The 56,103-nt window shown below is 63.4% G+C and carries 54 protein-coding genes and 5 tRNA genes (2 of these 59 running past the window's edge); 26 read left to right on the forward strand and 33 right to left on the reverse strand.

Translation table 11 applies throughout. The features are described 5' to 3' along the window. The 8 genes from mraY to EP237_RS09340 all read right to left on the reverse strand — a co-directional run. Window positions 1-926, reverse strand: the 5' portion of a protein-coding gene (gene mraY, locus EP237_RS09305) for a phospho-N-acetylmuramoyl-pentapeptide-transferase (RefSeq protein ID WP_127560427.1). The gene continues 160 nt to the left of window position 1, outside the view; 926 of the gene's 1,086 nt are visible here — the first part of the coding sequence; the start codon lies at window positions 924-926; the stop codon falls past the left edge of the window. Continuing rightward, window positions 927-2,348, reverse strand: coding sequence for a UDP-N-acetylmuramoyl-tripeptide--D-alanyl-D-alanine ligase (locus tag EP237_RS09310; protein WP_127560429.1), 1,422 nt, complete (start codon window positions 2,346-2,348; stop codon window positions 927-929). Beyond that, window positions 2,345-3,829: a UDP-N-acetylmuramoyl-L-alanyl-D-glutamate--2,6-diaminopimelate ligase gene (locus EP237_RS09315; RefSeq protein WP_127560431.1), complete on the reverse strand. Its 1,485-nt coding sequence runs from the start codon at window positions 3,827-3,829 to the stop codon at window positions 2,345-2,347. Before EP237_RS09315 ends, EP237_RS09310 begins: the two co-directional genes overlap by 4 nt. Window positions 3,830-3,872: 43 nt before the next feature. After that, window positions 3,873-5,672 (reverse strand): peptidoglycan D,D-transpeptidase FtsI family protein, encoded by a 1,800-nt coding sequence (locus EP237_RS09320; RefSeq protein WP_127560433.1) that lies wholly within the window; start codon window positions 5,670-5,672, stop codon window positions 3,873-3,875. Continuing rightward, window positions 5,669-6,028 carry a cell division protein FtsL gene (ftsL, locus tag EP237_RS09325; protein ID WP_127560435.1) on the reverse strand — a complete coding sequence of 120 codons (360 nt, stop codon included), beginning with the start codon at window positions 6,026-6,028 and terminating at the stop codon, window positions 5,669-5,671. The genes EP237_RS09320 and ftsL overlap by 4 nt, the downstream gene beginning before the upstream one ends. A gap of 3 nt (window positions 6,029-6,031) precedes the next feature. Next, window positions 6,032-7,045 carry a 16S rRNA (cytosine(1402)-N(4))-methyltransferase RsmH gene (gene rsmH, locus EP237_RS09330; RefSeq protein ID WP_127560437.1) on the reverse strand — a complete coding sequence of 338 codons (1,014 nt, stop codon included), beginning with the start codon at window positions 7,043-7,045 and terminating at the stop codon, window positions 6,032-6,034. Further along, complete coding sequence (locus tag EP237_RS09335; RefSeq protein WP_127560439.1) at window positions 7,042-7,554, reverse strand: division/cell wall cluster transcriptional repressor MraZ; 513 nt, start codon at window positions 7,552-7,554, stop codon at window positions 7,042-7,044. Before EP237_RS09335 ends, rsmH begins: the two co-directional genes overlap by 4 nt. Before the next feature lie 539 nt (window positions 7,555-8,093). Further along, window positions 8,094-9,179, reverse strand: a complete 1,086-nt coding sequence (locus EP237_RS09340; protein WP_127560441.1) for an Mrp/NBP35 family ATP-binding protein — start codon at window positions 9,177-9,179, stop codon at window positions 8,094-8,096. A 310-nt stretch (window positions 9,180-9,489) separates the two neighbouring features. Between EP237_RS09340 and EP237_RS09345 the strand changes: the two genes are divergently transcribed. Then, window positions 9,490-9,711, forward strand: coding sequence for a DUF1127 domain-containing protein (locus EP237_RS09345; protein WP_127560443.1), 222 nt, complete (start codon window positions 9,490-9,492; stop codon window positions 9,709-9,711). A 553-nt stretch (window positions 9,712-10,264) separates the two neighbouring features. Here EP237_RS09345 and EP237_RS09350 read toward each other — a convergent pair. After that, a complete protein-coding gene (locus EP237_RS09350; protein ID WP_127560445.1) occupies window positions 10,265-10,717 on the reverse strand; it encodes an Lrp/AsnC family transcriptional regulator in 453 nt (150 codons plus the stop codon). A 73-nt stretch (window positions 10,718-10,790) separates the two neighbouring features. Between EP237_RS09350 and EP237_RS09355 the strand changes: the two genes are divergently transcribed. Continuing rightward, entirely contained in the window at window positions 10,791-11,387 is a 597-nt protein-coding gene (locus tag EP237_RS09355; protein WP_127560447.1) for a LysE family translocator, read from the forward strand. Here EP237_RS09355 and EP237_RS09360 read toward each other — a convergent pair. Both EP237_RS09360 and EP237_RS09365 read right to left on the reverse strand, forming a co-directional pair. Then, a complete protein-coding gene (locus EP237_RS09360) occupies window positions 11,365-12,825 on the reverse strand; it encodes a tetratricopeptide repeat protein (protein ID WP_164744673.1) in 1,461 nt (486 codons plus the stop codon). The two genes, EP237_RS09355 and EP237_RS09360, sit on opposite strands and share 23 nt — an antisense overlap. A 31-nt stretch (window positions 12,826-12,856) precedes the next feature. Then, window positions 12,857-15,274: an ATP-dependent helicase gene (locus tag EP237_RS09365; protein ID WP_127560451.1), complete on the reverse strand. Its 2,418-nt coding sequence runs from the start codon at window positions 15,272-15,274 to the stop codon at window positions 12,857-12,859. 242 nt (window positions 15,275-15,516) lie between these two features. Here EP237_RS09365 and EP237_RS09370 point away from each other — a divergent pair, with 242 nt between their 5' ends. The 12 genes from EP237_RS09370 to EP237_RS09425 all read left to right on the forward strand — a co-directional run bounded on the left by EP237_RS09370 (window position 15,517) and on the right by EP237_RS09425 (window position 25,787). Further along, window positions 15,517-16,662 carry an alpha-hydroxy acid oxidase gene (locus EP237_RS09370; RefSeq protein ID WP_127560453.1) on the forward strand — a complete coding sequence of 382 codons (1,146 nt, stop codon included), beginning with the start codon at window positions 15,517-15,519 and terminating at the stop codon, window positions 16,660-16,662. Between the two features lie 249 nt (window positions 16,663-16,911). Further along, window positions 16,912-20,349 carry a pyruvate carboxylase gene (locus tag EP237_RS09375; RefSeq protein ID WP_127560455.1) on the forward strand — a complete coding sequence of 1,146 codons (3,438 nt, stop codon included), beginning with the start codon at window positions 16,912-16,914 and terminating at the stop codon, window positions 20,347-20,349. A gap of 103 nt (window positions 20,350-20,452) precedes the next feature. Next, entirely contained in the window at window positions 20,453-21,169 is a 717-nt protein-coding gene (locus tag EP237_RS23765) for a Flp family type IVb pilin (protein WP_338068160.1), read from the forward strand. Window positions 21,170-21,323: 154 nt separating this feature from the next. Further along, complete coding sequence (locus tag EP237_RS09385) at window positions 21,324-21,959, forward strand: DUF924 family protein (RefSeq protein WP_127560457.1); 636 nt, start codon at window positions 21,324-21,326, stop codon at window positions 21,957-21,959. A gap of 78 nt (window positions 21,960-22,037) precedes the next feature. Further along, window positions 22,038-22,832, forward strand: a complete 795-nt coding sequence (locus tag EP237_RS09390; protein ID WP_127560459.1) for a phosphodiesterase — start codon at window positions 22,038-22,040, stop codon at window positions 22,830-22,832. A gap of 15 nt (window positions 22,833-22,847) precedes the next feature. Further along, the gene (locus EP237_RS09395) at window positions 22,848-23,234 is read left to right on the forward strand and encodes an MAPEG family protein (RefSeq protein ID WP_127560461.1); all 387 of its coding nucleotides are present in this window, start codon (window positions 22,848-22,850) and stop codon (window positions 23,232-23,234) included. A gap of 79 nt (window positions 23,235-23,313) precedes the next feature. Then, entirely contained in the window at window positions 23,314-24,264 is a 951-nt protein-coding gene (locus EP237_RS09400; protein WP_127560463.1) for an AEC family transporter, read from the forward strand. A gap of 60 nt (window positions 24,265-24,324) precedes the next feature. After that, on the forward strand, window positions 24,325-25,056 hold the full coding sequence (locus EP237_RS09405) for a TerC family protein (protein ID WP_127560465.1): 732 nt from the start codon (window positions 24,325-24,327) through the stop codon (window positions 25,054-25,056). A gap of 59 nt (window positions 25,057-25,115) precedes the next feature. Beyond that, window positions 25,116-25,190 (forward strand) — tRNA-Gly (locus tag EP237_RS09410). A gap of 124 nt (window positions 25,191-25,314) precedes the next feature. Further along, window positions 25,315-25,389, forward strand: a tRNA-Gly gene (locus EP237_RS09415). 124 nt (window positions 25,390-25,513) lie between these two features. Further along, window positions 25,514-25,588: transfer RNA gene (locus EP237_RS09420), tRNA-Gly, on the forward strand. A gap of 124 nt (window positions 25,589-25,712) precedes the next feature. Further along, window positions 25,713-25,787, forward strand: a tRNA-Gly gene (locus EP237_RS09425). Window positions 25,788-25,835: 48 nt separating this feature from the next. Here EP237_RS09425 and EP237_RS09430 read toward each other — a convergent pair. Further along, window positions 25,836-26,678, reverse strand: a complete 843-nt coding sequence (locus EP237_RS09430; RefSeq protein ID WP_127560467.1) for a tetratricopeptide repeat protein — start codon at window positions 26,676-26,678, stop codon at window positions 25,836-25,838. A gap of 182 nt (window positions 26,679-26,860) precedes the next feature. Between EP237_RS09430 and EP237_RS09435 the strand changes: the two genes are divergently transcribed. Both EP237_RS09435 and hisB read left to right on the forward strand, forming a co-directional pair. Continuing rightward, window positions 26,861-27,811, forward strand: a complete 951-nt coding sequence (locus tag EP237_RS09435) for a hypothetical protein (RefSeq protein ID WP_127560469.1) — start codon at window positions 26,861-26,863, stop codon at window positions 27,809-27,811. Between the two features lie 108 nt (window positions 27,812-27,919). Beyond that, window positions 27,920-28,507, forward strand: coding sequence for an imidazoleglycerol-phosphate dehydratase HisB (gene hisB, locus EP237_RS09440; protein WP_127560471.1), 588 nt, complete (start codon window positions 27,920-27,922; stop codon window positions 28,505-28,507). On the opposite strand, the gene EP237_RS09445 is transcribed toward hisB, so the two are convergent. Beyond that, a complete protein-coding gene (locus EP237_RS09445; protein ID WP_127560473.1) occupies window positions 28,504-29,109 on the reverse strand; it encodes a DUF2306 domain-containing protein in 606 nt (201 codons plus the stop codon). The genes hisB and EP237_RS09445 overlap by 4 nt on opposite strands. Before the next feature lie 88 nt (window positions 29,110-29,197). On the opposite strand from EP237_RS09445, the gene EP237_RS09450 reads away from it, so the two are divergent. Then, entirely contained in the window at window positions 29,198-29,794 is a 597-nt protein-coding gene (locus EP237_RS09450; RefSeq protein ID WP_127560475.1) for a TetR/AcrR family transcriptional regulator, read from the forward strand. A gap of 54 nt (window positions 29,795-29,848) precedes the next feature. Further along, window positions 29,849-30,487 (forward strand): imidazole glycerol phosphate synthase subunit HisH, encoded by a 639-nt coding sequence (gene hisH, locus EP237_RS09455; protein ID WP_127560477.1) that lies wholly within the window; start codon window positions 29,849-29,851, stop codon window positions 30,485-30,487. Window positions 30,488-30,616: 129 nt separating this feature from the next. On the opposite strand, the gene EP237_RS09460 is transcribed toward hisH, so the two are convergent. After that, complete coding sequence (locus EP237_RS09460; protein ID WP_127560479.1) at window positions 30,617-31,006, reverse strand: DUF2147 domain-containing protein; 390 nt, start codon at window positions 31,004-31,006, stop codon at window positions 30,617-30,619. 139 nt (window positions 31,007-31,145) lie between these two features. Here EP237_RS09460 and hisA point away from each other — a divergent pair, with 139 nt between their 5' ends. From hisA to EP237_RS09480, 4 genes are all read left to right on the forward strand, one after another. Then, window positions 31,146-31,868, forward strand: coding sequence for a 1-(5-phosphoribosyl)-5-[(5-phosphoribosylamino)methylideneamino]imidazole-4-carboxamide isomerase (gene hisA / locus EP237_RS09465; RefSeq protein ID WP_127560481.1), 723 nt, complete (start codon window positions 31,146-31,148; stop codon window positions 31,866-31,868). Between the two features lie 95 nt (window positions 31,869-31,963). Beyond that, window positions 31,964-33,346, forward strand: a complete 1,383-nt coding sequence (locus EP237_RS09470) for a Hint domain-containing protein (RefSeq protein ID WP_127560483.1) — start codon at window positions 31,964-31,966, stop codon at window positions 33,344-33,346. A 73-nt stretch (window positions 33,347-33,419) separates the two neighbouring features. Further along, window positions 33,420-34,181, forward strand: coding sequence for an imidazole glycerol phosphate synthase subunit HisF (hisF, locus tag EP237_RS09475; RefSeq protein ID WP_127560485.1), 762 nt, complete (start codon window positions 33,420-33,422; stop codon window positions 34,179-34,181). Beyond that, the gene (locus EP237_RS09480; RefSeq protein WP_127560487.1) at window positions 34,178-34,489 is read left to right on the forward strand and encodes a phosphoribosyl-ATP diphosphatase; all 312 of its coding nucleotides are present in this window, start codon (window positions 34,178-34,180) and stop codon (window positions 34,487-34,489) included. Before hisF ends, EP237_RS09480 begins: the two co-directional genes overlap by 4 nt. A 104-nt stretch (window positions 34,490-34,593) precedes the next feature. On the opposite strand, the gene EP237_RS09485 is transcribed toward EP237_RS09480, so the two are convergent. From EP237_RS09485 to rlmB, 4 genes are all read right to left on the reverse strand, one after another. Continuing rightward, the gene (locus EP237_RS09485; protein ID WP_127560488.1) at window positions 34,594-35,067 is read right to left on the reverse strand and encodes a CoA-binding protein; all 474 of its coding nucleotides are present in this window, start codon (window positions 35,065-35,067) and stop codon (window positions 34,594-34,596) included. 180 nt (window positions 35,068-35,247) lie between these two features. Beyond that, the gene (locus EP237_RS09490) at window positions 35,248-35,700 is read right to left on the reverse strand and encodes a YHS domain-containing (seleno)protein (protein ID WP_127560490.1); all 453 of its coding nucleotides are present in this window, start codon (window positions 35,698-35,700) and stop codon (window positions 35,248-35,250) included. An 80-nt stretch (window positions 35,701-35,780) separates the two neighbouring features. Beyond that, window positions 35,781-36,077 carry a hypothetical protein gene (locus tag EP237_RS09495; protein ID WP_127560492.1) on the reverse strand — a complete coding sequence of 99 codons (297 nt, stop codon included), beginning with the start codon at window positions 36,075-36,077 and terminating at the stop codon, window positions 35,781-35,783. Next, window positions 36,078-36,863 carry a 23S rRNA (guanosine(2251)-2'-O)-methyltransferase RlmB gene (rlmB, locus tag EP237_RS09500; protein ID WP_127560494.1) on the reverse strand — a complete coding sequence of 262 codons (786 nt, stop codon included), beginning with the start codon at window positions 36,861-36,863 and terminating at the stop codon, window positions 36,078-36,080. A gap of 144 nt (window positions 36,864-37,007) precedes the next feature. Here rlmB and EP237_RS09505 point away from each other — a divergent pair. Together EP237_RS09505 and EP237_RS09510 are read left to right on the forward strand one after the other, a co-directional pair. Then, window positions 37,008-37,092: transfer RNA gene (locus tag EP237_RS09505), tRNA-Tyr, on the forward strand. A gap of 203 nt (window positions 37,093-37,295) precedes the next feature. Continuing rightward, window positions 37,296-38,285 carry a hypothetical protein gene (locus EP237_RS09510; RefSeq protein WP_127560496.1) on the forward strand — a complete coding sequence of 330 codons (990 nt, stop codon included), beginning with the start codon at window positions 37,296-37,298 and terminating at the stop codon, window positions 38,283-38,285. 3 nt (window positions 38,286-38,288) lie between these two features. On the opposite strand, the gene EP237_RS23120 is transcribed toward EP237_RS09510, so the two are convergent. The 6 genes from EP237_RS23120 to EP237_RS09535 form a co-directional block, all read right to left on the reverse strand. Beyond that, a complete protein-coding gene (locus EP237_RS23120) occupies window positions 38,289-38,438 on the reverse strand; it encodes a hypothetical protein (protein ID WP_164744674.1) in 150 nt (49 codons plus the stop codon). Between the two features lie 45 nt (window positions 38,439-38,483). Beyond that, window positions 38,484-39,572, reverse strand: a complete 1,089-nt coding sequence (locus EP237_RS09515; RefSeq protein ID WP_127560498.1) for a helix-turn-helix domain-containing protein — start codon at window positions 39,570-39,572, stop codon at window positions 38,484-38,486. Window positions 39,573-39,683: 111 nt separating this feature from the next. Continuing rightward, window positions 39,684-40,178: a hypothetical protein gene (locus EP237_RS09520; protein ID WP_127560500.1), complete on the reverse strand. Its 495-nt coding sequence runs from the start codon at window positions 40,176-40,178 to the stop codon at window positions 39,684-39,686. Between the two features lie 7 nt (window positions 40,179-40,185). Further along, the gene (gene clpX / locus EP237_RS09525; RefSeq protein WP_127560502.1) at window positions 40,186-41,451 is read right to left on the reverse strand and encodes an ATP-dependent Clp protease ATP-binding subunit ClpX; all 1,266 of its coding nucleotides are present in this window, start codon (window positions 41,449-41,451) and stop codon (window positions 40,186-40,188) included. A 177-nt stretch (window positions 41,452-41,628) separates the two neighbouring features. Continuing rightward, a complete protein-coding gene (locus tag EP237_RS09530; RefSeq protein ID WP_127560504.1) occupies window positions 41,629-42,252 on the reverse strand; it encodes an ATP-dependent Clp protease proteolytic subunit in 624 nt (207 codons plus the stop codon). Window positions 42,253-42,377: 125 nt separating this feature from the next. Continuing rightward, window positions 42,378-44,693, reverse strand: coding sequence for a toll/interleukin-1 receptor domain-containing protein (locus EP237_RS09535; protein WP_127560506.1), 2,316 nt, complete (start codon window positions 44,691-44,693; stop codon window positions 42,378-42,380). A 530-nt stretch (window positions 44,694-45,223) separates the two neighbouring features. Between EP237_RS09535 and EP237_RS09540 the strand changes: the two genes are divergently transcribed. Together EP237_RS09540 and EP237_RS09545 are read left to right on the forward strand one after the other, a co-directional pair. Beyond that, window positions 45,224-45,883 (forward strand): NUDIX hydrolase, encoded by a 660-nt coding sequence (locus tag EP237_RS09540; RefSeq protein ID WP_127560508.1) that lies wholly within the window; start codon window positions 45,224-45,226, stop codon window positions 45,881-45,883. A gap of 194 nt (window positions 45,884-46,077) precedes the next feature. After that, window positions 46,078-46,521: an RrF2 family transcriptional regulator gene (locus EP237_RS09545; RefSeq protein WP_127560510.1), complete on the forward strand. Its 444-nt coding sequence runs from the start codon at window positions 46,078-46,080 to the stop codon at window positions 46,519-46,521. Here the strand turns inward: EP237_RS09545 and EP237_RS09550 are convergent, their stop codons facing one another. The 9 genes from EP237_RS09550 to EP237_RS09590 all read right to left on the reverse strand — a co-directional run. Then, window positions 46,522-48,261 (reverse strand): SulP family inorganic anion transporter, encoded by a 1,740-nt coding sequence (locus tag EP237_RS09550; RefSeq protein ID WP_127560512.1) that lies wholly within the window; start codon window positions 48,259-48,261, stop codon window positions 46,522-46,524. It abuts the gene before it with no gap. 105 nt (window positions 48,262-48,366) lie between these two features. Next, a complete protein-coding gene (locus tag EP237_RS09555; RefSeq protein ID WP_127560514.1) occupies window positions 48,367-50,040 on the reverse strand; it encodes a bifunctional protein tyrosine phosphatase family protein/NAD(P)/FAD-dependent oxidoreductase in 1,674 nt (557 codons plus the stop codon). 23 nt (window positions 50,041-50,063) lie between these two features. Then, window positions 50,064-50,948, reverse strand: coding sequence for an MBL fold metallo-hydrolase (locus tag EP237_RS09560; protein WP_127560516.1), 885 nt, complete (start codon window positions 50,946-50,948; stop codon window positions 50,064-50,066). 36 nt (window positions 50,949-50,984) lie between these two features. Next, a complete protein-coding gene (locus EP237_RS09565; RefSeq protein ID WP_127560518.1) occupies window positions 50,985-51,422 on the reverse strand; it encodes a DUF6691 family protein in 438 nt (145 codons plus the stop codon). A gap of 4 nt (window positions 51,423-51,426) precedes the next feature. After that, a complete protein-coding gene (locus tag EP237_RS09570; RefSeq protein ID WP_127560520.1) occupies window positions 51,427-51,858 on the reverse strand; it encodes a YeeE/YedE family protein in 432 nt (143 codons plus the stop codon). Between the two features lie 192 nt (window positions 51,859-52,050). Continuing rightward, entirely contained in the window at window positions 52,051-52,950 is a 900-nt protein-coding gene (locus tag EP237_RS09575; RefSeq protein ID WP_127560522.1) for a Hint domain-containing protein, read from the reverse strand. A gap of 168 nt (window positions 52,951-53,118) precedes the next feature. Further along, window positions 53,119-53,868: a Hint domain-containing protein gene (locus EP237_RS09580; RefSeq protein ID WP_164744675.1), complete on the reverse strand. Its 750-nt coding sequence runs from the start codon at window positions 53,866-53,868 to the stop codon at window positions 53,119-53,121. A 322-nt stretch (window positions 53,869-54,190) separates the two neighbouring features. Further along, a complete protein-coding gene (locus EP237_RS09585) occupies window positions 54,191-55,144 on the reverse strand; it encodes a Hint domain-containing protein (protein ID WP_127560526.1) in 954 nt (317 codons plus the stop codon). A 65-nt stretch (window positions 55,145-55,209) separates the two neighbouring features. Next, window positions 55,210-56,103 carry the 3' portion of a Hint domain-containing protein gene (locus tag EP237_RS09590; RefSeq protein ID WP_164744676.1) on the reverse strand. It continues 12 nt past the right edge of the window, so 894 of the gene's 906 nt are visible here — the last part of the coding sequence; its start codon lies beyond the right edge, outside the window; its stop codon occupies window positions 55,210-55,212.

Here is a 56,103-nt window from a genome sequence, read left to right on the forward strand (position 1 = left end):
ACCTGGATGATGACCGACAAAGCTTCGGCCACGAAGAGGCCGCCGACGATGGCCAGCACGATCTCGTGCTTGGTGCAGACGGCAATCGCGCCAAGCGCGCCGCCAAGGGCCAGCGACCCGGTATCGCCCATGAACACGGCGGCGGGCGGCGCGTTATACCACAGAAAGCCAAGTCCGCCACCGATGAGACCGGCGGTGAAAATCAGCAGCTCGCCCGTGCCGGGCACGTAATGCACGTCGAGATATTCGGTGAAGTCGACCCGGCCCACGGCATAGGCAATGACACCCAGAGTGGCTGCCGCGATCATCACCGGCATGATCGCCAGCCCGTCCAGACCATCGGTCAGGTTCACCGCATTGGCGGAGCCCACGATGACGATCATGCTGAAGGGGACGAAGACATAGCCCATGTTCAGCAGCAATTCCTTGAAGACCGGGAAGGCCAGTTGCCCCGACAGCTCCGCCGGGTGCACATACATCGCCACCCCGCCCGCAATTGCGGCAATCACCAGACCCAGACCGAAGCGCATCTTGCCCGACACGCCAGCAGTCGAATTGCGGCTGACCTTGGCGTAGTCGTCGACGAAACCGATGGCCCCGAAGGCGACCGTCACCAGCAGCACCAGCCAGACATAGGGGTTATCGAGCCGCGCCCATAGCAGCGTTGACAGGGTCAGCGCCGCAAGGATCAGAAGACCGCCCATGGTCGGCGTCCCGGCCTTCGTCTCGATATGGCTTTGAGGGCCGTCCTCGCGGATCGGCTGGCCGTTCTGGTATTTCTTGCGCAGAAGGTTGATCAACGGCCGCCCGAAGACAAAGCCGAAGACCAGTGCCGTAAAGAACGCCCCGCCCGCCCGGAAGGTGATATACCGGAACAGATTAAAAAAGTCGCCGCCATCCGACAGCTCGTTCAGCCAATACAGCATCTAGCGGGGGTCCTCTTTGCTTTGATGGGCCGCTTGGCCCAATTTTCGCAAGCCGTCAACCGCCAGCGAGAGTTTGGAGCCCTTGGAGCTCTTGATCAGCACGATATCGCCGGGCCAGAGCAGGCCGGGCAGGAGGCGGGCCATCTCTGCGGCACTGTCCGTGTGGGGACCGCGTTTTTCAGCAGGGAGCACGGCATCGAGATGGGCCATGAGCGGGCCGGAGGTGCAGATGAGGTCAATCTTGTCCAGCGCGGGCAGATCGGCCAGACCGGCATGCAGATCGGGGCCGGTCGGCCCCAGTTCTAGCATGTCACCAAGGACCGCAATGCGTCGCCCCCTGCCCTGCGGTGTGGCGGCGGCCAGCACGTCGAGGCTTGCGGCCATGGAGGTGGGGGAGGCGTTGAAGGCGTCGTCGATCAGCTCCACCGCCTGTTCGTCGGTGTCATTGAGCACTATCCGTTCACGCCGCCCGCGCCCGTCCACCGGCTGCCAGGATCCGAGCGCCAACATCGCCCGCGTCACGTCCCGGCCAAGCGCATCGACCACGGCGAGCACCATCAGCGCGTTCTGCGCCAGATGCCGCCCCGGCGCGTCAAGCTTGAAGAGCAGGTCGTTGCCGTGAAGGGCGGCCTTCACCACGGTCGCACTGTCGGTCAGCGTGACCTCGGCCAGCCTTGCGTCTCCAGTTTCGCCCACGGTGATGACCCGCGCGCCCTGCGCATCGGCCTTGGCGCGAAGGATGAGCGTGGTGTCGATATCGGCGTTAATCACGGCAATGCCGCCCGGCTCCAGCCCCTCGAAGATCGCGGCCTTTTCATGGGCGATGCCGTCGACAGACTCGAAGGCCTCCAGATGGACGGCGGCCACCGTGGTGATCACCCCCACATGAGGCCGCGCCATGCGCGACAGGGGGGCGATTTCGCCGGGGTGGTTCATGCCGATCTCGATCACGGCGAATTCGGTGTCGGCGGGCATGCGGGCAAGCGTCAGGGGCACGCCCCAGTGGTTGTTGTAGCTCGCCTCTGCCGCGTGGGTCTTGCCAAGGGCCGAGAGCGCAGTGCGCAGCATTTCCTTCGTGGTGGTCTTGCCGACCGATCCGGTCACGGCGACGACCTTGGCATCGGTGCGGGCGCGGGCGGCGGTGCCGAGCGCCTCCAGCCCTTGCAGCACATCGGGCACGATCAGAAGCGGTGCATCAGCGGCCACGCCTTCGGGGATATGACTGACCAGCGCCGCGCCTGCCCCCTTCTCCAACGCTTGCGCCACGAAGTCATGGCCATCGCGGGCGGCCTTCAGCGCGACGAAGAGATCGCCGGGCTGGATCGTGCGCGTGTCGATGGAGACGCCGGATACGGACCAGTTCCCACGCGCCTCGCCACCGGTCGCGGCAGCAGCCTCGGCAGCAGTCCAGAGCGCGCTCATATCCGGCCCTCCAGCGCGGCCACGGCGACAGAGGCTTGTTCAACGTCATCAAAGGGATAGATCACGTCGCCCACCTGTTGCCCGGTCTCGTGTCCCTTGCCCGCAATCAGCAGCGCGTCACCGGGGCCGAGCGCATCGACGCCGCGCAGGATCGCCTCGGCCCGGTCGCCCACATTGGTGGCCTCGGGACAGCCCGCCATCACCTCGGCCCGGATCGCGGCGGGATCTTCGCTGCGCGGGTTGTCGTCGGTCACGATCAGCACATCGGCATTCTCCGCCGCCGCCCGGCCCATCAGGGGTCGCTTGCCCCGGTCACGGTCGCCGCCCGCGCCGAACACGATCACCAGCCGCCCCATCACATGCGGGCGCAGCGCCTTCAAAGCGGTCTCGATACTGTCGGGCGTGTGGGAATAGTCCACATAAACCGGTGCACCGTTTTCGCGGGTCGCGGCCAGTTGCATCCGACCCCGGACACCCTGCACCTGCTGAAGCACGGCGAAGACCTCCGCCGGTTCCTCGCCCGCGCCGATGACCAGTCCGGCAGCGGTCAGCACGTTCATCGCCTGGAATGCGCCGATCAGATCGAGCCGCACCTGATAGCTGCTGCCCTGCCAGCGGAAGAGCACATCCTGCCCTGTTTCATCCATCCGCCGCCCGGTGATCTTCAGCCGCGCGCCGTCCGCGTATTGGGCGACGGTGATCACCTCGATCTCTCGCCTCTCGCAGATATCGGCCAGCAGCGCGCCCTTGGGGTCGTCGAGGTTGATCACGGCGGTCGATTCCTCCGGCAACAGTTCCGTGAAGAGCCGCGCCTTGGCGTCGAAATAGGCCTCCATCGTGCCGTGATAGTCGAGATGGTCCTGGGTGAGGTTGGTGAAGGCCGCGGCGGCCAGATGCACCGCCTCCATCCGCCGCTGGTCGAGCCCGTGCGACGACGCCTCCATCGAACAATGGGTGATCCCCGCCGCCGCCATATCCGCCAGCAGCCGGTGCAGGGTCAGCGGATCGGGGGTGGTGTGAATGCCGGGGGCGGAAAACGCGCCCTCGACGCCGGTGGTGCCGATATTGGCGGCCTCATGGCCGAGCGCGGCCCAGATCTGCCGGGTGAAGCTCGCCACGCTGGTCTTGCCATTGGTGCCGGTGACCGCGACCATGGTCTCGGGCTGCGCCCCGAACCACAGCGCGCAGGCATTGGCGAAGGCGGCCTTCGGGTCCTCGACCACAACGAGGGCCGCGTCTGACCCCGCCAGCTCCTTGGCCGCAATCTCGGCCCCCGCCCGGTCGGTCAGGATCGCCCCGGCCTTCTGGCGCAGGGCATACTGAATGAACTCGCCCCCATGGACCCGCGTGCCGGGCAAGGCGGCAAAGAGATGGCCGGGTTCCACATCGCGGCTGTCCAGCGACACGCCGGTCACATGGGCGTCGCCGCCGCGCGTTGCGGTCAGCCCTAGCGCCGAAAGCGGTTTCGTGTCGGTCGCCATCTGCCCCCCAATATCTGCGGGGTCCACGCCCGCGAGTCACATGTTATTGTGATGCGCTGGATAGACTATAGGCAAGCTCGGGATCAACGGTCTGCGGACGCAGGCCCAAAAGCGGCGCGACCCTGCGGATCACCTCTGCCGCCACGGGAACCGCCGTCCAGCCCGCCGTACGGCGGGTCTCACCCAGTACCGAGATCGAGGGTTCATCCAGCGTGACAACCAAAACATATTGCGGATCGTTCGACGGGAAGATCGAGGCAAAGGTGGCGATGACCCGGTCTTCGTAGTAGCCGCCATTGGGGTTTGGCTTGTCCGCCGATCCGGTCTTGCCACCAACTTCATAGCCCGCGATCTCGGCCAGGTTGGCTGTCCCTTCTTCCTCTGCCACCACCGCGCGCAGCATCTCGCGCAGGGCCAGCGAGGTTTCTTCGGAAATCACCCTCTCACCCAGTTGCGGTTCCGCCTGCCGCTGCAAGGTCGGGCGGACAAGGGTGCCGCCATTGACCATCGTGGCATAGGCCGCCGCCAGATGCAGTTGCGTCGCGGAAATGCCGTGGCCGTATGAGATGGTCATCGTCGAAAGCTGCCCCCAGTTCGACGGGTAAAGAGGCCGTCCCTGCCGCGACTCGATCATCTCGAAATCGAGCGCTTCCAGAAGGCCGAGCCGCCCGAGAAACTGCTGCTGCCGCTCCGGCCCGATCATCTGCGCCAGCCGCGCGGTGCCGATATTGGAGGATTGCACCAGCACATCGCGCACAGACAGGCGCGGGCCATAGTCGTGGAAATCGTTGATCGAAAAGCCTGCCATCCGCAGGGGCCCTTGCGTGTCGACCATGGTTTCGGTGGTGACCAGCCCCTCTTCCAACGCTTGCGCAACGGTGAACAGCTTGTAGGTGGACCCCAGTTCATAGACGCCCTGAATGGCGCGATTGTAGAGCGGGCTTTGCGACGGGTCGCCTTCCAGCAGGGGCCGGGGCCGAGCGTTCGGGTCGAAATCCGGCAGGCTCGCCAGTGAAATCACCTCGCCCGTATGGGCATCCATCAGCACTGCGGACGCGCCCTGCGCGTTCATGATGGTCATACCGCCGGCCAGAACCTCCTCGACCGCCGCCTGAATGGTCAGGTCCAGCGACAGTTCCAGCGCCTCCCCGTTGCGGGCCGGATCGCGCAATTCTTCGTCGAAATGCGCCTCAACTCCGGCCACCCCGATGATCTCGGCGGCATTGACGGCCTGTTCCCCGAAGCGGGACCCGCCAAGCACATGGGACGCGACGGCCCCGTTGGGATAAAGCCGCATCTCGCGCGGACCAAAGAGCAGACCGGGTTCGCCCAGATCATGGACAAGCTGTTGTTGTTCCGGGGAAATCGAACCCCTGATCCACATGAATCGCGACCCGGAGGAGAAGCGGCGCAACAGCGTTTCTTCATCCAGATCGTCGAAGATCGCAGCCAGCCCGGCGGCAGCGGCAGCCGGATCAATCAGCTCGTGCGGATGCACGTAGAGCGCATTGGTCACGAGATTGGTGGCCAGCACCCTGCCCTGCCGATCGACGATATCGGCGCGGGTGGAAATGATCGTCGTGTCAGAGACGGCGCCGCGCGGCTCTTCCGGTTCGGACGAGGCCAGAGCCGTCATCTTCACCCCGACGGCGGTAAAGGCCGCGAAGAAGCAGATCGCCAAAACCAGAAGACGGCTTTCGGCACGCAGGCGCAGGCGGTCGCGCTGCTGTTCATGGCGCAGACGCAGGTTTTCGCGCTCGATCGCGTCGGGGTTTTCCCCCTTCTGGCGGGCATCCAGGATACGGGCCAGCGGGCGCAGGGCGATGCGGCGGGGGTCGGTCATGGCAGGTCCTCCGCGTCGGACGCGCTGAACAGGATATCTTCGGCTTCGGCCTCTGCCGGCTCTGGCGCCTCGGGCCGCCAGATCACCTCATCCATCACCGCGAACTGGTCGGGGGCCATGGGCAAGAGGTTCAGCCGCTCGAAATTCAGGTCAACCAGCTCGCGCAGGCGGTCGGGGCGGTTCAGATAGGCCCATTCCGCGCGCAGCACGCCAAGCCGCTCGCGTTCCGTCACGATGGCCCGTTGCAGCCGGTCAACCTCACGCAGGGCCTGCTGTGTCTGGATGTTCTGGTGATAGGCCCAGTACCCGAGCGCGACCACGGCGACAGCGGCAAGGAAGGTGAGGAAACCACGCATGGCCTAGAGGATCTCCGACAGACGGGGCAGGCCCATGATGTCACCATCTGGGGCAGCTGCGGGGGCAGATGTGCGTCGCGCAACCCGCAGCTTGGCGGATCGGGCGCGGGGGTTGCGGGCAATTTCCGCAGCATCGGGCGCGATCGCCCGGCGCGGGGTCAGGGTGAAACCGGGTTCACGGGCGGCGGCCTCTGGCGCATAGCGCGAGCCCCCTCCGCCGAAACTGGCGCGGTCCTGAAGGAAGCGCTTGGCGATACGGTCTTCCAGCGAGTGAAAGGTCACCACCGCCAGTTGCCCACCCGGCGCAAGGGCGCGTTCGGCGGCCATCAGACCATCGGCCAGCTGACCGAATTCATCATTCACCGCGATGCGGATCGCCTGAAAGCTGCGGGTCGCGGGATGGCTTTGACCCGGCTTGGCGCGAGGCAGGCATTTCTCAACGATTCCTGCCAGTTGCAAGGTGGAACTGATGCGCATTTCCGCCCGCGCCTTGACAATCGCCTTGGCAATCCGGCGTGCCGCGCGTTCCTCGCCGTAGTGGTAGAGGATATCGGCCAGGGCCGCTTCGGGCGCGTCGTTCACGAGGTCCTCGGCCGACGGCCCCGCCTGCCCCATGCGCATGTCCAAAGGCCCGTCGCGCATGAAGGAAAAGCCGCGCTCGGCCAGATCGAGCTGCATCGAGGAGACGCCGAGATCCAGCACCACGCCATCAAGCTGCGGAAACCCGACCTCTGCCGCATGGGCATCCAGCTCGGAAAACGTACCTTCCACTAGGATCAGCCTGTCGCCATATTCCGCCGCCCAAGGGGCCGCCATCTGGAAAGCCAGCGGGTCGCGGTCCACACCGATCACGCGGTCGGCCCCGGCGGCCAGCAGCCCTCGGGAATAGCCGCCCGCCCCGAATGTTCCATCGAGCCAGACACCGCTGACCGGCGCGACCGCATTCAGGATCGCATCGAGAAGCACGGGGATATGGGGCTCGGCTGCCGGTGTGTCGGATGCCGCGCCGCCCGTCATTCCGGGCCACCCGCTGACTGGCCCACAAGGCTGAGCGGATCGAAGAAATCGCCCTGTCCGAGCGAGGCCAGAATCGCCTCGATATTGTCTTCGGCGTCCTTGCCGGCCTCGGGGTTGAGAATGTGGAACTGGTCGCCCTTGCCCTGGAACAGCGCCTCCACCCCAAGGTCGATCTTGTCGCGCGCGGCGGGCGGCAGGACAAGGCGGCCGGTGTCATCCACCGTCGTCGCCTCGCATTTGGCGTAGTAGAAATGCTCCAGCACCGCGCGCAGCGGCGTACCGCGCTGCACGGATTTGATCATCGCGTCGATCTCGTCAAACGCGTCGCCGGACAGGCATTCGAGGTAATTCTTCTTGGGGTCGCCATAGGCGATATAGAGACGCGGTGCGCCGCCGGGGGTGTATTCGCTGTCGGAATTCTGAAGCACACGACGGAACTTGACCGGGATCGACACCCGGCCCTTTCCGTCTACCTTGTTCAGGCTTTCGCCCTGAAACCTGTGCTCCACGTCCCCGTCCTCATCTGCCCCTTGCGCGGCCCCGGAACGGACAACGGCGGATCGAGCAAGCTGCCACTGCTCAATCCGCCGCCCTCGTCCCATTTCTGGGGTGTCCGACTACGCGCGCATTACCTGGGGGGGGGATGTCTGCTCTGCCCGCGCGCCGGATCTCTCTATGTCAGCGAATGAGATTGCCTGTATGAAACTGCCGTTTTTTGTTTTCCGGTCCTTGGTCTTGCGCCTCGGTCCCGGTGATCTCGTTTGCTGTGTGATTGTTGTCTCATGGAATGTTTTCCCAATCAATCCCTTTTTGTGGGAAAATTCCCCACATCTTGCCAAAGCGCATCCCGAAACACAGGATTTGGTGGGACGCATGGGTCAAAAATGCGCAGATGAGGTAGAGAGAGCGCGACATCCCACAACATATGGCTGTGTCCGTCGCGCCACATGGCATGGGATTTTTTTCCAGAATTTCACGAAAAACCCCCGGCCGCAGGGCGGTCCGGGGGCAATTCCCATGATTTTCCATGTGTCGGGGCTGTCCCGGCTCAGGCCATTCCGCCCTCGACGAGTCGGGTGGCCAGGGTCGCATAGGCCTCTGCCATTGGCCCCTCGCCCGCCGCGATTGGGGTGCCACCATCGCCTGCCAACCGGGTTTCCAGCGAAATCGGCAATTCACCCAGGAAGGGCACGCCGATCCGGTCCGCCTCATTCCGCACGCCGCCATGGCCGAAGATATGTTCTTCATGGCCGCAATTGGGGCAATGGAACACCGACATGTTCTCGATCAGCCCCAGAATCGGGGTTTTCAGGGTCTGGAACATGTTGATGGCCTTCTTGGCATCCAGCAGCGCCACATCCTGCGGGGTGGAGACGACAATCGCGCCCGTCACCTCGGATTTCTGGCACAGCGTCATCGCAACATCGCCGGTGCCGGGGGGCAGATCGACAATCAACACGTCAAGATCGCCCCATTCCACCTGGGTCAGCATCTGCTGCAGTGCCCCCATCAGCATCGGCCCGCGCCAGACGACCGCCTGATCCTCTGGCAGCATGAAGCCGAGCGACATCAGTGTGACACCGTGATTGTGCAACGGCAGGATGGTCTTGCCGTCCGGGGACGCGGGGCGTTTGTTGATCCCCATCATGCGAGGTTGAGACGGACCGTATATATCTGCATCGAGCAGCCCGACCTTGCGCCCCTGACGCGCCAGCGCCACGGCGAGGTTTGAGGAAACAGTGGATTTGCCCACACCGCCCTTGCCGGACCCGACGGCCAGAATACGCTGGACGGTCGCGGGTTTCATCGAGCCTTGCTGCGGCTTGGGATGGCCGCCGATCTTCAGGCTCGGCGGTTCCCCCTGCCCCGGCGCGGGCTTGGCAGAGGGGCCGTGGGCGGTCAGGGCGACGGTTGCATTTTCCACGCCGGGCAGCCCCTTGACCAAGGCCTCTGCCGCATCGCGCACCGGTGACAGGCGGCGTGCGTCTTCGGGCGACGGGGCCTCGATCACGAAGGCGACCTTGCCGCCGGTGATCTGCAAGGCCCGGACCATATCGCGGCTGACGAGCGTGCCACCATCGGGCAGCGACAGCTTGTCCAGTGCGGCGAGGATCGTTTCGCGAGTCTGGCTCATATCTGGCCCTTTCCTGTTGCAGCGCGTGTCTTGTCGAACAGATAGGACGCTTTGCCGATCCATGCACCCCCCTTAAAGATTCAGTCAGCATATAGTTTTAGGCAGGGTTGACCCAAGGTAAGCCTGCAATTTGAGCAGCTTACGTCCACGTTATGCACTTTCTGCATGGCAGCATTGACGAACTCGGGGATTGTGCAGACGCAGCATTGCGATATTTTTTAATCATCGAAACAAACACGGGCCGACACGGATCGCCGCCAGAATGACGCGACGCTGACCGCCGGACCAACCGACTGAAGGATCAAGGCATATGGCCTACGCAACTCAAACCCACGCCGGCTCGCTCTCGCTGCTGGCCCGTTTCGCGGAAATCCGCGAGCAAGCCGCAGAAGCATACGCCGCATGGCGCATCTATCGCAACACGCTGAACGAACTGCGTGAGCTGAGCGACCGCGACCTGAACGATCTCGGAATTGCCCGGTCGTCCCTCCGCGCCATCGCGCATGAGGCGGCCTACGGTCAGACCGACTGACCGAAACGACATAGAACACTGCTGGTTTCCTCCTCCCTTTAACCGGCAGCCCTGCGGCGGCGCCTCTCCTCCTCCCTGGCGCCGCCGCCGAAAGACAAGGCCCCTTGCGGGCAAACCGGATACGGAACCTCTCCTCCTCCCTTGAGGGTTCGTAGACTGGCGGTGGCACATCCTCCTCCCTTGGTGTCATCGCCCGACATACCGCCCCCGACGGGGCAACAGTTACGGACCGTCCTCCTCCCTTAGGTCCGTAGATTGGCGGCGACACCACTCCTCCTCCCCGGTGTCGCCGCCCGATATTCCGCCCCGACCGGGGCACTGCATACGGGTCCGACTCCTCCCCCAGGGCCCGATATGACGCGGCGGCGCCTCTCCTCCTCCCTGGCGCCGCCGCCTCACAAAATACGGGCCGGGCGGATCCTTCCTCCCTTTCCAAACGGCCCACGGTTCGGCGTCCCTCCTCCTCCCTTAAAGGACGCTGAGATCTGGCGGTGACACCCCTCCTCCTCCCTGGGTGTCACCGCCTTTTTCGTTCTCAGAAGCTGTCAGAGTGTCAGGCACGGTCGTCCTTGGGCGAGGCCATGACCACATGGGTCGTGATCGTCGCCACCTGCGGAATGTCGCCCAGAACATCGGTGTGGAAGCGCTTGTAGGCCACCAGATCCGCCGCCTCGACACGCAGCAGGTATTCCACGTTGCCGGTGATGTTGTGGCACTCGCGCACCTCGGGGCTGCGGGAAATGGCGCGTTCGAACGCCTCCTGCGCGCGTTTGGAATGCTCGCCCAGTCCCACGGTCAGATAGGCGGTGAAGCCCACGCCCATTTTCACCGGGTCCAGAACCGCGCGATAGCCGCTGATGACGCCCGCTGCTTCCAGAGCCTGCACCCGCCGCAGGCAGGCCGAGGGCGACAGGGCCACGCGGGCGGCCAGTTCCAGATTGCTGACCCGCCCGTCGCGGGACAGTTCCTGCAATATCTGGCGGTCTTTGGCGTCTAATTTCGTCATTCCTTGCGTATTTTGCGCCTGAAGGCGTCACTTTGCAATTACATTTCGCCACGGGCGGCCTAACGTCAGCGCCATGACACAAGACCTGATCCTCGCCCTCATGGGCTACGCGCTTGCCACCTCGATCACGCCGGGGCCCAATAACCTGATGCTGATGGCCTCGGGCGCCAATTTCGGCCTGCGCCGCACCCTACCCCATATGGCAGGTGTCAGCCTGGGCCACGGGTTCATGACCTTTGTCCTGGGCCTGGGATTGGTGCAGGTGTTCGAGAGCTTTCCGGTGGTCAGGATCGTGCTGACGGTGCTCTGTTCCGCCTATCTGCTGTGGCTGGCGTGGAAGATCGCCAATGCCGCGCCTCCGAAAGAAGGCCAGCAAGCGGGCACGCCGCTGACCTTCTGGCAGGCCGCCGCGTTCCAATGGGTGAACCCGAAGGCGATCTTCATGTCGATCACCGCACAGACGAACTACGCGCCCGAAGGCGCGGGCTGGACCGGCGCGCTGATGGTTGCCGCTGTCTTTGCCTGCATCAACCTGCCCTCGGTCGGGGTCTGGGCCTGGATGGGGGTGCAGGTAAAACGCTTCCTCGGCACCGGCGCGCGGCTGAGGGCCTTTAATACCGTGATGGCGTTGTTGCTGGTGGCGTCGCTTATTCCGATCCTTCTGCACTGACCGACGCGGACCCCACCAGATCCATAGCCTGACTATAAATGTACCGGTCTTCTGCGGTCAGGATCCGTGCGATCCAGGTGTTTACCTCGGGCGCGATCCAGAAGCTGGCGGTATAGGGTAGATCCCTCTCTTGCCCCAGAACGGAGACGCGGGCGTCCATCGTGAAATCCAGCCGATAGGTATCGAACACCCCCAGGGGCACATGGATCCGTTCTGTCGACACCGCGAGGGTCCACTGGAACTGCCCGGCCCCGGCGAGGTCCACATCGGGCAAACATCCCAGGATCGAATAGGAGAACCCGCGACCGGCGCTGCAATCGACCACGAACCGCCCCGATCCGGCGGCAGATCGCCCCGCCTGCAACGGCCATGCATCTGCCGGGGTGCCGTCGTCAAAGCTGGGGACAATCGCCGGGCCATCCGGGCCCATGGGGCTGAACTGGAACGGAAACAGGCCGCGATAGCGCGGTGACGGCTCGCCTATTGGGGGGTCGAGGCTGCGCTGATGCTCGATCTGCATTGCGGGCGTCAGCCAGTCCTCGTCCACGGGATCATGTGACACCCCGATCACCGCCGCCGTTTCGGGGATTGGCTCGGCGTTGCCGGAAAACAACCCGGCCATTGCGCGAATGGCGGCTTCCATATCGTCGCGCGTGTCGACCGGCATTTCGATGGCGAGATAGCGGATCTCGCGCCCGGCCGGGGGCGGGGTCCAGGCCAATGGCGCAAGGTCGGGTGCCGAGGTGTCGCCCAGATATCCGGTCAACCATTCGCCGGTCACGATGTCATTGGGATCAAGCGTATAGGCAATGCGCCCATGATAAGCAGCCTCGTCGGCCAACCCGGCGCGGCGAAAATAGCTGTGCGCGCGGAGCTGCCGATCCCGGTCCAGGGGTCTGATCCGGGTGACCTCTCGGTAGGACCAGGCCGCCGCCTCATAGTCGTGCAGGCGGGCATGGATTATTCCCTGCAACAAATGCGACGAGTGATAGTCGGCGTTCAGCGCAATCGCCCGGTCGAGCGCGGCCAACGCCAGATCGGTTCGGTCCGATTGGCTCAGCACATAGCCAAGCCGGTAATGCGGCCAGTGACTGTCGGGGCTGACCGCGATCAGGGCGCGCAAATCCGCCTCTGCCTCGTCCCACCGGTCAAGCCGCCCCAGAACAACCGAGCGGCGGCCAAGCCCGGCCACACTGACGGGATCAATCGCCAGAGCCTGCGAATAGCGCTGCAAGGCCTCGGCATAATCCTCGTTGCCCTCATAGACCCGCCCGATATCAATGATCGCTTCGACCCGGTCCACGGCAGTTTCAGCCACCCGTTCGCAGGCCGCAACTCGGGCGGCAAAGGGCGTGTTGGCCGACCCGCAAAGCTGCTGGTCGTCGGCAAAGGCGGGTGCGGCGGCAATGGCCAGCAAGGCTGTCAGGACATGTCTCATGGACATGAGTATGATGCGACGCGCCGCATATTCAAAACGGAACGTCATCCGCCTGATCGGCGGCCACCAGAAACCGGCCCACGACCCGCTTGATGCCCGCCTTGTCGAAGGCGATCTCCAGCTTGTCGCCCTCCACGCCTTCCACCCGGCCATAGCCGAATTTCTGGTGGAACACCCGTTCACCGATGGTGAAGGCCGAGTCCGCCGCCGCGTCGATGGTGAAATTCCGGGCCTCGCGCGGCTGGCTCATCCCGCGGGCGCCGGTATTGGCATGGAGCCGCTTCCAGCCCGGCGAATTATAGACATCGGCCCGGACCGCGCGTTCTTCCAACCCGGAACGGCCATACTCCTGCGCAGCCCCCATGCCGCCCTGATGGCCATAAAGTCCCGGCGGCGTCAGAACCTCCACATGGTCCTCGGGCAGTTCGTCGATGAACCGGGAGGGCAGTTGGCTTTGCCACTGGCCATAGACCCGACGGTTGCCCGCGAAAGAGATCGTGCAGATAGCCTCTGCCCGCGTGATGCCCACATAGGCCAGCCGCCGTTCCTCTTCGAGGCCCTTCAGCCCCTCTTCATCCATGGACCTTTGCGACGGGAACAGCCCATCCTCCCACCCCGGCAGGAAAACGGCGGGAAATTCGAGCCCCTTCGCGGCATGAAGCGTCATCAGCGTAACCTTTTCCTCGGTCTCGTCGCTTTCGTTATCCATGATGAGGGAGACATGTTCGAGGAAGCCCTGAAGGTTCTCGAACCCTTCAAGCGCCTTGACCAGTTCCTTGAGGTTTTCCAGCCGCCCCGGTGCTTCCGGCGTTTTGTCATTCTGCCACATTTCGGTGTAGCCAGATTCCTCCAGGATCATCTCGGCCAGCTCGACATGGTTGAGCGTGCCCTGCGGGACATCATCTTCGATCAGATCATCCACCGACCCCACGGCGCGCATCGGCCCCATCATCAGCCCGCGCCAGCGTTCGATCCCTTCGACGAAGCGTTGCAATTCCTTGGCGCCCTTGCCGGTCAGGCCCTGTGCCGCAAGCAGGATCTTGGCCCCTTCCAGCAGCGACACGCCATTCGTCCGCGCCGCCATCTGGATTTTCTGCTGCGCCTTGTCGCCAAGGCCGCGCTTGGGGGTGTTGACGACGCGTTCGAACGCCAGGTCATCCTCGGGGCTGACCACGAGGCGGAAATAGGCCATGGCGTCTCGGATCTCCATCCGCTCGTAGAAGCGGGGGCCGCCGATGACGCGGTAGGGCAGACCGATGGTCAGGAACCGGTCCTCGAAGGCGCGCATCTGGTGGCTGGCGCGCACGAGGATCGCCATGCCGTCGGGGCTGATCGGGGCCATGCCGCGGGTGCCGCGTTGCATCGCTTCGATCTCCTCACCGACCCACCGTGCCTCTTCGTCGCCGTCCCAATGGCCGATGAGGCGGACCTTCTCGCCCTCCTCAGCCTCGGTCCAGAGCTCCTTGCCAAGCCGCCCCTTGTTCCCGGCAATCACGCCAGAGGCGGCGGCAAGGATATGCGGGGTGGAGCGGTAGTTCTGTTCCAGCCGGATCACCTTGGCGCCCGGAAAATCCTTGTCGAATTTCAGGATGTTGCCCACTTCCGCCCCGCGCCAGCCATAGATCGACTGGTCGTCATCGCCCACGCAGCAGATGTTCTTGTGCGCCTGTGCCAGAAGCCGCAACCACAGATACTGGGCGACATTCGTGTCCTGATATTCGTCCACCAGGATGTAGCGGAACCAGCGTTGGTATTGCTGGAGAATATCGTCATGGGTCTGGAAGATCGTGACCATGTGCAGCAGCAGATCCCCGAAATCGCAGGCATTGAGCGATTTCAGGCGTTGCTGGTAGGCGGCGTAAAGCTCCACGCCCCGGTTGTTGAAGGCTCCTGCCTCGCCCGCAGGCACTTTTTCAGGCGTCCAGGCGCGGTTCTTCCACTTGTCGATGACCGCCGCCAGCGCGCGGGCGGGCCAGCGTTTTTCGTCGATATTCTCGGCGATGATCAGCTGCTTCATCAGCCGGACCTGATCGTCCGTATCGAGAATGGTGAAGTTCGACTTCAGCCCCACCAGTTCCGCGTGTCGGCGCAGAAGCTTGACGCAGATCGCGTGGAACGTGCCAAGCCAGGGCATGCCCTCGGCGGGTTGGCCAAGGAGGTTGCCCACGCGGGTCTTCATCTCTCGCGCGGCCTTGTTGGTGAAGGTGACGGCGAGGATCTCGTTCGGGCGGGCCTTGCCGGTGGACAGAAGATGCGCGATGCGGGCGGTGAGCGCGCGGGTCTTGCCCGTCCCCGCCCCCGCCAGCATCAGGACCGGACCGTCGAGCGTTTCCACCGCCTCGCGCTGCGGCGGGTTCAGACCGTCGAGATAGGGCGCGGGCCGCGCGGCCATGGCGCGTTGCGAAAGGGAGGCGGCCGCGAAGGCCTCTTCATCGTCGAAAATATCCATGCGCGAAAGCCTAGACCAAGCCACGGATGAGTTAAAGTATTGTTCACGGTCCGTTCGCAAGAGTTTTCTGGCAGGTCTTGCGCCGATTGGCATCGTCGCGGCGCGGGCGCGCTCTTCACCCGCCCCTTGCGGGGCAGCCTCATCGCACGCTTGGGGGCCAGCCCCCAAACCCCCGAGGTATTTTTGCTAAGATGAAGGGGAACGGGCTGGACAGAGGCAGCCTGGCCGGGTTTGGTCGGAGCATGGATCTGGACCAGACATATCCGGCGATCTCCGACCTCAAGGCGCGGGCACGGCGGCGGGTGCCGCATTTCGTCTGGGAGTTTTTCGATTCCGCCACGGGCACGGAGTCGGTCCTGCCGCGCAATCGGGCGGCGCTGGATCGGGTCTTGTTTCATCCTGCGATCCTGACAGGGGAGTTCACGCCCGATCTGTCCTGCACGCTGATGGGCCGCGACTACGCCGTGCCCTTCGGCATCGCGCCTGTGGGGATGTCGGGGGTGATCTGGCCGGATGCGGAGCGGCGGCTGGCGCGGTTTGCCGGGTCCGTGGGGGTGCCCTATGGGCTCTCCACCGTGGCCAGCCAGACGCCGGAAACCGTGGGGCCGGAGGCAGGCGGCATGGGGTGGTTCCAGCTTTATCCGCCGCGCGCGCCGGAGGTGTTTGACGACATGCTGGCGCGGGCCTGGGACTCAGGGTTTCAGACGTTGGTTCTGACGGCGGATGTGCCGGTGGCCTCGCGGCGGGAACGGCAGACACGCGGCGGGCTGACCAACCCGCCCCGGCTTACGCCTCGCCTTGTGGCGCAGGTGGCGCAGTGCCCAAGCTGGGCCATGGGGATGCTGAAAACCGGCATGCCGCGGATGCGGACGCTGGATCGCTATGCCGAGCAGAAGACGAGCCTGCCCCAGACCGCGCATGTGGGCTATCTGATCCGCACCTCGCCCGACTGGGACTATCTGGCCCGCCTGAGGGATCGCTGGAAGGGAAAGCTGGTGGTCAAGGGGGTGATGGAAGCGAGCCCGGTCGAGCGGCTGGAGGCTTCCGGGGTCGATGCAATCTGGGTGTCCAACCATGCGGGCCGCCAGTTTGACGGGGCGCGCGCCAGCATCGACGCGCTGCCGGAAATCCGCGCCGCGACCCGCCTGCCGCTGATCTTCGACAGCGGCATTGAGGGCGGGCTCGACATCATGCGCGCGCTGGCGCTTGGCGCGGATTTCGTGATGCTGGGGCGGGCCTGGCACTATGCTTTGGCGGCTTTGGGAGAGGCCGGGCCACCGCATCTGCACGAGCTGCTGGTGAAGGACATGATCTCTTGCATGGGGCAGATCGGGGCACGGTGCCTCTCGGACCTTCCCGGACGGCTGGTAGTGCCTCCGCATGACTAGGAGTGTTCAGCGCTAACAGGTCGATCACGCCGCGCAACAGGTCGTTTCCCGCGCGGGATTCGCAATTTTCATTGCTAGGGTCGACCTCGAACCGCGGCTTGCAGCCGTATGACACATATGTGCAACCTGCTGAAAAATATAAAACTGTTAGCGCTATCGCCGCTCTTGCAACATTTCAGCAACAATTATGTTGGCAGCGCAGCAATTTCTGCCTAACGTCCGCGCCATCCGGAACAGAGGGGAATGTTCATGGCCGACTTCAAGAAGATCCTGATTGCCAATCGGGGTGAAATCGCGATCCGAGTCATGCGTGCCGCCAATGAGCTTGGCAAGCGCACCGTGGCGATCTACGCCGAGGAGGACAAGCTCAGCCTGCACCGGTTCAAGGCGGATGAGGCCTACAAGATCGGTGAGGGTCTGTGGCCGGTTGCAGCTTACCTGTCCATCGACGAGATCATCCGCGTCGCCAAGGAATGCGGCGCTGACGCGATCCATCCGGGCTATGGCCTGCTGTCGGAAAACCCCGATTTCGTGGACGCCTGCGCAGCGAACGGGATCACCTTTATCGGCCCCAAGGCCGAAACCATGCGCGCGCTTGGTGACAAGGCCAGCGCCCGGCGCGTGGCGATCGAGGCGGGGGTTCCGGTCATCCCCGCGACCGAGGTTTTGGGCGACGACATGGATGCGATCCGGGCCGAGGCGGAGGCCGTCGGCTATCCGCTGATGCTGAAGGCGTCCTGGGGCGGCGGCGGGCGTGGGATGCGTCCGATCCATGGCCCCGAGGAGCTGGAAGAGAAGGTGCGCGAGGGCCGGCGCGAGGCCGAGGCCGCCTTTGGCAATGGCGAGGGCTATCTTGAGAAGATGATCACCCGCGCCCGCCATGTGGAGGTGCAGATCCTGGGCGACAAGCACGGCAACATCTACCACCTCTACGAACGCGACTGTTCCGTGCAGCGGCGTAACCAGAAGGTGGTGGAACGCGCGCCTGCGCCCTATCTGAGCCAGACTCAGCGCGAGGAGATCTGTCTGCTCGGCAAGAAGATCTGCGAGCATGTGAACTACGAATGCGCAGGCACGGTCGAGTTCCTGATGGATATGGACTCGGGGCGCTTCTACTTCATCGAGGTGAACCCCCGCGTGCAGGTGGAACATACCGTCACCGAGGAGGTGACCGGCATCGACATCGTGCGCGCCCAGATCCTGATCGCCGAGGGCAAGAGCCTCGTCGAGGCCACGGGCACCGCCAGCCAGTATGACGTGAAGCTCGACGGCCACGCGATCCAGTGCCGGGTGACGACCGAGGATCCCACCAACAACTTCATCCCCGATTATGGCCGCATCACCGCATATCGCGGCGCGACCGGCATGGGCATCCGCCTCGATGGCGGCACCGCCTATTCGGGCGCGGTGATCACGCGGTACTACGACTCGCTGCTGGAAAAGGTCACGGCCTGGGCGCCGACGCCCGAGGCTGCGATCGCGCGGATGGACCGGGCGCTGCGCGAGTTCCGCATTCGCGGGGTCAGCACGAACATCGCCTTTGTGGAAAACCTGCTAAAGCACCCCACGTTCCTGAATTACCAGTACACCACCAAATTCATCGACGAAACGCCGGAGCTGTTTGATTTCCGCCCCAAGCGCGACCGCGCGACGCGGATCCTGACCTATATCGCCGATATCACCGTGAACGGGCATCCCGAGACCGAGGGCCGCGCCAAGCCCAAGGCGGACCTGAAACCGGCGAAGGCCCCTGCCCCCAAGACCGCGCCCGCGCCGGGCACCAAGACGCTGCTGGATGAAAAAGGCCCGCAGGCGGTCGCGGACTGGATGGCGGCGCAGAAACAGCTGCTGATCACCGACACCACCATGCGCGACGGGCACCAGTCGCTGCTGGCAACCCGGATGCGGTCCATCGACATGATCAAGGCCGCGCCCGCCTATGCGGTGAACCTGCCGCAGCTCTTCAGCGTCGAATGCTGGGGCGGCGCGACTTTCGACGTGGCTTATCGCTTCCTGCAGGAATGTCCGTGGCAGCGCCTGCGCGATCTGCGCAAGGCCATGCCCAACATCATGACACAGATGCTGCTGCGCGCCTCGAACGGGGTGGGATATACGAATTATCCCGACAACGTGGTGCAGTCGTTTGTTGCGCAGGCGGCGGAAACCGGCGTCGATGTCTTCCGCGTGTTCGACAGCCTCAACTGGGTCGAGAATATGCGCGTGGCGATGGATGCGGTCGTCGAAAGCGGCAAGGTCTGCGAAGGCACGATCTGCTATACCGGCGACATCCTGAACCCGGATCGGGCGAAGTATGACCTGGAATATTACGTCAACATGGGCAAGGAGTTGCGCGACGCGGGTGCGCATATCCTGGGGCTCAAGGACATGGCGGGGCTGCTGAAGCCAGCTTCCGCCAAGATCCTGATCAAGGCCCTGAAGGAAGAGGTGGGCCTGCCCATCCACTTCCACACGCACGACACGGCGGGGATTGCCTCTGCCACCATCCTCGCGGCCTCTGACGCGGGCGTCGATGCGGTCGATTGCGCGATGGACAGCTTTTCCGGCAACACCAGCCAAGCGACGCTTGGCACGGTGGTCGAGGCGTTGAAGCATACGGACCGGGACACCGGGCTCGACATCAAGGCGATCCGCGAGATCTCGGACTACTTCGAGGCGGTGCGCGGGCAATATGCGGCGTTCGAGAGCGGCCTGCAGGCCCCGGCCTCCGAGGTCTACCTGCATGAAATGCCCGGCGGCCAGTTCACCAACCTCAAGGCACAGGCGCGCAGCCTCGGGCTTGAGGAACGCTGGCACGAGGTGGCGCAGATGTATGCCGATGTGAACCAGATGTTCGGCGACATCGTGAAGGTCACGCCGTCCTCCAAGGTGGTGGGCGACATGGCACTGATGATGGTGAGCCAGGGTTTGACCCGCGCGCAGGTGGAAGACCCCAAGTCCGATGTGGCCTTCCCCGACTCTGTCATCGACATGATGCGCGGTAATCTGGGCCAGCCCCCGGGCGGTTTCCCCGAAACGATCCTGAAGAAGGCGCTGAAGGACGAAAAGCCCAACACCGAACGCCCCGGCAAGCACCTGCCGCCCGTAGATCTGGAAGCCACCCGCGCCGAGGTGATCGCCAAGGTGGGCGAGCCGGTGGATAACGAGGACCTCAACGGCTACCTCATGTATCCCAAGGTCTTCACCGATTACCGCGCCCGGCACGCCGAATATGGCCCGGTGCGCACCCTGCCCACGCGGACCTTCTTCTACGGCATGCAGCCGGGGGAGGAGATTGAGGCCGAGATCGACCCAGGCAAGACGCTTGTGGTTCAGCTGCAGGCCGTGGGCGAGACCAACGAGGATGGCGAGGTCAAGGTCTTCTTCGAACTGAACGGTCAGCCCCGCACCGTGCGCGTGCCCAACCGCAAGGCGCAGGCCACGACCGCCAAGCGCCCGAAGGCCGAGCTTGGCAACCCCAACCACGTGGGCGCACCAATGCCCGGCGTTGTGGCCAGCGTCGCGGTTCAGCCCGGCCAGAAGGTGAAACAGGGCGACATGCTGCTGACCATCGAGGCGATGAAGATGGAAACCGGCATCCATGCCGACCGCGACGCCGTGGTCGAGGCCGTCCATGTGACCCCCGGCGGCCAGATCGACGCCAAGGATCTGCTGGTCGAATTGGAGTAGGATAAAAAGGGCGCCCGACATTGCGGCGCCCTTTCTCCGTCCATTTTTCTTCACTTTTTATTGATACGTTGCCCGTCATTCGCGCAGTGACGAGGTAATGAACATGACCCTGAGAACCGAATTCTGGTACGACGAAAGCGGTGCCGTGACAGTCGACATGACCGTACTGGCTGCCGGTGTTGTCGGCCTTGGCATTGCAACGATGTCCGTGGTGAGCAGCGGCGTCGAAGACCTGTCCGGCGACATCAACGCCGAGCTGTCCTCCAACAGCTGGAACCTGTTCGGCAATGGCCGTGTGTCGGTCGGGTCTTTCGATTTCTCTGGCGGCAATGCCGCCGGCTGGCTTGGCGGATCGGTTCGAAATATGGGCGGTGAACTGGGTGAATTGCTGGTGCTTGGCCCCGGGGAGGTCACGGGTTTCCTCGTGGAAGTCGCCGAGGGGGCCCGTAACGCTGTCATGGAATTCGATCTGGTTGCGGGCGACAGCCTCGACAACAGCGCCCAATGGGGCACCGACACCGCGACGATCTCGCTTAACGGCGTACCGGTTGCCGTGGCGCTGGCCAGTGGCAACAGCATGACATTCGACATCCCGCAGCTTGACGGCACGACGGTCGAGGCGACGGTGGAGGTCGCGGAGGTCGCTCTTGGCGGCAATGGCGGCTGGAACGATTCCGTGGCATCCGTGCGCGTGACCGTGGCCGAACCGACATCGGATATCCAGTTTGAGCTTCAGTCCAATGCCAACCAGGGCATCGGCGATGAATTCTGGGGGCTGGACAATTTCGACGCCTCCACCACCGGCGGTCCCGGATTCTGATCGGGCGACCTGACCTGCCCCCCACGGACACCACATCTGCCTGAAAGGCATCTGGCCGACTTTACAATAAAGGCCACAGCTTGGGTGGATTGAGCTTGGTGGCCGCGCCCTTGCATGCAAGACTTCGACCCTGTCACATTGCAGGAGCGCGCTTTTGTTCACCCCGGACCAAGTCCTTGATTTCTGGTTTCCCGAAACGGGCCACGAGACGAACCCGGAATCCCATTCCGCCTTCTGGAATGAACGGATGCAGGGCGGCATGGATGAGGTCATCATCCGCGACTTCGCAGATCTGACGCTGGCCGCCGCGCGCGGCGAACTGGATCATTGGGCAGACACCCGACGCGGGCGGCTGGCGCTGCTTATCGCGCTCGATCAGTTTCCCCGTTCGCTCTGGCGGGATACGCCCGCCGCTTACGGGCAGGATATCAAGGCCGCGCGATTGGCGCTGGACGGCATCGCCAATGGCGATTTCGACGGGCTCGCCCCGTGGGAGCAGGCGTTTTTCGTGATCTCCATTTCCCATTGCGAAGGCCCCGACCACCTGCAACGCATGGACCTGCTGGACGATCTGATCGAACGAATCATCCTCAAGCTGCCGGAACCGATTGCCGGGATGGGCGACGCGTTCCGCGCCCAGAACAAGACGGTGCGCGGCGTGCTGGAGCGGTTCGGCCGCCACCCGCATCGCAACCCGATCCTTGGGCGCCCCTCGACGCCGGATGAGGAGGCCTATATCGCCACCGGCGATTTCCCCCACGTGCGCAAGGTCGAAACCGGGGCGGACTGACGCCACGACAGGCGCATTTGTGCTTGCGCACCGGTGCCGGGGACGCTGCTATCGACGCCAAAACGCGCGGAGCATCCCATGGCCAAGATCCTCGTCATGACAGACCTGCATATCACGCCGGAAGGCGAGACCATCATTGGCCTCGACCCCGGCGCGCGTCTGTCGGCGGGGCTGGCCCATGCCGCCCGGACTCACCCGGATGCGGAGCGGATCGTCATGATGGGGGACCTGACCCATCACGGCGCGCAACAGGAATACGCGCGACTGAAAACGCTATTGGCGGACCTGCCCTGGCCCATCACTTTGATGATCGGCAATCATGACACGCGCACGGGGTTCCGCGCGGCCTTTCCGGACGCGCCGACCGATGCGGATGGATTTGTCCAAAGCGCGATTGATCTGGGCGACATCAGGCTGATCTGCCTCGACACCCATGAAACGGACCCAGCAGTGCAGCATTCCGGCCTGCTCTGCCCTGCCCGGCTGGCCTGGCTTGTCCGGGAACTGGAGGCGGACACGAAACCCTGCCTCATTTTCCTGCATCATCCGCCCTTCGACACCGGGTTTTCGGGCATGGATCACATCGGCCTGATGAACGCGGCAGAACTGCGGGGGATGTTGACCGCCTATCCACAGGTCAAGCATGTCTTCGCCGGGCACATTCATCGCACGATCACCGCCTCCATCGACGGCCTGCCGATCACCGTTTTCAAAAGCCCCTGCCATCAAATGCCCATGATTCTGGGTCAGGAAGGCAGCGGTCATTCGGTGGACGAACCGGGGGCTTATGGCATCATCCTGACGGACGGGGACAATGTGGTGGTGCATTTCGAAGACTTCACTCTACCTTTTCAGGTGGTGGGGCACTACTGACGGAAGGGACGGGATATGGATATGATTGCGCCGCTTTATGCAGGGCTTTTGGGCCTGCTGTTTCTTCACCTCAGCATCCGGGTGATCAGCCTCAGGCGTCACCACAAGGTGTCGGTCGGGGATGGCGGGGAAAAGGCCCTGTCAAAGGCCATGCGGGTGCAGGCCAATTGCGTGGAATATGCCTCGATCGGGCTGATTCTTCTGTTCGGCGCAGAGCTTCAGGGCGCGCCCACATGGGCTGTTCACGGGCTTGGGGTGACGCTGCTTCTTGGCCGGGTGCTGCACGCATTCGGCTTCGGCTCCACCCCGCAGATCGTGCCCGCGCGCGTCTGGGGCATGGCGCTGACTCTTGGCATGATCCTGATCGCGAGCCTGTCCAATATCATCCGCGCGGTGATCTGAGCGCGTCCGAAAGGACACTGGCAGGCACGCCGCCGATCTGCGATGCTGCACAAGGCAACTACCCGCAGAGACCGACCCCTTGGCGACGATCCTGACCATCACCCTGCCCATCTACCTGCTGATCGGGCTTGGCTTCCTGTCCGTTCGCACCGGATATTTCGCCGGGTCCGATATCAAGGCCATTGGCACGTTCGTAGTGCGTTTCGCCCTGCCCGCGCTGATCTTTCTGGCCGTGGGCACCGCGACCCCGTCGGAAACGCTGCACTGGGGGCTGTTCGCGGCCTACCTGTCGGCCTCGCTGGCGCTGTTCGCGGTCTGCATCCTTGTGGGGCGCCTCGTTTTCCGGGCGCGCTGGTCGATGCTGGGGGTGGTGGGGCTTGGCATGGTGGGCTCCAACTCGGCCTTCGTCGGGTTTCCGCTGCTGTCGATCCTCTACCCTGACCTTGCCGTGACGATCTTCGCCACCGTGATGCTGCTGGAAAACGTGATCCTGATTCCGCTGGCTCTGGCTGTGGCGGATGCGGGAGAGCGCAGTGCAAGCACACCGTTGCAGGGGTTTCTCAAGGGCCTCAAGGGGCTGATCAAAAATCCGCTGGTCCTGTCGATCATCGTCGCGCTGGCCTATTCCCTGTCCGGTCTGACCCTGCCAGAACCGATCCTGCGCCCGATCGAGATGCTGCGCCCGATTGCCTCGCCCATTGCGCTGTTTGCCGTGGGTGGCACCGTTGCCGCCGCAACGCTTGCCAGTGCCCGCGACATGGCCGCGCCGATGGGGGTGATCCTGGTGGGCAAGCTTGTCCTTCACCCGCTGTTCTTCCTAATCGCCACGATGCTGCTGCCCGCCCTGCCCCCGGACATTCGCCATGCCGGCCTGATCAACGCGGCCTGTCCGATGCTGTCTATCTTCCCGCTGATCGCCATGGCCTATGGGCGTGAATTGCTGGCCTCGACCGCGCTGATGGTCACCACGGCGGCCTCTTTCGTGACGATCTCGGGCCTTTTGTGGATTATTTCTCTGGCCGCCTCCTGACCGCTTGCAGCGGGCCTGCTACAGCTTATCTGACTGCGATCTGAGCCGAGGAGTTGCCAGATGATCGAGCTGTTTTCCGACCCCGCCGTGTGGGCCTCTTTCCTGACCCTGACCGTTCTGGAAATCGTGCTCGGCGTTGATAACGTCATCTTCATTTCCATCGCCGCCGCCCGACTGCCCGCGGAGCAACGCCGCCGCGCGCGGGTGATCGGGCTGACGGGGGCGCTGGTGCTGCGCATCCTGCTGCTGCTGTCCATCGCCTGGATCATCGGCCTGTCCGAGCCCATTGCCACCGTCTTCGGGCTGGAGATCAGCTGGCGCGACCTTATCCTGATCGCGGGCGGGTTGTTCCTGATCTACAAGGCCTCGACCGAGATCTTTGACGAGGTCGAGGGCGACATCCACACGACCGGGGAAACCGTGGTCAAGGCGGTGTTTGCCTCGGTCATCTTCCAGATCATGGTGCTCGATCTGGTCTTCTCGCTCGACTCGGTCATCACCGCCGTGGGCATCGCCGATCATATCGAGGTGATGATCGCCGCCGTGGTCGTGGCCATCGTGATCATGATGGTCGCCGCCGCCCCGATCGCGAAATTCGTGGAGGACCACCCGTCCACCAAAATGCTGGCACTGGCCTTCCTGGTCATGGTCGGCATGGCCCTTGTTGCAGATGGTTTCCACTTCCATGTCGAACGCGGATTCATCTATGCGGCGATGGTCTTTGCCGGGGCCGTCGAGATGCTGAACCTGTGGCGCGCGGCGCGGCGCAAGCGGCTGGCGGAAAATGCGTAAGCGGCGCGATTTTCCTCTTGCAGCCCTGCGGCTGTCAGCCTAAATACCGCCCTCACAGAGCGGGCGTAGCTCAGGGGTAGAGCATAACCTTGCCAAGGTTAGGGTCGTGAGTTCGAATCTCATCGCCCGCTCCAATCAAAAAGGCCTCCGGATTTCCGGGGGCCTTTCTGATTCCGGGCGGGGCGCGCTCCTGTGACGGTGCCCCAAATTTCCTCTTGCAGCCCCCGATCACCCGTCCTAAACACCGCCCTCAAGAGAGCGGGCGTAGCTCAGGGGTAGAGCATAACCTTGCCAAGGTTAGGGTCGTGAGTTCGAATCTCATCGCCCGCTCCAATCAAAAAGGCCTCCGGATTTCCGGGGGCCTTTCTGATTCCGGGCGGGGCGCGCTCCTGTGACGGTGCCCCAAATTTCCTCTTGCAGCCCCCGATCACCCGTCCTAAACACCGCCCTCAAGAGAGCGGGCGTAGCTCAGGGGTAGAGCATAACCTTGCCAAGGTTAGGGTCGTGAGTTCGAATCTCATCGCCCGCTCCAATCAAAAAGGCCTCCGGATTTCCGGGGGCCTTTCTGATTCCGGGCGGGGCGCGCTCCTGTGACGGTGCCCCAAATTTCCTCTTGCAGCCCCCGATCACCCGTCCTAAACACCGCCCTCAAGAGAGCGGGCGTAGCTCAGGGGTAGAGCATAACCTTGCCAAGGTTAGGGTCGTGAGTTCGAATCTCATCGCCCGCTCCAATCAAAAAGGCCTCCGGATTTCCGGAGGCCTTTTGCGTTTCCAGGGGATTACTGCGCGCGCATCTCTTCAAGACGTTCGGCGGCATCGGGATGGCCCAGTTCCTGCGCCCGTTCGAACCACAGGATTGCCAGCGCATCGTCCTGCTGTACGCCGTCACCGTCCCGGATGATGATCCCCATATTATAGGCGGAGTAGTCGTCGCCCAGATTGGCGGCCTCGGCCCAGATCCGCGCAGCCTCGGCCCGGTTTTCCGGGAAGCCACGGCCGCGATAATGTCCGAAGGCCACCAGGCGCATGGCAACCTCGTCGCCTTGCGCGGCGGACAGGCCAGCCCAGTACATCGCCGCGTTGTCGTCGTTTTCCACGCCTTCAGCATTGTAATAGGCGTAGGCCAGGTTCGATTGCGCAATCGCGTTGCCCTGCTCGGCCGCCTGACGGAAAAGCTGAACCGCGCGGACATAGTCCTGCTCGACGCCCTCACCATCCCAGTAGATCATGCCAAGATCCAATTGGGCGCTGGCCTCGCCAGCTTCCGCCCGTGCCGTGAGACCGGCGATTTCGGCAATCATCATCACGTCGACCCCGTCGACCATCACGGCAAATCCGTCATTGCCATCGACCACGACCTGCGCTTCCGGCTGGACGTTGTAGACCTGACCATCGACGACGACGCTGCTGTTGGTGATCAGCACCGTGTGCTCGTTCAGCACCGCCTCGATCCCGCGCGCGGTTTCACGCGAGCTGATCGAACCCGATCCGGTGATGGTGACGGAGATGTCGCCATAGGTGGACGTCATGTGCGACTGCGCCGCGGCAGTCAGCGGCAGGGCAAGCGCCAGCCCTGCGGCGAGGATCAGGGCGCGGGGAAAAACAAGACGGAAGTGGGACATGAAACTCTCCTGAAATGGAAGGCTGGCGGAAAAATGCCGGGAATCACGGATGCACAGATTATATAGTGTTAATCAGACATTTAGTCAAGATCGCCGATGACAGGTATTTTTCCTTGCAAATGCAGGCCCGGTTTCGAACACTCCATACTGTATTGCATCAACAGTTTGTAGGAGGACCACCGATGTCCCGCATATTGACCGCCATAGCATCCATTGGCCTTGCCGCGATCACGGCGTTGCCTGCTTTGGCCCAATCCCCGCTTAGCCTGTCGGGGATGAGCGTCTACCGCTACGAAACCCTTGTCGACCATTCCGGCAATTCCGGATCATTCTGCTGCGCGCCTTACGTGCTTGGTGGCCCGGATGGTCATTTCTTCTACATCCGCGCCATCTTCGACGTGGCATGGAGCGACGATCTGGAACGGATTTCCTACAGCTCGTCCGACATTACCCTGTTGTTGCCCGGCGATGAGGAAGGCCGCCGTGCCCAGGGGCGCTACGACTGGTTCGGGGTGTTCACGCCGTCTGCCGGATCCATGTCGGAACGTCGCCCGCGGGACTTCCCCGAGGAGACCGCGCAGGCCTTCCTGAATGGCGTCTGGTATCTGCCGCGCGAGGCAACGACCGCCACCCTGATTATCGGCGAGGATGATGACAGGTTGGAAATTCCGGTGAACCTCGCGGTCGAGGTCGGCCCGGTCATCAGCCCCAGCCAAACCTTCACCTTCGTTCCCACCGGACTGACCCGCGCGACCGAGCTGACTGCGGAAACGAACATGAACCGCACCGACGTGCCAGGGCTGCTGGCGCCCACCACGGGCACGATGCTGCGGGTCGATTTCGATGCCACGCCCGCCTTCTCGACCGACACCGACGCGCAAGCTGGCGACAATCAGGCATTCCTGCGCAACACCTGGTTCTCGCTGGTCGGCCCGGATGGCGCGCCGCTGACCCTGATCGGATCGCAGAGCGGGTCGAACTCCACACCACGAATCGAATGGACCAACTCGATCAGCTGGGATGACAGCCCCCGCACCGTGGACCTGAGCCTCTATTTCCTCGGCTCCGGCGCGCCGGGCACCTACCAGCTCTATTTCCTTGAGGACATGGTGGGCGAGATCACCCTTCAGTAACGAAACAGGCCGGGGCGGCAACGCGCCCGTCCCGGCCCTGCCCTTGCGCCCTTTTCCGCGACGGCGCATCGCCCTATAAGGCGGCAACGACAATGGCGGAGCCCCCCGATGCGAACAGCACAGATTTCCCGGCAGACGGCTGAAACCGAGATCAGCGTCGAGATCAATCTCGACGGGACCGGGGCCTATGACAACCAGACCGGGGTCGGCTTTTTCGATCACATGCTGGACCAGCTGAGCCGCCATTCGCTGATCGACATGACGATCCGCGCCAAGGGGGATTACCATATCGACGACCACCACACGGTGGAGGATACCGGGATCGCGCTCGGTCAGGCACTGGTTCAGGCGCTTGGCGACAAGCGCGGCATCCGGCGCTATGGCGAATGCCACCTGCCGATGGATGACGCGCAGGTCCGCGCGGCGCTTGATCTGTCGGCGCGGCCCTTCCTCGTGTGGAACGTCACCCTGCCCACGCCCAAGATCGGCACGTTCGACACCGAACTGGTGCGCGAGTTCTTCCAGGCGGTCAGCACCCATGGCGGCATCACCCTGCATGTGGACCAGATCCACGGCTTCAACAGCCACCACATTGCCGAGGCCGCCTTCAAAGCCGTGGCCCGCGCCCTGCGCATGGCGGTCGAACCCGACCCGCGCAAGGCCGATGCCATCCCCTCGACCAAGGGCACGCTTTAAGCGGCAGGCCGGGCCCGGCGACGGGCCAGCCACCATTCCGCAACGATCAGGTTCGGCACCCAACAGAGCCACGCCACCAGCACATAGCCGGTGTCGAACCCGAATCCCGCCGCGAGCGCGGGCAGATAGAGCCGTAGGGTGACGGCGGCGAAGGTCAGCGCGGCAGAGCGGATCATCCAGACCTGATGCTCGGCAATCCGGTGCTGCATCGCCAGCCAGACCGCTCGCGCCGTCGTGACCAGCCACAGAACCGCGAGAAGGCCAAAGCCCATTCCCGCCACTGGCCCGGCGCTGCTGTTTACGGCCAGGCTCAGCCCTGCGACGCCCGAGACCAGGATCGCCAGCGCATAGACGCGGCCAAGCCAGCGGTGCAGGCGCGGGCGTGACCCCCTCAGACGCGCGCTGAACTGGAAGGGCATGATGACCAGTGCCACAGGCGCGACCCCGATATGAGCGAAGAGCGCCAGGGCGCGCGGCTCCAGATGATGCGCCATAAAGGGCATGGACAGCTCCACCCCGAAGACGAGGAACCGCCAGGATACGAGCGCGACCAGCACGGACAGGATGGCAATGGTCCACTGGCGCAGGGTTGCGACGGTCATGGGAGGGCTCCAATTTGACACTGTAAACTTGACATTGTCATAATCGCTCCACCTTGACGCTGTCAAGATGATCCGCGACTGTGGCGGTATGAGCAGCGAAAAACCCAAAGACCGGCATCACCACGGTAACCTGCGCGCGGCCCTTATCGAGGCCGGGATCGCGCTGTTGACCGAAGGCGGGCTCGATGCACTCACCTTGCGCAAATGCGCCGCGCGCGCCGGGGTCAGCCATGCCGCGCCCGCGCATCATTTTGACGGGCTCGACGGGTTGCGGGTTGCCATCGCAGAGGAAGGGTTCGACCGGTTCCGCCGCCGGATGCTGGCCTATGCCGATGCCGCGCCGCAAACCCCGCGCGACCGCCTGTTCGGCATCTGCCGGGGCTACCTGGCCTTCGCCCGTCAGGAGCCTGCGCTTTACGATCTCATCTTCAGTTTCCGCGCCAACTCCCGGATGATCGAGGATCTGGAGGAAGGCTCTGCCCCCTCTTACATGGTGCTTCGCGACAGCTGCGCGCCCTTCCAGCCCGCCGGGGCCGACCCGGTCATCCTGGAAACGCAGGTCTGGTCGCTGGTCCATGGCTACGCGATGCTGATCCTGACCGGGCGCTTTGGCGATACATCCGCGCGGGACGAAGAGTTCCTCGCCGTGCTCGACCGGATCATCGCACCGCCCCTTTCCCCTTGACCTCGCGCGCCCATTGCGCGACCCCCTGCGCCAGAGACCTGAGCGAGGCAGACCATGACCACCGTCCTTGTGGATTACGAAAGCGGCAACCTGCATTCCGCCGAGAAGGCCTTTCAACGTATGGCGGCCGAGGGCGGCCATGGCCCCGTCCAGATCACCGCCGACCCCGAGGTCGTGGCCAAGGCCTCCCGCATCGTGCTGCCCGGGGACGGCGCCTTCCCGGCCTGCCGCCGCGGGTTGCAGGCGATTGACGGGCTGGAGGCCGCGCTGATCGAGGCGGTTGAAACGCGCGGTGTGCCCTTCCTTGGCATCTGCGTCGGGATGCAGATGCTGACCGGCTGGGGCCGCGAATACGAGGATGTGGAAGGCTTCGGCTGGATCCCCGGCGAGGTGGTCAGGATCATACCCGCCGACCCTTCGCTGAAAGTGCCGCATATGGGCTGGAACGATCTGGTCATCGACCGCGCCCACCCGGTTCTGGAGGGGCTGTCCACCGGCGATCACGCCTATTTCGTCCACAGCTATCACATGAAGGTCACCGACCCGGCCCATCTGCTGGCCCATGTGGAGTATGGGGGCCCGATCACAGCCATCGTGAGCCGGGACAACGTGGTTGGCACCCAGTTCCACCCGGAAAAGAGCCAACACGCCGGGCTGCGGCTGATTGCCAATTTCCTGAACTGGCAACCCTGATCCGCGAACGGTTTCGAATGCCTGCGGCATCCGACCGGGGCGGGGGGCCAGCCCCCCGCACCCCCCGGAGTATTTTCACCAAGAAGAAGGGGGACAAGCCGTGGCTCGGACCCCATCAGAAACGGCGGATCAGTTCACGCGGGTCCAGTCGCCTCCACAGCGCTGAATACCGAGCAGGCGGCCACAGACCGACATGGTGTCCCCGTTGAGATAGAGCCGCGAATTGTAGGTGGAATCCCGGTCGGGCGAATAAAGCCGCCCGCGATATTCCCCACCCCCGCGCGGGGCAGTGTCCCAGATGATCTGACGGCCGACATTCTCGCTGGCCATGGTCGCGCCGGAGCCGTCGAAGGCCTGAATGAGCGTGCCGCAGAAGTTGCTGCCGCACTGCACGACCTCGATGATCCCGGTATTGCCATTGTCATCGGGCGCGGTGCGCCAGCGGCCCTCGATCGGGTCGGCGGCGGCCATGCCGGCAAAGCCAAGAACGGCGGCAAGGGCGATAAGCGTGGTTTTCATGGTAATCTCCTCCCAGAAACTGGGCACAGTTTGACCGGGGCTGCGGCATTCTGGCAAGGCTGACGTTGGGTTGCCTTGGCAAGCGCTGCGGCTTCCGGCAAAAGGGCGCCGACACTTGCCCTCGTGAAAGGCCGCTCTCATGATCCTCTACCCCGCCATCGACCTCAAGGACGGACAGGCCGTGCGGCTTTACAAGGGCGAGATGGAGAAGGCGACGGTCTTCCATGACCGACCGGCGGAACAGGCCAAGGCGTTTGAGGCGGCGGGATGCGAGTGGCTGCATCTGGTGGATCTGAACGGCGCCTTCGCGGGCGAGCCGGTAAACGGCGCAGCGGTCGAGGCGATCCTGGCGGAGACCTCGGTCCCCGCGCAGCTTGGCGGCGGCATCCGCGACATGGAGACCATCGCCATGTGGATCGAGAAGGGCATCGCCCGGGTGATCCTGGGCACGGTCGCGGTCGAAAATCCCGATCTGGTGCGCGAAGCAGCCCGCGCCTTCCCCGGCAAGGTCGCCGTCGGCATCGACGCGCGCAAGGGTATGGTCGCCACCAAGGGATGGGCCGAGGAAACCAATGTGACCGCCACCGACCTTGCGCGCAGCTTCGAGGATGCGGGCGTTGCCGCCATAATCTACACCGATATCAACCGCGACGGGGCCATGCAGGGCCCCAATATCGAAGAAACGGCGGCGCTGGCCCATGCCGTGTCGATCCCCGTCATCGCCTCGGGCGGGGTGTCCTCGCTGGATGACCTGCGGGCGCTCAAATCCTGCGGCGCGCCGCTCAACGGGGCGATCTCTGGCCGGGCGCTCTATGACGGGGCACTGGATCTGGCCGAGGCACTTACTGTATTGAAGGGCTAATCCCGCCGCATTTTCGCCCAGATTTGCCCCTAGTTTTGCGAAAAACCCGCTGATCACAGCGGGGTATCTTTGAGCGGTATGGGGCAATTTCGGCCATGGCCATCGGGCAAGCGGGCAGTATCACCACGAATTCGCCGGGCGAGAACGACCCGATCACCATCACCTTCGATGAACCGCTGACCGATCCGGTCATCGCGCTCAGCGCCACCAGCAATGGCGGGCATCCCTTCACCCTGCGTGTCACGGACATCAGCTATGACACCGATGGCAATGCGACCTCGTTCACCTTCATCATCGAGGAATGGGAATATCTGGACGGCCCGCATCCTGCGACGGAAACGATCAACTGGATTGCCGTCGAGGAAGGGGTCCACACCCTGTCCGATGGCCGGGTGATCGAGGCAGGAACGACAAGCGCCACCCATGCCACCAGTTCCGTCAGCCTCGCGGGCGGTTTTACCGATCCGCCTGTCATTCTGACCTCGGTCATGTCTGAAAATGACACGACGACGGTGGACAGCGATCCGCTCAACGTCACCGTGTCCGGCTTTGACGTGCGGCTTCAGGAAGAGGAAGGCCAGGATGGCATTCATGCCGCGGAAACGGTGGGCTACATCGCCATTCAGTCCGGTGGCGATGCCAGCAGCGGCACGGCGTCCGTCTTTGATGGGGTCGATCACACCACACACACGCTGAGCCTGGGCGATACCTTCACCCAGGGCGTCGTTGTCGCCGAGACCCAGACGATCAACGGCGGCAACACCGCCACGGTCATGATCGACGGCCAGACGGGCAGCACCGTCGGCCTCTTCGTGGAAGAGGAGCAATCGGCCGATTCAGAGATGAACCATATCGACGAAAGCATCGGTGTGGTCACATTCGAGGACGGGCTGATCCTGTGCTTCACCCCCGGCACCCTTGTCGATACGGTCGCGGGGCCGCGCGAGATCTCGACCCTGGTGCCGGGCGACATGATCCTGACCCGCGATGCTGGCCCGCAACCGCTGCGCTGGCTGAGCAAGACCCGGATCTCCGCCGAGCAGCTGGCCCAGTGCCCGCATTTGCAGCCCATTCGGATCCGCAAGGGCGCCATTGCCCCGGGGGTGCCGGATCGCGACCTGATCGTTTCACCACAGCACCGCATCCTGATCGACGGCTGGAAAGCCGAGCTGCTGCATGGCTCGTCGGAGGTTCTGGTCCCTGCCAAGTCACTGATCAACGACAGGATGATCCGCCCCGCAACGACATCCACAGGGGTCGAGTACTTGCACCTGCTTCTGGATGGGCATCACGTCATTGCGGCAAACGGTACGGCAACCGAAAGCCTGCATGCGGGCGAACTGGACAAATCCGATCTGGCCCCGGACGCGCGGCAGGAACTGCTGTCGCTCTTCCCCGATCTGGGCTGGCTCGGGCGTGGCTTCGGCCCCCTTGCCCGGCCCTCGCTCACCGTTCAGGAAGGCCGTGCCTATGCCTAGGGCGTAGCGGGGTTTGCATTCCGCAGCCGCGCCGCCTAAGACATGCGCAACACCCCTCATCCGGACCTGAGACATGCTGAAAACCCGCATCATCCCCTGCCTCGACGTGGCCGACGGGCGTGTGGTCAAGGGGGTCAATTTCGTGGACCTGATCGACGCGGGCGACCCGGTGGAATCGGCGCGCGCCTATGATGCGGCAGGGGCGGATGAGCTCTGCTTCCTCGACATCCACGCGACCCACGAAAATCGCGGCACCATGTATGACCTCGCCACGCGCACGGCGGAACAGTGCTTCATGCCGCTGACCATTGGCGGCGGTGTGCGCACGGTCGAGGATGTGAGGAACCTGCTGCTGGCGGGGGCCGACAAGGTCAGCTTCAACTCCGCCGCCGTGGCCGACCCTGACGTGGTGGCGCGCGCGGCCGACAAGTTCGGCAGTCAGTGCATCGTCGTGGCCATCGACGCCAAGACCGTTTCCCCCGGCAAGTGGGAGATCTTCACCCATGGCGGGCGCAAGGCCACGGGTATTGACGCGGTGGAATTCGCGCGCACGGTCGTCGCCAAGGGCGCGGGCGAGATCCTACTGACCTCGATGGACCGCGACGGCACGCGGGCGGGGTTCAACCTGCCTTTGACACGCGCGATTTCCGATGCGGTGCCGGTGCCGGTGATCGCGTCGGGGGGCGTCGGCAATCTTGACCACCTTGTCGAAGGTGTGACGGAGGGCGGGGCTTCCGCCGTTCTGGCCGCCTCGATCTTCCATTTCGGCGACTACACCATTGCCGAGGCCAAGGCCCATATGGCCGCCGCCGGTATCCCCGTGAGGCTCTCATGACCACGCTTGCCCGTCTTGCCGCCACGATCGACGCCCGCAAAGGGGCCGATCCCGACAGCTCCTGGACCGCGAAACTGCTGGCCAAGGGGCCGGAGAAATGTGCCGAGAAATTCGGGGAAGAGGCGGTGGAGGCCATCATCGAGGCCGTGAAGGGCGACCGGGCGCGGCTGACCTCGGAGGCCGCTGATGTGCTCTATCACCTGCTGGTGATGCTGGCGGCGCGTGACGTTGCGCTGGCGGATGTGCTGGCGGAACTGGAACGGCGCGAAGGGATCTCGGGCCTCGACGAAAAGGCGGGGCGCGGGTAAGCCGTTTCGAAACGGCTTTTGTCACGCGGTTTCGAAACCGCGTCTTGAAGGGCCTTGCAAGGCCCTTTTTTCAAGGCGTTTCGAAACGCCTTCACGCGCGTTTCTCAAAGCTTCGAACTGATGATCCCGGTGTTGAACCCACCCATCCGCAGCTCGCCGAACAGGCGCTGATACTCGATCTTCGGGCAGCGGTTCTGGATCACCTGCACCCCCCGCGCCTCGGCCTTTGCCGCGGCTTCCGCATGCTCGACCCCGATCTGCATCCAGATGGTCTTGAGGCCCGGAAACCGGTCCAGCGCCTCATCGACAATCGGCGGAACGGAGTCCGACCGGCGGAAGATATCGACCATGTCGACGGGCCCCTCGATCTCGGACAGGGACCCCACCACCGTCGCCCCGAACAGGGTGCTTCCCGCATGACCCGGGTTCACCGGGATCACCCTGAAGCCTTTCAGCTTCAGGTAGCGCCCCACGTAATGCGACGGCCGCACCGGGTTGGGCGACACGCCCACGCAGGCGATGGATTTGGTGCTGCGCAGGATCTTGCGCAAAAGATCATCGGAAGGATTCGTTGTCATGGGCGCAGCCCTAGCACAAGAAAAAGGCGCCTGCAGCGGGATTTCGCTACAGGCGCCAAGTGCGGAACGAGGGACAGTGATGGGCGCTTCGGTGTTCCGAACCGTGCGCCATACGTTGTAATTTAGCAACTTCCGGGCGCATTTAAAGGGGTGGAACGAAAAAGTGATTGAAACCGGCGGTTACCCGAGGATTGCAGGCCAGTTCGCATCCGCCAACGCAACATTGCCCGGAATGTCGCGTTCCCACCGACGCCGGATGCGGAGAGACGCATTCAGGAACAGCCGCCCCGCATGGATCGTCCAGGCCTCGGGCACCGTGTCCGCAACATAGCCGCGAGACGCTGCCCAGGCACAATAGCCGCCATAGGCCGGGGCGAACGCCTCGGGATCCGCGGAGAAGCGGTCGCGGTTGGCCTGTGATGAGAACAGCCATCGCGCCCCGTTCCAATCCGCCGCGATCCCCTGCGCGCCGGCGACTGGCCGGCCCTCGTCAAAATAGGCCACCGGATCGGTGCCATTGATGGCGACCCCACCACTGGCAAAGACTGGCGCCGACGAGGCGAGTGCCGCACCGACATGCAGCGACAAGGGGGCGGCGGCCAGAAGGGCAAGGGCGGACCGGCGGCGGATCATGGGCGTCTCCTTCGTGTCACCCACAAGATCGGCCTTTGGAGACCCGCAGAAAAGCCCCCTGACACAACTGTGATCGAATGTCAGTCGAAGATGTCCTCAACGAAGTCGAACGCTTCTTCCAGCATCTCAGACCACATCGATTTGCGCCGCTTGGGCTTCTTTTTCTTCTTGCCCCTGTAGGGCCTGTCATGATCGCGATAGGCGGCGGGCGCAGGGGCTGCGCACTTTGGCTGACGCTGGCGATCTTCGCGCAGGGCCTTCATTTCATGCAATGGCGCCCCGCAATTGCCGCAGGCCAGTTCATGCCCGCCGCGGGCCGTCAGCCGCAGCATCGTTCTGGTGCCGCAGTAACAGCATGTGGCGATCTTGGTGGTCATTCAGCTCTCCGCGTTGCGTGTCATTGCATATAGGGACACAGCCGCCGCATTCGAGACGTTGAGAGAGCCAAATTCGCCCGCGAAGGGAATCCGCACCAGATGGTCGCACAATTCGCGTGTGCGCGCGCGCAGGCCCGGTCCCTCGGCCCCAAGGACCAAGGCCACGGGATGGCCCGCCAGATCGGGGGCCAGATCGTCGATGACCTCGTCCCCCTCGCCCGCCAGCCCGACCAGCGTGTAGCCCATCTTCTGCAGCTCCTGCATGGCGTCGCCAAGGTTCTTCACCCGCAGATAGGGCTGGCGCTCCAGCGCGCCCGAGGCGGTCTTGGCCAAGGCCCCGGTTTCGGGCGCAGAATGGCGATGCGGGGCGATGACGGCCCGCGCGCCGAACACCTCGGCCGACCGCAGGATCGCACCCACATTGTGCGGATCGGTGACCCGATCGAGCAACATCAGACGCGGCGAAGCCTGCCCCGGTTCGCACAGATCGGCCAGATGTCCCCAATCCAGCGCCTTCACCTCCAGCGCTGCCCCCTGATGCACCGATCCGGGATCGAGCGGCACCGGAAACTTGCGCGGATCGGCAATCTCTGGCTCCAGCCCCGCACCGGGAATCGCATCGGCCAGACGGTCGGCGGCATTCTTCGTCACCACCAGCCGCAGCTTTTCGCGCGCCGGATTCATCAGCGCATCACGCACCGCGTGCAGCCCGAACAGCCAGACGGTTTCCGCCGCAGAGGCCCGCTTGGCGCGTTCCTTCTCGATCACCCATGTCGGTTTCTTCACGGTCCGGTCTCCTTCATGACTTGCAGGGCAGCTACGCCTCCGGAGGATGCAAAGGCAAGTCCGGTTTTTGGCCGATTTTCATCTTGACGCCCCTGACCGGGCAGATTATCCCCACCCGGCGTTCGGTTGAAGAACCGAAAGCAAGGGCGACGTGCTGCAAGGTGCGGCAGCGGACTGTAACTCCGCCGGGGAACACCCATGCCTGGTTCGATTCCAGGGTCGCCCACCATTCCCCCTCCTGCTCACCAAAGAATCTATACCATCGGAGCGCCATAGAAAGTGCCGAGCAGATCGTTGCCCGTCCGGCAGCCTGCTGTCCACCCGACCGGTTTGCAACGCAATGAAGACGGGAAAAGCCCGATTGCAAGGCTGGTTCAGCCCGGTCTCTGACGCTAGACTGCAGCCAATCAACAAGTGGTGGTGCCGAGCAGTATGCCCAGGAACATGTTCAACGTGGTTGTGGTGGGCCAGAACGGCCGCCTGCAATACGAAGCGGCGCTTTTTGCTGCCAGCTTTCGCGCCGCCAACCCGAATTTCCCCGGCCGCCTCTTTATCGCAGAACCGCAGCCCGGCCCTCTCTGGCAGGGCGATCCGCGCATGGGCGATGCGGGGGTGAAAGAGCTGCTGGACCGGCTGAAGACCGAGATCCTGCCTTTCGAGAGCATCCATTTCGGCAAGGACTATCCCTATGGCAACAAGATCGAGATGCTCTCGGCCCTGCCCAAAGGGGAACCTTTCGTCTTCTTCGACACCGATACGCTGATCCTCGACGATCTGACCAAGGTGCCCTTCGATTTCGACCGCCCCTCTGCCAGCCTGAAGGTGGAAGGGACATGGCCGCAGATCGAGCTGTATGGCCCCGGCTACACCGCCATTTGGAAATCGCTTTACGACAGGTTCGGGCTGGACTTCGAAAGCTCGCTCGACCTGACGCAACCCGACGAATACTGGCGCCGCTATCTATATTTCAACGCCGGGTTCTTCTACTATAAATGCCCGCACGAGTTCGGTGCGCGCTTCCTCGACTACGCCACCGCGATCCGCAATGACCCGCCCGAGGAGATCATCTGCCAGACCATGGACCCCTGGCTCGATCAGGTCGCCCTGCCCTTGGTGATCCATTCCCTTGGCGGCGGGCGGGATGCGCTGGAACCGGGCTGGCTGGATGGGCGCACGAGCTGTCACTATCGCTTCCTGCCGCTGCTTTACGCCCGCGAAGAGCAACGCGTGGTGGATGTGCTGGAGGAAGTTGCCGCGCCCAACTGGGTCAAGAAGGTGCTCAAAGGCTACGAGCCGATGAAGCGCATGATCTATCAGGGCAAGGGTGCCAAGGCCCGGGCGCTCTTTGATCGGGACAACCTGCCCCGGCGGGAGCAAGCCATCCGCAATCAATTGAAGCGCGAGAAGCTCTGGCTGCGCTAGAGGTCAGTTGCCCCGGTCGTCCTGGGTGACAACGGTCGGGCCATCAAAGCTGCCCGGCTGTGGCCAATGCGTCGGGAAAAAGGGAATGGTCTGCGCGCTGGCCATGGCAACGGATGCAATGGTGATCAGGGCAGCGAGGGTCAGGCGGGTCATCGGTATGTCTCCTTTGGATGAAACGTGATGACCCCCAGATGGGCGTCAATGCGGCCTCAATCGCTCTGATTCCGGAAGCGATGGGGATTTTTCAAAACCAGCGAGAGGTTGACCGGAATCAAGTGCCCGGCGGCGGAACTCCGACGGGCTTTCCCCGGTCTGGTCGCGGAACGCCTTGTTGAACGGCCCGAGCGAGGCAAAGCCCACATCATAGGCAATCTCCAGGATCGTGCGCCGTGCCTCGCCGGGATCGGTCAGCACCTGCTTGGCGGCGGCAATCCGGTAGCTGTTGATGAAGGTCGGAAAGTTGCGGAAGCCAAGCCGCCGGTTGATGACCGCGCGCAGCCGATGTTCCGGCACCCCGATCTCGGCCCCGAGTGCCGCGATGGTCAGCCCCTCGCGCCGCCAGATGCCAGAGTCCAGCGCCACCTTCAACGCCGACACCACAGACCCGTCCACGGCTTCGGCCCGTCGGTCCACTTGTGCTGCGGGCTTCACCGGGTCGGTGAAGCAGATGCAGGCCTTGGGTTCGGGCTTCAACACCCACAGCGCATAGGCGAAGGCAAGCGCGAAGAAGGCCAGCCCTTGCGCCAGCGTCATTGCGTCGGGCACAGACCGATAGCCGAAGATCAGCTCGGTCGAGGATATCGACACGCCCAGAATGGCGATGGCCGACAGAAAGGCAGGGCGGAATTTCAAACGGTCTTCCACCAGATCCTCCTTGGCGGTGCGGATCGCCATGCCAAGAAGCGCCACGAAGAAGGCCAGCATCACAAGGCCCCGGCCCACCTCCAGCCCAGGCACCCAGATGCTGGCGATGGCCAGCGCCACCGCGATCCCTGCCGCCACAAGCCACGGCAGCCGGTCGCGCGGATCGTCGAGGAAGAGCGTCACCACCAGCCAGCAGACCGCCAGTGGCACGAAGATCGCGGCCACCAGCAGCACCGGGATGATCGCCGGGGGAAAGCCCGGCGCGGCGAGGCTCGACAGCAGCGCATAGCCCGCCATGGTCAGCGCCAGCGCTGTGACGGGCCGACCCACGGGACGTGTCTGGGGCACGATCATCAACGCGGTCGCACTGAGCAAAGCCAGAGCGATGGCGGCGGCGCGGATGGAAATGTCGAGCAGGATCATGGCAAGCCTCGGGTCGCGGAAACGTGGACCCTAGATAGGTCGGTTGCCCGCGCAATGCCCGTCGATTCCGAAGAACCGCACGGATTTCGGAAATCAACCGGCCTCGGACGATCAGGACCCGGACGTGGCGCGCACGAGAATGATCTCCCCCGTGGCCGGGAGGTAAATTGCCGACTGGCTGGACCCGCTGTCGAAGACGTGGCTCGCCACGAAGGCCCCCGGCGCATCGAGTGCGGCGCGCAACCGGGCGCCGGTGTCTGTTCCGGCCCATGCCTCTTCGCAGCGTTGAAGGGCCCCCGCAGGCGCAACGGGCGTGGCCTGCCAGTCGGTCAGGTTCCGGGCCACGTAGCCGAGCACGGGCGGCTCCGGGGTGGGGTCGGTCAACCGTGCGGCATGCCATTGGCAGGGGCTGTTCGACCGGCCGTAGGTGCCGAGCTGCACCATCGGGGCGCGGCCCAAACGCTCTTCGAAGGCGGCACGCAGGGCGCGGTCCTCTGACCGGGCGGACATCAGCAGGAAGACTCCACCGAAAACAACGACCAGCCCGAAAAGAACAAGCCCGCCAAGGATCATCTCCCGCGGGCTTGCTTTGCGTTGATCGGACATGCCGGGATCAGCCCGCGGTGGCGGGCTCTTCCTTCTTGCGCTCCGTGTAGATCAGCAGGGGCTGCGCATCGGAGGACACCGCCTCTTCGTTGACAACCACTTCCTCGACGCCTTCGGTGCCGGGCAGGTCGAACATGGTATCCAGCAGGATGTCCTCCATGATCGAGCGCAGGCCGCGCGCGCCGGTCTTGCGGGCGATCGCGCGCTTGGCGATGGCTGACAGGGCGTCATCGGTGAATTTCAGCTTGGCGTCTTCCAGTTCAAAGAGCCGCTGATACTGCTTGACCAGCGCGTTCTTGGGCTGGGTCAGGATGGTGACAAGCGCGTCCTCGTCCAGATCTTCCAGCGTCGCGATGACGGGCAGACGACCGACAAATTCCGGAATCAGGCCGAATTTCAGCAGATCCTCCGGTTCGAGATCCTTGAAATACTCGCCAACGGTCTTGTTGCTGTCGTCGCGTACATCGGCGCCGAAGCCCATGGCGCTGCCCTTGCCGCGCTGCGCGATGATCTTGTCCAGCCCGGCAAACGCACCGCCGCAGATGAACAGGATGTTGGTGGTGTCCACCTGCAGGAATTCCTGCTGCGGATGCTTGCGCCCGCCCTGCGGCGGAACGGAGGCCACGGTGCCTTCCATGATCTTCAGCAGTGCCTGCTGCACGCCCTCGCCTGACACGTCGCGGGTGATCGAGGGGTTGTCGGACTTGCGGGTGATCTTGTCGACCTCGTCGATATAGACGATGCCGCGCTGCGCCCGGTCGACATTGTATTCGCTGGCCTGCAGAAGCTTCAGGATGATGTTTTCCACGTCCTCGCCCACGTAACCGGCTTCGGTCAGGGTGGTGGCGTCGGCCATGGTAAACGGCACATCCAGAATGCGCGCCAGCGTCTGCGCCAGCAGCGTCTTGCCGCAGCCGGTGGGGCCGATTAGCAGGATGTTGGACTTCGCCAGTTCGATATCCGATTTGCCGGAGTTGTTCAGGCGCTTGTAATGGTTGTGAACAGCCACCGAAAGCACCCGCTTGGCATGCATCTGTCCGATCACGTAATCGTCCAGCACCTCGCAGATTTCACGCGGGGACGGCACCCCGTCGGAGGATTTCAGCCCGGCGGATTTCGTTTCCTCGCGGATGATGTCCATGCACAGTTCGACGCATTCATCGCAGATGAATACAGTCGGCCCGGCAATCAGCTTGCGCACCTCGTGCTGGCTCTTGCCGCAAAAGCTGCAATAGAGCGTGTTCTTGGTGTCGTTGCCGGATGAATTCGCCATATCGTCCTACCTCAACGGGTTTTCGCGCTGTGCCGAAGGGCGTTCGCCCTGAAACTCGGCTCCGTTCGCGCAAGCCTAAAGCAGCCCAAACCGGTCCACAATGTCAAAATGGCCTCGGGTCGCCCCCAAAACCAACGCGCCCGCGCAAGGCCCCTGCCCTGCGCGGACACCTTATTTTCAAGCCTCGGCCGCACCGCGGTTTTCGACGATCTCGTCGATCAGGCCCCAGTCCTTGGCCTGTTGGGCATCCATGAAATTGTCGCGTTCCAGCGCGTCGACCACCGATTCCAGCTTTTGCCCGGTATGTTTGACGTAGATCTGGTTAAGGCGATCTTTCAGCTTCTGGGTTTCCTGGGCGTGGATCATGATATCCGTTGCCTGGCCCTGATAGCCGCCGGAGGGCTGGTGCACCATGATGCGGGAATTGGGCAGCGAAAAGCGCATGCCGGGTTCGCCCGCCGTCAGCAGCAGCGAGCCCATGGACGCCGCCTGCCCCACCACGAGGGTCGAGACCTTGGGCTTGATGTATTGCATCGTGTCATAGATCGACAGGCCAGAGGTCACGACACCGCCGGGGCTGTTGATATACATGGAGATTTCCTTGGACGGGTTCTCCGCCTCAAGGTGCAGCAGCTGCGCCACGATGAGGCTGGACATGCCATCATGCACCGGGCCCGACAGGAAGATGATCCGCTCCTTCAGCAGGCGCGAAAAGATGTCATAGGCGCGCTCGCCCCGGCTGGTCTGTTCGACCACCATGGGAACCAGCGTGTTCATGTAAACGTCATTGGGGTCTTTCATCGGGCCTGCCTCAGGTAAGGGTACATGCTTTGTCGGAAGGTTATGGCCGCCCCATGGGGACTGCAAGGGGGGGTGGATCACGAAATACCCCCGCGCGGGCGCTTTTCAAGGACGGCGTCGGCCCGTCACCGGCTGGCCATCCACATGGTGGCCCCCCAACGTGGCAGCAACACCACATCTTCGCACGGATCGCGCGTGGCGATATCACCGATCAGCCCGGCCACATCCCGCACGCCGTTTTCAAAGGGCAGCAGGCGGCAGGCGGTCTGGAACAGGTCACCCGTCAGCGGCTGGATTGCCCAGACTCTCTGTTCGCCATTGCTGTCCCACGAGATGATGTGATCGCCCGAGGGGGTGAAATCGGCGGCCACATAAGTGACCAGCCCGTCGCGGGCATGGGCGAAGGTATAGAGCGGCAAGCCGGTCTGTGCATCCCAGACATAGACCTGCCCATCATCCGCGCCGGTGACCAGCAGGCGCTCATCCGGGCTGAGCGCCATCGAGGTCACGAACCCGTCATGGGCGAGCCGCTCGTTATAAAAGGGCGGTGCGTCCTCGGCCACATGGGTCAGGCGCAGCACGTCGGGCTGATTGGGCAGGATGTTGACCCGCATTCCCGTCGCCATCAGCTCCATCGCCGCCGCATTGCGCCCGGCATCGGAGGTGGACACCACCGCCTCGGTCATCGCGTCCGAGATCGAGGGCACGGAATGGCCGGTGGACACGTCAAAGAACCGCATCACCCCGGCCTCGTCATGGGTCATGACAGCATTGCCCTGCGGCGAGAAATGCACGTCATGGACCGGGCTGCGATGGCCCAGAAGGGTGATCAGGCTTTTGCCCGTCGGCACGTCATGAATGCGCGCCCGGTTGTCGGACGCCCCCACGGCCATCCGCAGGCCATCGGGCGACAGCCCAAGCCCGAGGATATCCACCCCATCAAGATACAGCGCGCTCGGCGGCAGGATCGCGTCAAACGTCGTCAAGTCCCAGACCCCGGCGATATTGCCGGTGGCGGCGGCGACGGTGCTGCCATCGGCAGAGACATCCATCGCCACGACCAGCCCGGGCATGCGCAGCCTGTGAATCAGCCCCATGGCCCGCCCGTTCAGCGCCGGAACAAGGTCGATCACCCGCACTTCATCGCCAACGGACGCGATCAGCCGGGCGCTGCCGGGCACGAAGGCCAGCGCCGTCACGTCATCGCCTAGGCTGAGCGGGTCGCGCAGGGCGCGGCCCGAGATCAGGGAATGGAAATGCAGCTCGTTCGATGCGCTCGCCACGACCAGCGTATCTCCGCCGGGTGACAGCGCCGCCGACAGCACACGCTCTGCGCCCTGATAGGGAAGGCCCGAGACTTCCCCTTCACGGGGGTCCCATACCGTCACACGGCTGTCGCGGATCAGCAGGAACCGGCCCCGGTCATACAGGATTCGCGGCGCCATTCCGGCGGCGGGCATCGCAAGCTCGCCTTCGATAACGGCACCGGTGTCTGGGTCGAACACCGCGCCAGAGCCGTCGGACGACACCGTCACCACATGGCCCGACCCCGGCAGGAACTCCACGAAATGGGCAGGCGCATCCGGCAAGGTCACCGTGGCGCGCAGGCGTTGGCCCTGGATCGTCTGGCCGAGCGTTTCCAGAACCTCCAGCCAGGCATCGGGCGCGCGGCAAAAGCTGAAATCAATGAGCGGCAGGATATTCTGGATCGCGAGCACCGGGTCGAGCGTCTGCGCTTCCCTGGCCCGCGACCGCAATTCCTCGCATTGCTGGTTGCTCACCCAGAAATAGCCCCCGACAAGTGCCGCACAGATGGCAACGGTGGTGGCCACGGCGCTGCCGATCTGGAACCATTTGCGCCGAGACATCCCGGCCTTGAAATAGCGCCAGTGATCGCGCGTCGGCCCCGGCGCGCCGCGTGGATGGCGCTCGATCCAGCGGCGCATGGCACGCAATTCGGCCCCGCGCGGTGGGGCCCCCACCCCGCCTAGGAACCGCGCCGCCTGTTCGCCGAAGCGCGTGTGGTCGCGGATCCATTCGATATCGCGGTCGAGCGCGGAATCCAGCCGCTCGATGGCCTGCGACCATTCCCCGTCCTCGCCGTAGAAGCGGACATAGTTGATTTCCCGGATTTCCGGCGGCAGGTCCGGCCCCACATCCTCGAAAGCGGCGGGGACCATGCGCTTGTTCAGTTCCAGCGCGAACTGCATCTCCATCCGGCAGGCAGGCGAGGTGATCCAGTTCGGCCCCAGAACCAGCACCACAACGTCAGAGCCCTGCATCATGTCGCGGATGCGGGCGGTGATATGCTCGGTCTCGAAAATGCCTTCGCGGTCGATGAAGACGTCATGCCCGCGCGACCGCAGCTCTTCCCACAGGAAATCTGCCCGATCCCTGTCCTTGTGAGAATAGGAAATGAAGATTCGCGAACGTTGGGTCATGTGGTCCCATCAAGCCCTGCCAGAGGCAAAAAATCCACCCCCGCAGAGGCGAGAAGCATCTGTGATTCTGTGCGAAAAAGCGGCCAAACCCGGCCTTTCGAGCGCTTGCCCCGCAGACTCCCCTGCGCGACGCCGGAAAATATTCCCTTCATCATCAAGTGCTTACCTATGGCGGGGCAAAAATCAGCCCGAAAAGTCAAATAAGTGTATTTACAACACGATAAGTTAGTGTCATAACGACAATACGAACTGACACCAACACATCACCACTCAAACCTACCATACGAAAGACCAGATTAAGACCTCTCTCGAAGACCTTTTCCTCCCTCTCCCTTTTCTTATTCCTCAAGACGATCCGTCCTATCCCTGTCCCCATGAACTGGATCGTCCGGCCGGCCCCTTCTGTCCCAGGGGGCCGGCCAATTTACTTGACGGGACCCAGATAGTGTGTGAACTTTACACCATCCATTCAGCCCCGGGACGGGTTACCATTTTGAAAGGGCCGGGATCAGACCGGCAAACGGGCAGGCATGAGTTATACTTACGAATATCCGCATCCGGCGGTCACGGCGGACATCTGCATTTTCTCGATCCGCGAAGGCACGTTGAAGGTTTTGCTGATTCAGCGTCTGATTGACCCATTCAAGGACAGTTGGGCCATCCCCGGCGGCTTCATCAAGATGGACGAAGATCTCGCGGTCGGCGCCGCCCGAGAGCTGGAGGAAGAAACCGGCGTGTCCGGCGTGCCACTGGAACAGCTCGGCGCCTATGGCGCGCCCGACCGTGACCCGCGTGAAAGGGTGATCACCGTGGCGTTCATGGCGCTGGTGCCGTCCGACCAGATGGTTCTGGCCGCTGCCACCGACGCCGCCGATGCGCAATGGTTCGACATGGACGAACTGCCCGCGCTGGCCTTCGACCACGCCACGATCCTCGCCGATGCCCGCGCAAGGCTGGCCGACAAGGTGACAAATCGCGTGACCGAAACCGCCAAGTCGGCCTTCCAGTTCCTGCCGCAGAAATTCACCCTGGCGCAGGCGCAGGCAGTGTTCGAAACCCTGAAGGGCGAACCGCTGGACAAGCGCAATTTCCGCAAGTGGATTGCCGCGAACTGGGATCTTGTCGACCTGAAGGAAAAGACCTCGGGCGGACGCCACCGGCCCGCCGCGCTCTATTCGGTCGATTTCTGAAAAAATGGCCCCGGAGCGTCGCACCGGGGCCGAATAAAGCGCCCGGGCCGGGAGAGAATTGCCCTGCGCTGATCCGCGTCAAACACGAATCTCACCCACATGTTTATCAACCGCAGGTTTTGCGCTCTCTGATCTGGATCAAGGTGCGTTTCGCGTTTCCACCTATGGTCCACGCAGCAAAAGGACTATTGCAGATGCGTCTGACCGTCAGAACCAATATTGCCATGCGCGCGCTGATGACCTGCGCGGTGAACCCCGGCAAGATCGTCCGCAAGGCCGAGATCGCGGAAGCCACCGGCGCGTCCGAGGCGCATTTGGGCGTGGTCATCAACCAGCTGGCGCAGACCGGTTTCATCGAGACGATCCGCGGCCGCAACGGCGGTATCCGCCTGCGCCTGCCCCCCGAGGAGATCAGCGTCGGGCGTGTTTTCCGCACCTTCGAGGCGAACACCCCTTTTGCGGAGTGCTTTTCTGCCCGTGACAATCATTGCCCGATCGCACCGGTCTGCAAACTGCGCAATTCTCTCAATACGGCGCTGGAGGCGTTCTACGCCTCGCTTGATCGCGTCACGCTGAGCGATCTGACCTGCAACAATGCCGGGCTCGAACGACTGCTGTCGCTCGAACCCGCCTGCTGATCACTCCGCCGCGTTCGGGGCGGCCTTCCCGACCACCGGCCCCAGCTCTGACATCGCCGCATATTGCGACAGGAACACCTTGCCGGTCAGTTCCTCCAGAAAATGTGCGCGCTTCAAGCGGTCCATGACCGGGCCCTTCACCTCGGACAGGTGCAGTGCGATGCCCATGGAGGCCAGCCGGTGATTGATCGCTTCGAGCGATTCCAGCGCCGACATGTCGACCTCGTTCACCGCCGAGAACATCAGCACCACATGCTTGATCCCGTCGCATCCCACCACCCGGTCGAGGATGTAATCCTCCAGGTAGCGCGCATTGGCGAAGTAGAGGCTGCCATCCACCCTGAGCGTGACCATCGCCGGATGGGTCAGCACCTCGTAGCGTTTGATATTGCGAAAGTGCTCGGACCCGTCCTGCATCAGGCCCACCTCGGCGATATGAGGTCGCGAGGTCTTGTAGAGATAGAGCGCGATGGACAGAAGCACACCTGCCGACACGCCGACCTCCACCCCCATGGCAAGGGTCAGAACAATCGTCGCGGCAACGGCGATGAAATCGGCCTTGGAATAGCCCCAGGTCTTTTTCAGGATCGAGAAATCGACAAGGCTCAGCACCGCCACGATGATCGTTGCCGCCAGCGTGGCCTTGGGCAGGAAGAAGATCAGCGGCGTCAGGGCGAGGGCGGCGATGGCCAAGCCAACAGCGGTATAGGCCCCGGCGGCAGGGGTTTCGGCCCCCGCGTCATAGTTCACGACCGAGCGGGAAAAGCCCCCCGTGACCGGGAAACCACCGGTAAAGGCCGCGCCGATATTGGCCGCACCAAGCCCGATCAGCTCTTGATCCGGGTCGATGCGCTGGCGTTTCTTGGCGGCAAGCGTCTGCGCCACGGAAATGGATTCCACAAATCCGATGACCGAGATCAGAAGCGCAGGCACAGCCAGCGCGCGAATGAGGTCCAGATCGAAAGACGGCATAGTCAGGGGCGGCAGGCTTTGCGGCACTTCTCCGACAATGGCGACCCCCTGCCCGTTCAGACCGAAGAGCCAGACGACCAGCGTCGTCACCACGACCGCCGCCACCGGCCCGGCCTTGGCCGCCACATCGGCGAGCGTCGGGGACATGCCCATTTTGCGCAACGCAGGCTTCAGCCCCTTGCGCACCCAGAAGAGGAACGCCGTAGCCGTGACGCCAAGGGCCAGCGTGTAGGGGTTCGTCTCTGGCAGGCGATGCCAAAGTGACTCCACCAGTTCCAACAGGTTGTGACCGCCCGCAGAGACGCCAAGAATGTGTTTCAACTGGCTCGCCGCGATGATCACGCCCGAGGCGGTGATGAAGCCCGCAATCACCGGATGCGACAGGAAATTCGCCAGAAACCCGAGCCGGAAAACGCCCATGGCCAGCAGGATTGCCCCCGACAGCCCCGCAAGCGTCAGCGCCGCGATGACATAGCCCGCCGTCCCGGCCTCGGCGATCTGGCCGATGGAGGCCGCCGTCATCAGCGAGACCACCGCGACCGGCCCCACGGCCAACGCGCGGGAGGTGCCGAAGATGGCGTAGAGGATGATCGGCGCAATCGAGGCGTAAAGCCCCATCTCGGGCGGCAGGCCAGCGAGCAGCGCGTAGGCCAGCGATTGCGGGATCAGCATGATCGTGACGATCACCGCGGCGATCAGGTCATTCGACAGGGCCTGCTTGTTGTAGCTCCGGCCCCAGTCGAGAATGGGCAGATATCGGGCGAGCATTGCGCACCTTTCGGAAATAGTCAGCAGATCCGCCCGGGCGTCATCCCGGCGGGTCCGAAAGGCCCCCGCGCCGGTCAGGGCACGAGGGTCAAGAGATCGGGAGGATCAGCTGGCGCTGACCTTCTCGGGTTTCACCATCCATTCACGGCCACGCAGCATGGCCTTCCAGTAAACGGGTGGCAGCAGTTTTTCCTTCAGGAACCATGACAGACCAGAGGGCTTGGTGCCGTCGATCAGCCATTTCGGGAAGGACGGCAGCAGCGCCCCGCCATAGCCGAACTCAGCCAGAACGATCTTGCCGCGTTCCACCGTCAGCGGGCAGGAGCCATAGCCGTTATAGATCATCGAAGGCGACTTCCCGTCGATGTCATCAGCGAGGTTCTGCGCCACGATGGGGGCCTGCATGCGCGCCGCCGCTGCCGTCTTGGCATTGGGGGCGTTCATCACATCGCCGAGCGACCAGATATTGTCATAGGTCTTGTGGCGCAGGGTGGCCTGATCCACATCGACCCATCCGGCGGCATCGGCCAGCGGCGAGACGCGGATGAAATCCGGCGCGGTCTGCGGCGGGCAGACATGCATCATCTCAAACTCCACCGTCACCTCGGTCGGATCGGTATCGGGCTTGGCGACCTTGAAGGTGGCCTTTTTCGCATCACCATCTACCGACACGAGATTGTGGAAGAAGTTCAGGTCGGCATTGTATTTCTCGATGTATTTCTCCAGCGCCGGAACGTAGTCCTTGACGCCAAACAGCACCCCGCCCGCATTCATGAACTGGATGTCGATATTCTTGAGCGTGCCATTGCGGAACCAGTGATCGCCCGAGAGATACAGCGCCTTTTGCGGCGCGCCCGCGCATTTGATCGGCATCGGCGGCTGCGTGAACAGCGCCCGGCCCTCCTTCAGGCCCTGCACCAGTTCCCACGTGTAGGGGGCGAGGTCATAGCGATAATTCGAGGTCACACCGTTCCTGCCGAGCGTGTCCACCAGCCCTTCGACCTTGTGCCAGTCAAGCTTGATGCCAGGACACACGACAAGCCGCTTGTAGCCCACCACGCGACAGCCATCGAGGATGACCGCGTTGTCCTTCGGCTCGAACGCTGCGACGGCGGATTTGATCCAGTGCACGCCCTTCGGGATCAGGCTGCCCATGGTCTTGGCGGTGTCGGCGGCCTCGAAGATACCGCCGCCCACCATGGTCCAGCCGGGCTGGTAGTAGTGGATATCGGCCGGGTCGATGATGGCGATCTCCAGATCCGGCTTGCGGGTCTTGAGCGAAGATGCGGCTGAAATGCCCGCCGCGCCGCCGCCCACGATCACCACGTCATAGCTTGCATCGGCCCGATCCGTGGGCGTCTTGCCACCATTGACGATGCGCCGCACGACGCCCGCCATGTCATAGCCCGCCGCCTTGGTCGAGGCCATGATATCGGCCAGCGGCACCGTGCCGGCCTGGCTCAGCGACCACAGCGTCGCTGACCGGGTGCCGGTCCGGCAGTAGGCGAAGACGGGCTTTGGCATCTCGTCGAGGGCCCGGCCGAAATCCGACGCGTCGTCATCCGTGACCCGGCCCGCGACGATGGGAAGATACCGGATTTCAAGACCAGCCTCCTTTGCTGCGGCCTCGATCTCCTCGAAGGTCGGCTGGTCCGCGCCTTCTCCATCGGGGCGGTTGCACATGATCGACCGAAAGCCCTGATCAGCGATGCGGCGTACATCTGCCGCGCTGATCTGCGGACTGACCGAGATCGTGGCGTTGATGGTCTTGATTTCCATGGTTGTCCCTTCCCTGTCCGGTCTTACAGCGCGTTGACCGGCACTTTGAGCATCGGATTGCCGTCCTTGTCGGTCGGAACCTCGCCCGCGCGCATGTTCACCTGCAAGGAGGGGATGATCAGCTTGGGCATGTCAAGCTGCGCGTCACGCTCGGTGCGGAACTTGACGAATTCTTCCTTCGTCTTGCCGCCACCCACATGGATGTTGTGCGCCTTCTCTTCGCCCACGGTGGTTTCCCACGCGATGTCGCGGCCGTTCGGACCGTAGTCGTGGCACATGAACAGACGCATGTCGTCGGGCAGCGCCAGCACCTTCTGGATCGAGTCATAAAGCGTACCCGCGTCGCCACCGGGGAAGTCGGCCCGGGCAGAGCCACCATCGGGCATGAACAGCGTGTCGCCCACAAAGGCGGCATTGCCCATCACATGCACCATGCAGGCCGGGGTGTGACCGGGGGTATACATGGCGAAAGCCTGCATATTGCCGATCATGTAGGTGTCGCCCTCGACAAACAGCTTGTCGAACTGGCTGCCGTCGCGCTGGAACTCGGTGCCTTCGTTGAAGACCTTGCCGAACGTGTCCTGCACGACCATGATCTTGTCGCCCACACCGATCTTGCCGCCCAGTTTGTTCTGGATATAGGGCGCGGCGGACAGGTGATCGGCATGGACATGGGTCTCGATGATCCATTCCAGTTTCAGATCGTTCTTCTCGATATGGGCGATCAGCTCGTCCGCGTGATCATAGGTGATCCGACCGGCGGCATAGTCGATATCCATGACGGAATCGACGATGGCGCAGGAATTGGAGCTCGGGTCTTTCACGACATAGCTGATCGTGTTGGTGGCGGGGTCGAAGAAGGCATCGACCTGGGGTTTGACGTCCATCTTGATGGGGTAGTTCGACATGATTGTATCCTCCGATAACTGGTGTGGCAAAGCCGATCAGGCCTGCGTGGGGGCCGTAGGACGGCGGAAATGCATCAGTGCTCGCGCCGCGAAGATCCCCGCGACAAGGGCAATGGTGAAGAGAACGACCTCGATCCGACCGGTGCCAAGGGCAGGCAGCGCGCCACCGGGGCAGAAGCCCGCAATGCCCCAGCCAATGCCGAAGACGGCGGACCCGCCAAGCAGCTTGAGGTCGATGACATTCGAGCCGGGCAGCAGGAACTGCCGGTCAAACAGCGGCATGGGCCGTTTCAGAACGAAGCGGTAGCCGAGGAAGGTCACCACCACCGCCCCGCCCATGACAAAGATCAGGCTCGGGTCCCAGGTGCCCGCCACGTCGAAGAAGTTGATGACCTTGGCCGGGTTCGCCATGCCCGAGATCGAGATCCCGAGGCCGAAGACGATGCCGATGAGATATGCAACGAAGATCCGCATTGGCTCAGCCTCCAATCACGTGGCGAAGGACAAAGACGGTGAGGCCGGTGAAGACCATGAACGTGGCCACGGCCGAGATCGACCGGGGCGACAGCCGCGCCATCCCGCAGACCCCATGGCCCGAGGTGCAGCCCGACCCGAAGGTCACGCCGATCCCCACGATGAAGCCGCCGACCAGCAGCATCGGCTTAGACACCGGCACCTCGACGGCAGGCATCTGCCCCATCAGCGCAAAGTAGACCAGCGGACCGGTGACCATCCCGGCCAGGATGGCGGCGCGCCAGTAGAAGTCTTCGCGGGACGCGGGGCTGAAGAACCCGGCCAGAATGCCGGTCGCGCCCATGATCCGGCCAAGGGTCAGCATCAGCAGCACCGAGGCGGTGCCGATCAGCACGCCGCCGATGGTGCTGGCCAAAGGTGTGAATTCGGTTTCCATATCGTCCTGTCTCCTTCAGACCAGTGAGGGGAGAATCGCGCATACGCCCCTTGTTTTGCTGGCCTTGTTCGCTGTTTCCTGTGAACTTCACCTGTGAAGCTTGTCGTCTGTCTACAACGCAGACTGCCCTGCTTCAGTGACGATGTCACCAAAGCAGGGCAGCCGCTTGGAAAAGAGAAAGGAAGGGTGGGATCAGGCCGCGCAGGCGGGGCTCAGTCTGGCCCGGATCCGCTCCGGCACTTGCCGGGCGCTCATGGCACGGGGGTAAGGCAGTTCCTCCATCTCCGGCACGTCGCCGTAGAGCGCCTCGAACTCCGCGTAATTGTCGAAACCACGGCGGGAGACATTGTCGATGAAGGTCTCGGCAGGAGCGCCGTTCGCAAGGATGATCTCGTGCGCCTCGGTCTCGATGTGGTAGACGATGTAGGTCTCGCCCATCTCGGAGAGTGGCACGCGGGTGATCGACGTCCTATTCACCAATGCCCCGGCATGACAGATCACGCCATCCACCAACATCCCGTGATCGGCGGTCACGGTCAGGTCAGCAGTCGGCAGGCCATCACCCAGAGCCCCGGCAGAAAAGCGCACGAGGCGCAGCCGCTCGGCGGGACCGAAGCGGGTCATGACGGTCTGGTGGCCGATCCATTTTACACGGCATAATGTGCCCGCTGCCGTTGCGATCAGATCACCGATTTCCAGCCGCTCAACGGCGACAGCTCCGTTCGGCCCGACGATCTTGGTACCAGCAGCGAAGCATTGCACGGTAACCGACCCAGTGGACCACCCGGCATCAGCCTGCATTGCAGCGAAGGTTGCGGGGAACCCGCCGATAGGCGCGGCTGGCCCGTACATGTAATGATCGCCTGAAGACGCGTCGAGACAGACAATGAACGTGTTGGTGCCATCCGACCACGTGCCGACAAAGGCATCGCCCGGCTCCCCGAGGAACAGCCCGTCGACCATGTTGGTATCGCCTGTGTCGAATGTGTTGCCGCCCGCGCCGTCATCCAGCGTGCCGCCAAACGGTATATTAAGAATGAGACCGCCTGATGCCTCGTATTGACCGATATATGAGAAAGACTGGTCAGCCATACCGCTACTCCTGCAGAAAACCGTCAAAAAGATCGACTGCGCCAAGATGACCCTGGCACCTGAACGTGGGGAGACTGACCGATTTCAACACACGGCACAAGACCTCTGACCCCGATGCTCGAAAGCGATCCGGCGTTCTGGTCACGACGACAAATTCCGACGCAGTGGTCAGGCAGCCGAGGCTCGAGAAATCCAAGTCAGTATGCGCGCAGGCACCTGCCGTGCCGACATCGCGCGGGGGTAAGGCAGTTCCTCCATTTCAGGCACCTCGCCATAAAGCGCCTCGAACTCGGGGAAATTGTCGAAGGCCCGGCGGCTTACATTGTCGATGAAGGTCTCGGCGGGCGCGCCATTGGCAAGGATGATTTCATGCGCCTCTGTCTCGATATGGTAGACGGTGTAGCTATTGCCCATCTCGGACAGCGGAACCTGGGTGATCGTTGTGCCGTTCACCAAAGCGCCTGCATGGCAAAGCACACCCTCGATCAGCAGCGCGTGGTCGGCGGTCAGGGTCAGGCTGCGGGCCGGGCATCCGGGGCCGAGCGCGCCGGCGTCCACACGCACCAGACCCAGGCGGGCGGCTGGCAGGAAGGCCGGGAAAACCGTCTGCCGCCCGATCCATTTCACCGCGACCGGCTTTCCCTCTGCCGTTTCGATCATGTCGCCAATGGTCAGCGCCTCAACGGTACGCTCGCCTTCGGGGGTGGAAATCAGCGTGCCCTTCGCAAAGCAGAAACTGTAGGTCTGCGGGGTGATCGTGGGCAGACTGGCGGGAAAGGTTACGCTCGCGGGGCCGGGATTATAGATCAGGTATTGGTTGGCCCCGAACAGCGTCACGAAGGTTACCGGCATGATGATGCCACCGATGTCCACGGTGCCCTCGTAGGATGACACCCCGCCGAACAGAACGTCGTTCACGACCAGTTCGCCGTCAGAATCGCTGAATGACCCGCCCCCTTGAGAATTTAGAAGCGTGCCTGTGTTGCTGTAATTGGCTGTCTGCACATAAATTAGATCCGGCATTGTGTCCTCTTCCTATGCTGCAAGGAAAGCTCTGGCTGTGCTGTGCAAGGGCGCGAGCATGGCTGCTTTCGGTACGTGCGAGTGTTTGATTGCCCCGCTGGCGCTATGGCCCAAAACCTTTGCACCGCGCGGAAATTCCGTCCGGCCAGAGTGCCGACGGACAGGCCGCGTCCGGTAATTCGGCCCAGGGCTTCAGACATGATCGCGCCACGCAGACTCATCCCACCCGGCGCGGGGCAAGCCGTGCTGCAATCGCCATTGGCACCTGCCGCACCGACATCGCGCGGGGGTAGGGCAGTTCTTCCATTTCGGGCACGTCGCCATAGAGCGCCTCGAACTCCGTGTAGTTGTCGAACACCCGGCGGCTGACATTGTCGATGAAGGTCTCGGCGGGTGCGCCGTTGGCGAGGATGATCTCGTGGTCCGCGGTCTCGATGTGGTAGACGGTGTAGATCTCGCCCATCTCCTCCAGCGGCACGCGGGTGATGGTCTCGCCGTTCACCAGAGCCCCCGCGTGGCAGATGACGCCCTCCACCAGCATCCCGTGGTCGGCGGTCACCGTCAGATCCATATTGGGAAGCCCCCCACCCAGAGACCCCGCCGCAAAGCGCACCGGCATCAGCCGTTCGGCGGGGCCGAAGCGGGTCATCACCGTTTGCCGCCCGATCCATTTGACGGCAACGCTGCGGCCCTCAGCGGTCACCACGCTGTCGCCGATCGCCAGGGTTTCCACCGCGACCTCTCCGCCAGGGGTCGCAATCGCAGTCCCTTCCGCGAAGCAGAGATACAGGTTGGGGCCGCTTGCCGTGCTCTGATAAACATTCGATGTCCCGCTAGACCCCACGGCATTATTGAAGGCCGAAACGTCATCGACGGCAATATAGAAGAACGTGTTGCTGGCATTGGTGAAAATGGGAAAGTCCAAACCGTTCGCGCTGACCGTGTAGCCAGAGAAGGTGAAACCAGGGGCGGACGGGTCAACGCCAGCGCTCAACTGCCCGTCCCCATTCGTATCCGTCACATCCAAGGTGCCGCCCTGGGCAAAGGAGTTGCTCCAGGTCAACTGGGTTCCCGGTTCGCCCAGATTATTCATGAAGTTCGGGCCGGTCACGGTGACGTCGCTGGCCTGGATGGCCAGCCAGCCGCCGGATTGGTAGGTGATATCGGGCAAGGGGGTTTACTCCTGTAATCGGGGAACACACCGGCCAGCACAGGCGCGGCGCAGATCAGTGGACGTCAACCCAGATTGCGTTGACGCAATCCAAGCGCGCACTGGATCTCGAGCGGCACCTGTCGTGCCGACATCGCGCGTGGGTGAGGCAGTTCTTCCATCTCTGGCACGTCGCCATAGAGCGCCTCGAACTCCGCGTAATTGTCGAAGACCCGGCGTGAGACATTGTCGATGAAGGTCTCAGAGGGCGCGCCATTGGCGATGATGATTTCGTGCGCCTCGGTCTCGATGTGGTAGACGGTGTAGGTCTCGCCCATCTCCTCCAGCGGAACGCGGGTGATCGTCGTGCTATTCACCAGCGCGCCCGCGTGGCAAATGACGCCCTCTACCAGCATCCCGTGGTCGGCGGTGACGGTCAGGTCCGTATGCGGCAGCCCGTCACCCAAAGACCCGGCGGCGAAGCGCACCGGCATCAGACGCTCGGCGGGGCCGAAGCGCGTAGAGACAGTCTGGCGACCCACCCACTTGACAGGAACCTCGCGCCCGTCGGCGCAGCAAACATGTTCTCCGATGGCCAAGGTCTCCACCGCGCGCTCCCCCAGAGGGGTCGAGATTAATGCGCCTTCCGCAAAACAGACCGTGAACGGTGTGGTGGTCGTAATGAAGGTCGACGTGTCCGGATAGCTGCCGCTGACTTCCGCCCCGATGACGTAGACAAAACTCGATGTGCTGAACACCGGATATGTCTGCCCTGAGAACTGGAGGTTTCCATCGAAGCTGGCCGGTTGGGTCGAGGCCCCAAGCTGATAGGTCAGCGACTCGCTGATCGTGAAGGTCGTGTCCGTTGGCGGATTACCATCGAACACAGAAAAGGCGGCAAAGCTGGAAATCGGGCCTTCAGCCACGAATGCCCCCGTTGTGGCGTTGTAGATCGTGACGATGGTGTTGGCCGGTACGTC

It is taken from the genome of Nioella ostreopsis (assembly GCF_004000255.1).
Lineage (GTDB): Bacteria > Pseudomonadota > Alphaproteobacteria > Rhodobacterales > Rhodobacteraceae > Nioella > Nioella ostreopsis.

Excerpts from the sequence above, each read along its gene's own strand:
- EP237_RS09310 (WP_127560429.1), bottom strand. The coding sequence starts at position 2,348 with ATGAGCGCGCTCTGGACTGCTGCCGAGGCTGCTGCCGCGACCGGTGGC.
- EP237_RS09315 (WP_127560431.1), bottom strand. The coding sequence starts at position 3,829 with ATGGCGACCGACACGAAACCGCTTTCGGCGCTAGGGCTGACCGCAACG.
- EP237_RS09320 (WP_127560433.1), bottom strand. The coding sequence starts at position 5,672 with ATGACCGACCCCCGCCGCATCGCCCTGCGCCCGCTGGCCCGTATCCTG.
- ftsL (WP_127560435.1), bottom strand. The coding sequence starts at position 6,028 with ATGCGTGGTTTCCTCACCTTCCTTGCCGCTGTCGCCGTGGTCGCGCTC.
- rsmH (WP_127560437.1), bottom strand. The coding sequence starts at position 7,045 with ATGACGGGCGGCGCGGCATCCGACACACCGGCAGCCGAGCCCCATATC.
- EP237_RS09340 (WP_127560441.1), bottom strand. The coding sequence starts at position 9,179 with ATGAGCCAGACTCGCGAAACGATCCTCGCCGCACTGGACAAGCTGTCG.
- EP237_RS09345 (WP_127560443.1), top strand. The coding sequence starts at position 9,490 with ATGGCCTACGCAACTCAAACCCACGCCGGCTCGCTCTCGCTGCTGGCC.
- EP237_RS09350 (WP_127560445.1), bottom strand. The coding sequence starts at position 10,717 with ATGACGAAATTAGACGCCAAAGACCGCCAGATATTGCAGGAACTGTCC.
- EP237_RS09355 (WP_127560447.1), top strand. The coding sequence starts at position 10,791 with ATGACACAAGACCTGATCCTCGCCCTCATGGGCTACGCGCTTGCCACC.
- EP237_RS09360 (WP_164744673.1), bottom strand. The coding sequence starts at position 12,825 with ATGAGACATGTCCTGACAGCCTTGCTGGCCATTGCCGCCGCACCCGCC.
- EP237_RS09365 (WP_127560451.1), bottom strand. The coding sequence starts at position 15,274 with ATGGATATTTTCGACGATGAAGAGGCCTTCGCGGCCGCCTCCCTTTCG.
- EP237_RS09370 (WP_127560453.1), top strand. The coding sequence starts at position 15,517 with ATGGATCTGGACCAGACATATCCGGCGATCTCCGACCTCAAGGCGCGG.
- EP237_RS09375 (WP_127560455.1), top strand. The coding sequence starts at position 16,912 with ATGGCCGACTTCAAGAAGATCCTGATTGCCAATCGGGGTGAAATCGCG.
- EP237_RS23765 (WP_338068160.1), top strand. The coding sequence starts at position 20,453 with ATGACCCTGAGAACCGAATTCTGGTACGACGAAAGCGGTGCCGTGACA.
- EP237_RS09390 (WP_127560459.1), top strand. The coding sequence starts at position 22,038 with ATGGCCAAGATCCTCGTCATGACAGACCTGCATATCACGCCGGAAGGC.
- EP237_RS09395 (WP_127560461.1), top strand. The coding sequence starts at position 22,848 with ATGGATATGATTGCGCCGCTTTATGCAGGGCTTTTGGGCCTGCTGTTT.
- EP237_RS09405 (WP_127560465.1), top strand. The coding sequence starts at position 24,325 with ATGATCGAGCTGTTTTCCGACCCCGCCGTGTGGGCCTCTTTCCTGACC.
- EP237_RS09430 (WP_127560467.1), bottom strand. The coding sequence starts at position 26,678 with ATGTCCCACTTCCGTCTTGTTTTTCCCCGCGCCCTGATCCTCGCCGCA.
- EP237_RS09435 (WP_127560469.1), top strand. The coding sequence starts at position 26,861 with ATGTCCCGCATATTGACCGCCATAGCATCCATTGGCCTTGCCGCGATC.
- hisB (WP_127560471.1), top strand. The coding sequence starts at position 27,920 with ATGCGAACAGCACAGATTTCCCGGCAGACGGCTGAAACCGAGATCAGC.
- EP237_RS09445 (WP_127560473.1), bottom strand. The coding sequence starts at position 29,109 with ATGACCGTCGCAACCCTGCGCCAGTGGACCATTGCCATCCTGTCCGTG.
- EP237_RS09450 (WP_127560475.1), top strand. The coding sequence starts at position 29,198 with ATGAGCAGCGAAAAACCCAAAGACCGGCATCACCACGGTAACCTGCGC.
- hisH (WP_127560477.1), top strand. The coding sequence starts at position 29,849 with ATGACCACCGTCCTTGTGGATTACGAAAGCGGCAACCTGCATTCCGCC.
- EP237_RS09460 (WP_127560479.1), bottom strand. The coding sequence starts at position 31,006 with ATGAAAACCACGCTTATCGCCCTTGCCGCCGTTCTTGGCTTTGCCGGC.
- hisA (WP_127560481.1), top strand. The coding sequence starts at position 31,146 with ATGATCCTCTACCCCGCCATCGACCTCAAGGACGGACAGGCCGTGCGG.
- EP237_RS09470 (WP_127560483.1), top strand. The coding sequence starts at position 31,964 with ATGGCCATCGGGCAAGCGGGCAGTATCACCACGAATTCGCCGGGCGAG.
- hisF (WP_127560485.1), top strand. The coding sequence starts at position 33,420 with ATGCTGAAAACCCGCATCATCCCCTGCCTCGACGTGGCCGACGGGCGT.
- EP237_RS09480 (WP_127560487.1), top strand. The coding sequence starts at position 34,178 with ATGACCACGCTTGCCCGTCTTGCCGCCACGATCGACGCCCGCAAAGGG.
- EP237_RS09485 (WP_127560488.1), bottom strand. The coding sequence starts at position 35,067 with ATGACAACGAATCCTTCCGATGATCTTTTGCGCAAGATCCTGCGCAGC.
- EP237_RS09490 (WP_127560490.1), bottom strand. The coding sequence starts at position 35,700 with ATGATCCGCCGCCGGTCCGCCCTTGCCCTTCTGGCCGCCGCCCCCTTG.
- EP237_RS09495 (WP_127560492.1), bottom strand. The coding sequence starts at position 36,077 with ATGACCACCAAGATCGCCACATGCTGTTACTGCGGCACCAGAACGATG.
- EP237_RS09510 (WP_127560496.1), top strand. The coding sequence starts at position 37,296 with ATGCCCAGGAACATGTTCAACGTGGTTGTGGTGGGCCAGAACGGCCGC.
- EP237_RS23120 (WP_164744674.1), bottom strand. The coding sequence starts at position 38,438 with ATGACCCGCCTGACCCTCGCTGCCCTGATCACCATTGCATCCGTTGCC.
- EP237_RS09515 (WP_127560498.1), bottom strand. The coding sequence starts at position 39,572 with ATGATCCTGCTCGACATTTCCATCCGCGCCGCCGCCATCGCTCTGGCT.
- EP237_RS09520 (WP_127560500.1), bottom strand. The coding sequence starts at position 40,178 with ATGTCCGATCAACGCAAAGCAAGCCCGCGGGAGATGATCCTTGGCGGG.
- clpX (WP_127560502.1), bottom strand. The coding sequence starts at position 41,451 with ATGGCGAATTCATCCGGCAACGACACCAAGAACACGCTCTATTGCAGC.
- EP237_RS09530 (WP_127560504.1), bottom strand. The coding sequence starts at position 42,252 with ATGAAAGACCCCAATGACGTTTACATGAACACGCTGGTTCCCATGGTG.
- EP237_RS09535 (WP_127560506.1), bottom strand. The coding sequence starts at position 44,693 with ATGACCCAACGTTCGCGAATCTTCATTTCCTATTCTCACAAGGACAGG.
- EP237_RS09540 (WP_127560508.1), top strand. The coding sequence starts at position 45,224 with ATGAGTTATACTTACGAATATCCGCATCCGGCGGTCACGGCGGACATC.
- EP237_RS09545 (WP_127560510.1), top strand. The coding sequence starts at position 46,078 with ATGCGTCTGACCGTCAGAACCAATATTGCCATGCGCGCGCTGATGACC.
- EP237_RS09550 (WP_127560512.1), bottom strand. The coding sequence starts at position 48,261 with ATGCTCGCCCGATATCTGCCCATTCTCGACTGGGGCCGGAGCTACAAC.
- EP237_RS09555 (WP_127560514.1), bottom strand. The coding sequence starts at position 50,040 with ATGGAAATCAAGACCATCAACGCCACGATCTCGGTCAGTCCGCAGATC.
- EP237_RS09560 (WP_127560516.1), bottom strand. The coding sequence starts at position 50,948 with ATGTCGAACTACCCCATCAAGATGGACGTCAAACCCCAGGTCGATGCC.
- EP237_RS09565 (WP_127560518.1), bottom strand. The coding sequence starts at position 51,422 with ATGCGGATCTTCGTTGCATATCTCATCGGCATCGTCTTCGGCCTCGGG.
- EP237_RS09570 (WP_127560520.1), bottom strand. The coding sequence starts at position 51,858 with ATGGAAACCGAATTCACACCTTTGGCCAGCACCATCGGCGGCGTGCTG.
- EP237_RS09575 (WP_127560522.1), bottom strand. The coding sequence starts at position 52,950 with ATGGCTGACCAGTCTTTCTCATATATCGGTCAATACGAGGCATCAGGC.